The organism is Kosakonia sp. 1610, assembly GCF_050435845.1.
Classification (GTDB): domain Bacteria; phylum Pseudomonadota; class Gammaproteobacteria; order Enterobacterales; family Enterobacteriaceae; genus Kosakonia; species Kosakonia cowanii.
Map to the genome: position 1 here is coordinate 171,376 of NZ_JBNDKZ010000002.1, position 57,671 is coordinate 229,046.

Sequence of the window (57,671 nt, forward strand, 5' to 3'; positions counted from 1 at the left end):
CTCCGTCAGCATTTCGGCCAGGAAGCGGTACCCGCTGCCATCTTCAGCATGGAACGCCGCCGGGTTGCTGCTGGCAAACGCGCCAATCAACGAGCGGATACGGTTCGGGTTGCTGAGGGTGAAAGAGCGGTGTTGCAGCAAGCCGCGCACCGTTTCCAGCGCATTCACCGCCGGGCTGGTAGCCTGCAGAATAAACCACTTATCCATCACCAGACCGTCCTGATGCCACTTGTCATCATACTCCTGCATCAGCAGATCGCGGCCAGGCAGTTGGGCGGCAACCGCCGCCGCGAGCGCGGCCAGCGCATCGGTCATATTATCCGCCTCGTGATACTGCTGGCTGACCAGTTTATCCGCCAGCTGCGCATCGCCAAAGGCGAGATAACGCAGGCAGGTATTGCGCAGGGAGCGCTTGCCAATATCCTCATGCTCCACGCGATAGCTGTCGAGTTTATGGGCGTTGTAGACCGCGAGGAATTCGTCAGCCAGTTCGGTGGCCAGCGTGCGGGTCAGCGCTTCACGGACGGCAGCGATAGCCACCGGATCGATGATGTCGAACAACTCGGCAATCTCATTGACCGACGGCAGGGTCAGGATCTCAGCGGCAAGCGCCGGATCGATCTGATCATCGAGCAGGATTGCGCGGAACGCATCGGCAACATGCAGCGGCAGCGAAAGCGCCAGCCCCTGCTGATGACGCGCAACGTTCAGCTTGATATGCGTCGCCAGCAGGCTTTGCGCCGCATCCCAGCGCGCGAAGTCGTTCTTCGCATGGCGCATCAGGAAGGTGAGCTGCTGATCGCTCCATTTATACTCCAGCTTCACCGGTGCCGAGAAATCACGCAGCAGCGACGGAACAGGCTGGAAGTAGACGTTATCAAACACAAAGGTCTGCTCCGTCTGTGTCACGTTCAGCACGTTGTGTACCGGGTGGCCCTCTTTCTGCAGCGGGATCACCTTCCCTTCGTTATCGTAAAGTTCGATATCAAACGGAATATGCAGCGGCAGCTTCTCCTGCTGCTCCGCCGTTGGCGGGGTGCGCTGGCTGATGGTCAGCGTGTACTGCTCAGTGTTCGGGTTGTAATCATCCTGCACCGAGACAATCGGCGTGCCGGCCTGGCTATACCAGCGGCGGAAATGGGAGAGGTCGATATTGGACGCATCTTCCATCGCCTGCACAAAATCATCGCAGGTCGCCGCACTGCCGTCATGGCGCTCAAAATAGAGCTGCATCCCTTTCTGGAAGTTCTCTTCCCCCAGCAGGGTGTGCAGCATACGGATCACTTCCGCCCCTTTTTCATACACCGTCAGGGTATAGAAGTTATTCATCTCAATAACTTTTTCAGGGCGAATCGGGTGCGCCATCGGGCTGGCGTCTTCGGCGAACTGCATCCCGCGCATGGTGCGCACATTATTGATGCGGTTAACGGCGCGGGAGCCGAGATCGGAGCTGAACTCCTGATCGCGGAACACTGTCAGCCCCTCTTTCAGGCTCAGCTGGAACCAGTCGCGGCAGGTAACGCGGTTGCCGGTCCAGTTATGGAAATATTCATGTCCAATCACGCGCTCAATATCGAGATAGTCTTTATCGGTCGCGGTATCGGTGCGGGCGAGAACATATTTGGAGTTGAAAATATTCAACCCTTTGTTCTCCATCGCGCCCATATTGAAGAAGTCGACGGCGACGATCATATAGATGTCGAGATCGTACTCCAGACCGAAACGCTGCTCGTCCCACTTCATTGAGTTTTTCAGCGAGGTCATCGCCCATGGCGCGCGATCGAGGTTCCCGCGATCGACATAGAGTTCCAGCGCCACTTCACGGCCGGAACGGGTAGTAAAGGTATCGCGCAGCACGTCAAAATCACCGGCCACCAGCGCAAAGAGGTAGCAGGGTTTAGGGAACGGATCCTGCCACTGCACCCAGTGACGGCCATTGTCCAGCTCGCCCTGATCGACACGGTTACCGTTGGAGAGCAGGAATGGGTAGCGGGTTTTATCGGCAATCAGTTTGGTGGTAAAGCGCGCCAGCACGTCCGGGCGATCGAGATACCAGGTGATATGACGGAACCCTTCCGCTTCACACTGGGTACAGAGCGCTTCACCGGATTGATAGAGCCCTTCGAGCGCGGTATTCGCCGCAGGGCTGATCTCATTAACGATGCGTAAGGTAAAACGGTCCGGCAGACCGTCGATCACCAGCTGACCGCCCTCTTCTTTATAGTTCGTCCAGGGTTGGTCATTAATATGCAGGGAGATTAAGGTCAGATCGCCGCCATCCAGGCGCAGCGGCGCAGCAGATGCGCTTTGGCGTGACACGTTGCTCAGCGCAGTGACGACGGTTTTCGCGGCGTCAAGGTCGAAGGTCAAGTCAATATCACTAATCAGGTAGTCCGGCGCACGGTAGTCGTGGCGGTATTTGGCTTGTGGCTGTTGTGTCATAAAAAACCTTTAGCATCTTCTGTTGGTTACGGTTCCAGTCTATTCCGGTTGCTACAAACGCGCCACGCAGAATGTTTATCTTTTCAGAGGGAAAAGCTCTGTCTGCTACATTTTTATAACAGTGGGCACGAAAAGCCATCGACCCTTTTTCGACGATATGGTGTGATGGGGTTCACTAAATGAGTAAACAAGGTATACTCCAGCGACTTACTTGCTTTGTTTAATCTACTAAACGCTCCTGTAAGAGGATGCTACTGCGCGCCATGACTCAACTCGCTTTTTCTGGTCTGCAAACGCTGCTGGATACCGATGCCTACAAACTGCACATGCAGCAAGCGGTGTTCCATCACTACTATGATGTGCATGTCTCGGCGGAATTTCGCTGTCGCGGCGACGATCTGCTGGGCATTTACGCTGACGCGATCCGCGAGCAGGTCGATGCGATGCGCCATCTGCGCTTGCAGGATGACGAATTCCTCTGGCTCTCCGGCCTGCCCTTCTTCAAACCTGACTACCTCGCCTGGCTGCGTAACTTCCGTTACGATCCGCAGCAGGTCACTATCAGCAACGATAATGGCAAGCTCTCGATTCGCCTCTCCGGCCCATGGCGCGAGGTGATTATGTGGGAAGTGCCGCTGCTGGCGTTGATTAGCGAAGTGGTGCACCGCTGCCGCTCGCCTGAAGCGGGCGTTCAGCAGGCCCTGCTGCATCTGGAGAGTAAACTGGCAGATTTCGCTGCGCGCACCGCGTCGATGGATATGTCCGGTTTCCGGCTGATGGATTTCGGTACCCGCCGTCGCTTCTCTGCCGACGTCCAGCAAGCAATTGTTGAGCGGCTTAAACAGGAGCCGTGGTTCGTTGGCACCAGCAATTACGATCTCGCCCGTCGCCTGTCGCTGACGCCGATGGGTACGCAGGCCCATGAGTGGTTCCAGGCGCATCAGCAGATTAGCCCCGATCTGGCGACCAGCCAGCGTGCCGCGCTGGCTGCCTGGCTTGCTGAGTACCCGGATAAACTGGGTATCGCCCTGACGGACTGCATCACCATGGATGCCTTCCTGCGCGATTTCGGCCCGGAGTTCGCGACCCGCTATCAGGGGCTGCGCCATGATTCTGGCGATCCCGCTGAGTGGGGCGAGAAAGCGATTGCCCATTATGAAAAGCTCGGTATCGATCCGCTGTCGAAAACGCTGGTCTTCTCCGATAACCTCGATCTCAATAAGGCACTGGATCTCTACCGCCATTTCGCCTCGCGTATCCAGCTTGGCTTTGGCATCGGTACGCGCCTCACCTGCGATATTCCGGGCGTTAAGCCGCTCAATATCGTGATTAAGCTGGTGGAGTGTAACGGTAAACCGGTGGCGAAATTATCCGATAGCCCCGGCAAAACGATTTGCCATGACAAAGCGTTCGTCCGCGCGCTGCGCGAGGCCTTCGACCTGCCGCAGGTGCGAAAGGCGAGTTAATCATCAGGGAGCCAGTCGGCTCCCTTTTTTCATGACAAATTATTAATGCTGGCTGCGAATTCTGCTTGTCTGATGGCGCTCGCCAGGTAACATAGGTGATCCCGCCCATTTCGGGTGGACAAGTGTTTATTTTTTCCGACTATTAATAGAGAGAATATTATGAGCGTTGTGCCTGTAGCCGACGTATTCCATGGTCGCGTTGCCGTTGACAGTGAAGTGACGGTTCGCGGATGGGTGCGCACCCGCCGAGATTCTAAAGCTGGTATCTCCTTCCTCGCCGTTTATGACGGCTCCTGCTTTAATCCTGTACAGGCCGTTATTAATAATTCTCTGCCCAATTACAATGATGACGTTTTGCATCTGACCACCGGTTGCTCGGTTGTGGTTACCGGCAAAGTTGTGGCCTCGCCGGGCGAAGGCCAGAGCCTGGAGATCCAAGCAACATCCGTGGAAGTGACCGGCTGGGTTGAAGATCCGGACACCTACCCGATGGCGGCAAAACGTCACAGCATCGAATACCTGCGTGAAGTGGCACATCTGCGCCCGCGCACTAACCTGATCGGTGCCGTCGCGCGCGTTCGTCATACGCTGGCGCAGGCGCTGCACCGTTTCTTCGACGAGCAGGGCTTCTTCTGGGTCTCTTCTCCGCTGATCACCGCCTCTGATACTGAAGGTGCAGGCGAAATGTTCCGCGTCTCGACGCTGGATATGGAAAACCTGCCGCGTAACGCCGAAGGCAAAGTTGATTACGACAAAGACTTCTTTGGCAAAGAGGCGTTCCTGACGGTTTCCGGTCAGCTGAACGCAGAGACTTATGCCTGCGCGCTCTCAAAGGTTTATACCTTTGGCCCGACTTTCCGCGCGGAAAACTCCAACACCAGCCGCCACCTGGCTGAGTTCTGGATGCTGGAGCCGGAGATCGCCTTCGCGAACCTCGACGATAACGCCCGTCTGGCAGAAGCGATGCTGAAATACGCCTTTAAAGCGGTGCTGGAAGAGCGTCTGGACGATCTGCAGTTCTTCGCCGAGCGCGTCGATAAAGATGCTATCGGTCGTCTGGAGCGCTTTATCGCGGCTGACTTCGCGCAGGTCGATTACACCGATGCGGTGGCGATCCTTGAGAAGTGCGGTGAGAAGTTCGAAAACCCGGTCTACTGGGGAGTCGATCTCGCCTCCGAACACGAGCGCTATCTGGCTGAGAAGCACTTCAAAGCGCCAGTTGTCGTTAAAAACTACCCGAAAGAGATTAAAGCGTTCTATATGCGCCTTAATGATGACGGTAAAACCGTGGCGGCGATGGACGTGCTGGCACCGGGCATCGGCGAAATCATCGGCGGATCGCAGCGTGAAGAGCGTCTCGACGTGCTGGACGCGCGTATGGCTGAAATGGGGCTCAATAAAGAGGACTACTGGTGGTATCGCGATCTGCGCCGCTACGGCACCGTACCGCATGCCGGTTTTGGTCTCGGCTTTGAGCGTTTGATCGCCTATGTTACCGGCGTGCAGAACGTCCGCGATGTTATCCCGTTCCCGCGTACGCCGCGCAACGCAACCTTCTGATTGCGTCAATGTCAAACAAGGCCAGCATATTTGCTGGCCTTTTTATTATCTGCTGTCAACTTTTGTTAACGCGGTCACACTTTACCCCGCCTGATAAATCGCCCTTTATACGTTTCTTTGCGTTTTTTTACGCCTGAATTGCTTCGCAACAAAAATCACGGACGTGAATATCTCAAAGTGTTTCATTCGAATGATTAGCACATTTGGTTAAAATCAGCACAGCTATCTGGACGTCCAAACACAAATATAAGAAAAACCCTTATCTGCCACTTTTGTGCATAAGGTATGCCTTTATTTAATTAAACATAAGTAATTCATATAAATAGGAATGGTGAAGCTGTTTTTTTACGCGGCAACTGCGGAATTTAGAGATGGTTCACAAAGTTCCGTCAAATTCACAAATTATTACACAATATTTCTTCTTGTTACTTCTTTAAGACATTTGTAGCACTTTCAGGCTAGCGAAACGCTTACTTGTTTGGAAAGATGCCTCTCAGACACAGAAAGACACCAAACTCTCATCTGTAGTTCCGTAAATTTTTTTTGACGGATTTACACGGCGGCAGTGGCAGGTGTCCAAAAAAAACCAATGAGGGTAATAAATAATGATGAAGCGCAATATCCTGGCAGTGGTTATCCCTGCCCTGCTCGTAGCGGGTGCAGCTAACGCTGCTGAGATCTATAACAAAGATGGCAACAAAGTTGATATCTACGGTAAAGCAGTTGGTCTGCACTACTTCACCAAAGACAATGGCGCTAAGGGCTATGGCCCTAACGGTGACAAAACTTACGCTCGTCTGGGCTTCAAAGGCGAAACCAAAATTAACGACCAACTGACCGGTTACGGCCAGTGGGAATATAACTTCCAGGGTAACAACTCTGAAGGCGGTAGCGATGTTCAGAAGGGTAACAAAACCCGTCTGGCGTTTGCAGGTCTGAAATTCGGCGATGCAGGTTCTTTCGACTATGGTCGTAACTACGGCCTGGTTTATGACGCAATCGGCGTAACCGATATGCTGCCGGAATTCGGTGGCGACACCAGCAACAGCGACAACTTCTTCACGGGTCGTACTGGCGGTCTGGCAACTTACCGTAACAGCAACTTCTTCGGCCTGGTTGATGGCCTGAACTTCGGCGTACAGTACCTGGGCAAAAACGAACGTTCTGATATCGGATTTGCTAATGGCGACGGTTGGGCAACCTCTCTGAGCTACGACTTCGACGGCTTCGGCATTGTCGGTGCGTACGGCGCAGCAGACCGCACTAATGCTCAGCAAACTTCTACCATCTACGGTACATCCGGGGATAAAGCTGAGCAGTGGGCGACTGGTCTGAAATATGACGCGAACAACATCTACCTGGCTGCACTCTATGGCGAAACCCGCAACGCACAGCGCCTGACTACTACTCTTCCGGGCACTACTAATGAAGTTACTGGTCTGCTGAACAAAACTCAGGACTTCTCTATTGTTGCACAGTACCAGTTCGATTTCGGTCTGCGTCCGTCCATCGCTTACTACAAATCTAAAGCGAAAGACGTTGCAGGCGTAGGTAGCGAAGATTACCTCAACTACATCGAAGTTGGCGCGACATACTACTTCAACAAAAACATGTCCACCTATGTTGACTACGCTATCAACCAGATTGATAAAGACAACAAACTGGGCGTAGGTTCTGACGACACCGTAGCTGTTGGTATCGTTTACCAGTTCTAATCAGTCACCCTCGACTGTTATAGGCATTTAAAACAGGGCTTCGGCCCTGTTTTTTTATGCCTGCGGCAAAAAGCGCGACGACTTTTGAAAAGCGTCGCGCTTTTTATTGCAAACGGTTGGCAATTCCCCTGCCAGCCGTTAACCTGATAACGGAATTCCCTTCTGTCATCAAAATGGAACCTCGTCATGTTTGAGAATATTACCGCTGCCCCTGCCGACCCTATTCTGGGCCTGGCCGATCTGTTTCGCGCCGATGAACGCCCGCACAAAATTAACTTAGGCATCGGTGTCTATAAAGATGAAACCGGTAAGACGCCGGTGCTGACCAGCGTGAAGAAAGCAGAGCTCTATCTGCTGGAAAACGAAGCCACCAAAAACTACCTCGGCATCGACGGCATTCCAGAATTTGGCCGCTGCACCCAGGAGTTACTCTTCGGCAAAGGCAGCGCCATTATCAATGACAAACGCGCACGGACGGCACAAACCCCAGGCGGCACCGGCGGTCTGCGCGTTGCCGCAGATTTCCTCGCTAAAAACACCAGCGTAAAACGCGTCTGGGTCAGCAACCCGAGCTGGCCGAACCATAAAGGCGTGTTCAACTCTGCTGGCCTGGAAGTGTGTGAATACGCTTACTACGATGCACAGAACCATACCCTCGATTTTGAAGGCCTGCTGGCCAGCCTCGAGCAGGCGCAGGCGGGTGACGTGGTGCTGTTCCACGGCTGCTGCCACAACCCGACCGGTATTGATCCGACGCTGGAGCAGTGGGAGACGCTGGCGAAGCGCTCTGTAGAGAAAGGATGGCTGCCGCTGTTCGACTTCGCCTATCAGGGTTTCGCTCGCGGTCTGGAAGAGGATGCTGAGGGGCTGCGAGCCTTCGCTGCGCTGCATAAAGAGCTGCTGGTCGCCAGTTCCTACTCGAAAAACTTCGGCCTCTACAACGAGCGTGTAGGTGCCTGTACGCTGGTCTGCGCCGATGCAGATACTGCCGATCGCGCATTCAGCCAGATGAAATCAGTGATCCGCGCGAACTACTCCAACCCGCCAGCCCACGGCGCGTCAGTGGTTGCAACCATCCTCAGCAACACTGCCCTGCGTGCGATCTGGGAGCAGGAGCTGACCGACATGCGCCAGCGCATTCAGCGTATGCGTCTGCTGTTTGTGAATACGCTGCAGGAGAAAGGCGCGAACCGCGACTTTAGCTTTATCACTCGCCAGAATGGCATGTTCTCATTCAGCGGACTGACCAAAGAGCAGGTGCTGCGCCTTCGTGAAGAGTTCGGCATCTATGCCGTGGCTTCCGGGCGTATCAACGTCGCCGGCATGACGCCAGATAATATGGCACCGCTGTGCGAGGCGATTGTCGCCGTCCTGTAAGCAAGACGCAGGAAGTAAAAAGGGTCGCTTACGCGACCCTTTTTTGTTTACCACACCGGTTGTTCATCCTGCAGGAACGGGTTGTGCAACCGCTCATTCCCCAATGTCGAGAGTGGCCCGTGACCCGGAATAAAGGTCACGTCATCACCAAGCGGCAACAGCTTATGCTTGATGGAGTGAATCAGTTGCGCATGATCCCCTTTCGGGAAATCGCTGCGTCCTACGCCGCCTTTAAAGACCACGTCGCCCGAGATCAGCAAACGTGACTGCGCGTCAAAAAAGACGATATGCCCCGGTGTATGTCCCGGACAGTGCAGCACCTGCAGGCTGATATTGCCTACGGCTACGCTGTCGCCTTCATTTAACCAACGATCGGGCGTCAGCGGCTGGCAATCTTCGAGGCCAAACATGCGGCTCTGCGCCGGTAATCCCTGTAGCCAGAACTCATCTTCTTTTTCCGGGCCGATAATCGGCACACCATAATGCTGCGCCAGTTCCGCCGCCGCGCCAACATGATCGAGATGACCATGCGTCAGCAGGATTTGCGTCACCGTCACACCACACGCATCCACTTCCTGAATAATGCGCTCTGCGTCGCCACCGGGATCAACCACGGCAGCGACTTGCGTCTGTTCACACCAGATTAGCGAACAATTCTGGGAGAACGCGGTAACCGGAATAATACGATAGTTCATACTGCTCCTGTAGCTCAGACTGAGTTTTACCAGTGCCTTACCGGCCCGGTGTCAATATGCACAAAATTGCTTTTGGGGTAGTATCCTACACCACCCGCGCGCAGAGATAACGCAGCTTTGCGAATATTACTCAGGGAAATCCCTTCAATATGGAAATCCATCGCCTGGCCTTTGGTGTGATAGCTTTTTTTCGCCACACCGCGGCTATGAGCACGCAGCTCATTATTGGTATCAACAGAGCGATAACCGGAGATGAGTTGAACAGGTTTATTCGTGCCTAACAGGCCTTGCAGGCGGAACAGGTGATCAAATAGCTGAGGATCCATGTGCGTAATTTTATTTGCGCGGTAATCACGGAAGAAATGGTTGAGTTTTGCTAATTCATCCTGAATATAGCCTCTACCATCAAAGAACTCAGCTTTAATAGACTCCCCGGTATTAAGATTATTCAATCTCAAAATACGCGGGCGCGGCGTGGAGAGCGTCGCAAAAGCGGAGGTGGGCAGCAGAGCAACACCGAGTGTAGCACCACCCAACGCCAGCAATTTGCGGCGATTAGCGTCAAATTTATCCATGATAATCAGATCTACAGAAAAAGTGCATTGAACGATTTTTATGCACTGCTTTAGCGCACGAGAGGCACCTTACCGGGCATCAAACGCCGCGTCAAGGCGGCCTCTCCCCAGCAATCCCGGGCTCTGTAGCCTGAACTACCCGGGAATTGCCTGTCACTATGACAACGGAAAATCGCAAACTGCTTCATTTACCTGATTAATTTTTCAGCTTTCGCCAGAACAAGCGCACCGGTGCGTGCCGTCAGATCATAATTGTAAATATCTGTGCGGTATTGCGTGCGTCCATCCGCGCCAACAAACGCGGTCAAATAATAAAGATTGACCGGAATATCGTGGCGAATATTCACGTAGCGCGTATCGCCCTGCTTTAACGCATCCGAAATACGCGTATCGCTCCAGCCCGCATCCTGCAATAGCATATTGGCAAGCTCAGAGGATTTATTCACCCTCACGCAGCCGGAGCTGAGCGCACGGGCCTGTTTCTGGAACAGAGCGTGGTTCGGCGTGTCATGCAGGTAAATCGCGTCAGAACTCGGCATATTGAACTTATAACGCCCAAGCGAGTTGGTCACGCCTGGCGCCTGCTGGAAACGGAAAGGCAAGTTGGATGGTGTAATCGTCGCCCAGTCGACCATTGTGGGATCGATCGGCTCTTTGCTGTTCCAGCCGCGCAGCACGGTGTAACCGTGGCGCTCAAGGTAGGTGGGATCGTTCCACAGCTTCGGCAGGATATCTTTGCGCGCCAGCGTCGGCGGCACGTTCCACGGTGGGTTAACCACAACGTTGTTAAGCGCGCTGCTCATCATCGGCGTTTTGCGATCCGGGCGACCGACAATCACTCTCGACGACAGCACTTCATTGCCGTTGAGGTAGTAGACCAGCGAATACTCCGGAATGTTAACCATAATGCCGGTCGAAAGCGTCGAGGGCAGCAAGCGCAGACGCTGAATATTAAGCGCCAGCAGACCGGCGCGCTGCGCAGGCGTGACGTTCAGCCAGTCGCGCGTGCTTTTACCGATCACGCCATCAGCATGCAAACCCTGCCAGGCCTGAAAACGTTTTACCGCCTCAACCAGCGTGCGGTCATAAGCCTCTCGCGCGGCGGGCTTTTTCTTAGGGGCCGGCTCTGCTGACGTGCTGACCGCGCTATTGCCATCCGGCAGCGCAATCTCCGCGCCGCTCTCCAGCATGCCGTTGCGCTGCAGGATCTCACGCAGCGCCGGAACGTCATTACTCCACTGTCCCGGGCGCAATGACGCTGTACCGGTCATCTCCGGCCACGGGCGCGAATCTGCCACCAGCGTCAGCAAGGATTGATGCATCGCCGCATATTGCGGGTGATGCGGTGCCAGCGTGGCAATAAAAGCAGGCAGGGAGCCGTTATCAAGCGCAGATTGCCACTGGTTGATCACCGAAATAGCGGGCGTCGCGAGCGTATAAGGTTTATCGCTATAGAGCCAGCGCTGGCCCTTCGCCTGGATACCGGCCACAAACTGCAGGTAGCCCATCATCGCATCGGAGAGTACAACATCCCGCGCCATGCCGGTCACATCGGGGTTGGTCAGCAGTTCGACCCAGGTGGTAAATTGCGGCTGAAAGCCGCCAATCGCCACTTCTGCCAGCTGCTGCTGGAAAGCCTGAACCGCTTCGCGGTTCTCCCACATCGGCTTCTGGCCGCGTGCGGCATAGAGCGCCGCGAGCTGATCCATATAGACCGGCGTCCAGTTTGCCGGCAGCTGAGATTGCAGCTGTGACCGCACATCGGCAACCGAGACACCGTTCGGATAGGGTTTCACACCGATCATCATCGCCGTCGCCGGAGATTGCTCCAGCGGCTGCGGTAATAGGGTGGGTTGATCGCCCGGCGTCGCCGAGGTATCAACCGGTACAACTTCAGGCTCATCGGCCTGCGCATTAAACAGCGGAGCAAATGCGAATGCCAGGCACAAACTCAACGCCGACATTCGACGACCATACGACTTCAAAAGCAACATCCCTGCCCCCTGTTCTCACCTTGCATGTGACTAAATGTCACCTTTTTCTCAGTATATAAAGACAAAAAAACATTTGTCTGCCCTACTGTAAAGAAGTTTAAAGATTAAACGCCGACTGGCAATCTTTTTCAGAAAACAAAAAGAGCGGCACTGAGGCCGCTCTTTTTATATTGTGCTGCGATTAGGAAACGTCCGCCGTCCCCGGGAGCGTTTCCGGCAACTGCGGAGCAAAGCCACGCAGGCCGACAACATGCACATGTTCCTGATTCTGCACCACTTTACGCACCAGCTTGTAGGTGGTGCCTTTCTCCGGGCTGATGTTCTCCGGCGCGGCGATAATCAGCTGCATCTCCAGACGCTCACACAGCTCGAACAGAGTGGCGATAGAGCGGGCATCAAGACGTGCCGCTTCATCAAGGAACAGCAGGCGACACGGCGAGATATCCTTGCCGCGCAGGCGGCGGGCCTCATCTTCCCAGCTCTGTACCACCATCACCAGAATGGACATCCCGGTACCGATCGCTTCCCCGGTCGACAGCGCGCCCGACTCGGCGCGCAGCCAGCCGTCGGAGCCACGGTTAACTTCCACTTCCATCTCCAGATAGTTGCGGTAGTCGAGCAGCTCTTCGCCAATGGTCTGCGGCGTACGCTGGCCCATATCGATTTGCGGGTTGAGGCGCTGATAGAGCTTCGCCAGCGCTTCCGAGAAGGTCAGGCGGCTGCTGTTAAACAGATCCTGATGCTGCTCGTGCTGCTCTGAAAGCACATTCAGCAGCGTGGCGTGGGTCTCCCGCACGTTCACATTTAAGCGCACGCTGTTGACCTGGCCGAACGAGACGCTCTGCAAGCCCTGGTTGAGCATGCGGATACGGTTCTGCTCACGCTGAATGGTTTTGCGAATAATATTCGCCACGCTGCGGGAGCTGATCGCCAGCTTCTGCTCGCGGGAGGTGAGCTCTTCCGTCAGGCGGCTCAGCTCAATCTCCATCTGCTCAATCGCTTCGACCGGATCGTCGGTGCGAATAATATCCTGACGGATACGTTCGCGCAGATGCTGGTAGACCGCGACAAAGAACTGGATTTTACGCTCCGGACGTTTTGGATCTTCCGACATGCGCAGCACATCGCGCAGGTGTTCATTATCCGACACCGCCAGGCGCAGCGCACCAAGGGCCTTATCCGACATGGATCGCAGTTCGTCCGCAGAGAGGTAGGCCAGCTCGCGACGGTGGAGACGACGCTCAACGCCGTTATCTTTCACCATACGCATCACCGCGCACCAGCCCGCTTTCGCACTCACCACCTGCTCACGCATTTCGTGATAATCGCGCTCCAGACGGCGTAACTTGCGTGTCAGGTTATCCATCTCGGCTTCACAGAAGGTGAGCGCTTTTTCCAGCTGATTACGGCGCGAGCGGTTGCCGGAGAGCTGGGCATGCAGTTCGTCACGACGCTGACGCGCGCGCTCCTCTGCCCCGCTGTCGGCACGCACTCCGATATCCTGCAGCTCTTTTTGCAGGTCATTAAGCAGCTCTTTTTTGGTATCAAACGAACTCTTCAGCGAGGCGAGCACCTGGTTGTACTGGCCGTACTGCGCGGCATGGCTGCGCATCGCTTCGCGCGCACGGGTACGCTCCGCTTCAGCCTGCTCCAGGCGCTGGCGCAGCTTCTCGTTGAGATCGTTATTGCCGTTAAACATCTCGGCGGAGTCGGAGTAGCTGAAGTGCGCCCGGCGCTGAACCACTTCCGCCAGCGCGAAGGCCTGCTGGCGCGCATCACGCTGCACCTGCTGCGACGCGGCGTAGTCAGCTTTAAGCTGTTCAAACTGCTCCGGATCGCTCTGCAACACGGAGACCATTGGCTCGAGCTTCGCCAGCTGATTGCCGAACTGCTGAATAAAGCGCGCGGCTTCCTGCGCTTCATCCAGCCGCTCCTGGATCTCATCGACGCGATCGGCGAGGGTCTCATCCGCCAGCAGGCTCAGGCGCGGTAGCAGGCGGTTAAGCTGGGCTACGCCCTCTTTCGCCTGCTCGAACTGAACGCGATTCTGCTGGTTATCATTTTCATGATTGCTGATCGCACGCTCAAGCTCGCCACGGCGGCTGTTGAGGCTGCGGATCTCCGCTTCCGGATCGTCGTCAAACGCCACGCCAATATGGCTGCCGATAAAGCGGCTGAAGGCCTGATGCAGGCGCTGGGTTTTCTGCACGTCAAACGACAGAGTGGCGAAACGTTCCGCCAGCGTTTCCCGCTCGGCATGCAGGCTTTCAATCCGGCTTTCACGCGCGGCACGGCCAAAGATCGGCAGCGTCGGGAAGCGGGAGTAGCGCCACTGGCGGTCGGCGATTTTCACCACTACCGCTTTTTCCAGCTCATCCACGCTGAAGACGCTGTCATCGAAGGATTGCGGATCCCCTTCGATCAGATAGAGATCTTCCGGGCAATCCTCCAGCCCTTCGAGCATTCCGGCGACCAGCGAGAGATCCGGCACCACGATAGCGTGGCGTGACGGGCCATACAGCGCCGAGTAGTAAGGGGCATCTTCGAGGCTAACGTCATCATAGATTTCCGAGAGCAGAACGCCGCCAAAGCGTTCGGCCAGCGCATTGAGGCGCTGATCTTCCGCACCGCCCGGCTGGCTTAAACGCTCAATCTCATCATCGACCGCACGTTTACGCGCGCCGATCTCATCGCGCTCAACGATAGCTTCGCGCTCGCGCTCCAGCAGCTGTTGCAGATACTCGGTAACGTCCTGGCCCGACTCAAACTGCTCGCCGCTCTGTTCACACAGCTGCGACAGGCTGTTCTGCGCCGCCAGCCAGACCGGCGCGCGTTTGGTGAGGGTCTGAATGCGCGACTGTAACTGCTCCAGCTCCTGACGCAGCGCCATACGCTGCTCACCGGCGGCAGAAACGTTATCTGAGAGCGCGGCAATCTGCGCTTCCAGCTGCTGATGCAGCGCTTCCAGCTCATCGGCATCAATCTGTTTGCCCTGGCGTTTGCAGAACTCCGCCAACAGGCGCTCGGCGTCCTGCTGCTCGCGCAGGCGCTGCTCCAGCTCCGTCAGGCGCATGCGCAGCGGCTGAACCTGCTCCGCCAGATGGCGCTGGTTAACCGCATCGCGCAGTAATTCACGCGCCACGCTCCAGGCTTCATTACGCGCCAGCGGGCCATTAATGGCGGCCACCAGCTGATAGGCCTGCTCAAACTGGCTGTGCGCCGTTTGCGCGACGCTGATTTTTTGGTCCAGTGACAGCAGTTTCTCGGTTGCTTCCTGCTCTTTCGCCTGGAAGGTCTCGAGCCACTCATCGGCGCTCTCAATGGTCAGATCCGGCAGATGGCAGAGCGTTTTTGCCCGCTCCAGCGCCTGCAGAGCCTGGTTGTACTGGATCGCGCGGGTTTGCTGAACGTCCAGCGCCTGCTGGTAGTCCGCAAGCTGGTTTTTCAGCTCATCCACTTCCAGCTCAGCCGCTTCGGCACGGGCTTCGTTATCTTCCTGGCGTTCGGCGGCTTCCGCCACCACTTCCTGCTGCTCTTCGAGGCGGATCTGCAACTCTTCCAGATCGGCTTCGTAGCGCTCAATTTTCTCCTGCTGACGCAGCGCGGTCTGCACGAGGTTCAGGTGATCGCTGGCGGCCTGGTAATCAGCCTCCAGATCCCCTTCCGCACCGCTATGTTCCGCCAGCTCGCGCGCCATATCTACATGCTTATACTGCTCGGCGGCCAGCTGCTTGCGCGAGGTAAAGAGATCGCGGCGATACTCCAGCGCTTTATCCAGATGCACCCGGCGCTCGTTGGCGTGGCGCATATAGTCTGCCGCCACGTAATCGGTGGCTTCGCTGATCAGGTGTTTAAACAGATCGCGATCGGACTGGGTAACGCGGATCGCCTCCAGCGTCATGCGGTTTTCGCGCAGCGCCGCTTCCATATCCTGAAACGCTTTACGCACGCCGCTGTTTTCCGGCAGCAGGTAGTCGCGCAGGGAGCGCGTAATGGCGCTGGAGATCCCGCCGTAGAGCGAGGCTTCAATCAGGCGGTAGAACTTGCTGCGATCGGAGGCGGAGCGCAGGCGACGCGCCACGATCCCCAGATCAAACATCAGCGAGTGGTAATCAGTGATGGAGTTGAACTGCTTAAACTGCACCCCTTCCATCGCGTCGAGCTTATCTTTTACTTCCTGCAGCGTCAAAACACGCGCCTGGCGCTCATTGAGGGTTTCCGTCAGCAGTTGCGTTGGCAGCACAGCGGTCGGTAAGCCCTGAATGGCAAAAGGTTTGATATCCACTTTGCGATCGCGACCGGCGACCTGCTGCAAACGCACGCCAACCAGCACGCGCTGGTTGCGGGAGTTGATCACATCCAGCACCGAATAACAGACGCCGGCTTTCAGTTTGCCGTGCAGACCCTTGTCGCGTGAGCCGGACGTCGCGCCCGCTTCGGTGGTGTTACGGAAGTGCAGCAGCGTCAGATCCGGGATCAGCGCCGTGACAAACGCCGCCATGGTGGTCGATTTCCCGGCTCCGTTACCGCCTGACAGGGTGGTAACCAGCTCGTCGAGATCAAAGGTGCGGGCAAAAAAGCCGTTCCAGTTAATCAGCGTAAGCGAACGAAATTTACCGCGATCAATCATTACTCATCCTCCGAGCTGTCCGGCTGGTTCTCTTCAGGCTCATCATTGAGCTGCAGGTGATTTTCCACAGGCATCGCTTCACCGTCGCGGATCATGCGCAGCTGCGCTTCACGCGCATCGTCACCCGAACGCACATCGGCCCCGAAGCGGAACACCGATTCGGTGATGCGGAACTTGCTGCTGTCATTGCCCATAAACCAGATCATGCCGAGACGGCGCAGACGGTTGAGGGAAGAGCGCACCTTTTCCTGCAGCTTCTGACGGTCGAGATCGGAGCCGGTTGAACGGTTGTTCACCAGCTTCAACAGCTTGTTTTCATCCGCCAGCGACAGCAGCTCGTCATAGAGCTCCTGCTGGGTAAAAATCCCCTCGTTAGCCAGACGCTCCGGGCTGAGATAGAGGTAGCACAGAATTTTGCCAACCATCATATCCAGCTCAGAGAGCACCGAGCGCGGGATCAGGGTGGTGGAGCGCGGGCGCAGATAGAAGAAACCTTCCGGCGCGCGAATCAGCTCTACGTTATAACGGGCGTAGAACTCCTCGAGATACTCCTGGAAATCCATCAAAAAGGCGTGATTATCCAGCTCGTCGAGGCCAATATGCCGCCCTGAGCGCAGTGCGCTATCCAGCGCCGGAAACAGCGGGTTTGCCAACGCTTGTGCCAGTTTAACCGGCATCACTTGTTCAATATTTGTCGATGACATGCGCCTGTACCTTGGCTCCGTAATCATTAATCGGCTGCCATTTCGGCGGCAGGCCGGTGAAATCTGCTTGCGCTACGCCGAGGCGTACCGCCTGATCAACTACGATGCGCGCGATGTCAAAATGACGCGCGCGCGGGTATTGCGCCAGATACTCGCGGGCCACAAGGCCGAGATCGAGCGGCACACCTTTGGTTTTATAGATAGCCAGCTGCTGTTCGATCAGCGCCGCGAGCTGTTCGCGAATTTCGTTAAATTCTTCGAACTCCATCTCCGTCGGCAGCTCACCGGTCACCTCTTCGTCGCGCAGCGCCATCTCTTCATCGCGCATATCCAGCAAGCGGTCGGCGCTGGCGTGGGTTAACGCCCACGGCGCGTCGAAATAGCTCTGCACCGACTGGCGCAAACGCTGGGCGAAGACGCGGTTTTTATCCATATCGATGGCGGTACGGATAAATTTATGCACGTGGCGGTCATAACCGATCCACAGGTCGATGGACTGCTGCCCCCAGCTGACAATACGGTCGAGCTTGCTTTGCAGGTTAAAGACCAGTTGATCGAGGAACTCGAGATCGTCGCGCCCCATCGTCGCTTCCTGGATGCTCAACAAGTTGGTTTGCAACTTATCGCCTGCCGCTTCGAGCGTATCCTGCAGTTCGCGCAGCGTACCGGAGGTTTCAGAGAGCAGTAGCTCACAGCTGGAGATGGCGGCGCGCCAGTCCTTATTCAGCAACTGGGCGATATCATCTTTCACCTGCTGCTGCTGCTCATCCATGATGCGCTGGGTGAGATCGATACTGTCGAAAATCTCTGCAACAGAGTATTTCAGCGGCGCAAACACGTTCCGGTGCCAGTGAAACTCATCTCCGCCCTCTTCTGCTGCATCGGCAGCCCGCTTCAACTCGGCCGCCACAATAGAGAGCTGCATCGAGAGGCGCAGCGTGGAGAATTCGCGCTGGCGAATATAGTAATCGGTAATACCGATGCCCAGCGGCGTCAGGCGGTAGATGGCGTTGCCCTCTGCCTGCTCGCTGGTAAAGCGGTTCAACAAACGCTGGCGCACCATATCGTTAATCGCGTTGTTCGCGCGCTGATTAACGGTTTCGCTGGTTTGCTCAAACGCTTCACTCACATGACGAAAGGCGTCAACCAGCTCGCCTTCACTCATTTCGCCATCAAGACGCTCGCCGTTAAGGGTGGCGACAGCCAGCAAAAAGGAGAGCCTGTCGACCGGCAGCGAGATGGAGAAATCATTTTTCCTGGCCCAGGCAACCAGTTCGGGGACTGTCTGGGAAAATTCACTCATCGTTTGTCCTTCCATCGATTTGCGGCTTACGGGCTGTCACGTGGATATAACGGCCGAGGCTAATATAGGGTTCCTGCCGGCAGTAGCGGGTCTCCAGCTCCAGCAGCATCTCGAAACTGCGCTGCTGCTGAGTTTTGTCGCGCAGATAGTCATGGAAAACACGCACGCCGGTTTTGCCGGTGATATGCCAGCCAATCTGCTCAAGCCAGCGATAAACCTCGGCGGGCGCACGCGGGTAATCCGGGGAGAGCGTACGCTTCTTCCGCTTCGGCATCCCCACCTGCACATAGTCAAAGTTTCCTGCCACCATGTTATGCATCAGCAGGCCGTCAGCATTGTAAAACATCAGCGACAGCGCACCGCCCGACCTTAATACCGACCACAATTTTTGCAGCACGGCGACGGGATCGGCGACCCATTCAAGAACCGCATGGAACAATATCAGATCAACCGGCGATGCCAAATGTTGAGCAATATCCTGAACCGGGCAGTGTACAAAATGCATGTTACCGCTGACGCCTTTCTCTTCCGCCGCGACCTGCGCGCGTTTAAGCATCTCCTGCGACACATCGCAGAGGGTCACATGATGGCCAAGCTGCGCCATGCGGATCGCCGTTTGCCCCTCGCCGCCGCCCGCGTCAAGCACGTGCAGCGGACCGTCATTCATTTCTGCCAGTAATATATCAAGATCCTGCCACAGGATCGCCTGACGCAGCAGACCTTTTGTCGTGCCGTAAATGTTGCGCGAGAATTTCTCGGCGATATCGTCGAAATTGCGATCCTGCATAGCCGCCCTACGCTCCTGGCAAAAGCGCTATTTTGTCACAGCCGTGCCGATAATGAACCTATCTGGTGTAAGATCCGCGGAAATCGCCTGCTGTATGCTCAAAAAGGAGACGGATACAGTGCTTTTCACACTGAAAAAAATTGTTGGCGGCCTGATGCTGCCGTTACCTCTTTTACTTTTGGTTATCGGGGCAGGAATTGCGCTGGTCTGGTTTAGCCGCTGGCAGAAAACCGGCAAGGTCTTTATCAGCGTCGGCTGGCTTTTACTGCTGCTTTTAAGCATCCAGCCGGTGGCGGATCGCCTGCTGAAACCGATTGAGGAGAGCTACCCGACCTGGCACGGTAGCGAGCGGGTGCAATACATCGTTGTGCTGGGGGGTGGTTATACGTGGAATGACGCCTGGGCGCCAAGTTCGAATCTGATTAGTAACAGCTTGCCGCGGCTTAATGAAGGTATCCGCTTATGGCGGGCTAATCCCGGTGCCAAAATGATCTTTACCGGCGCGGCGGCCAAAACCAACCCGGTAAGCACCGCAGAAGCGGGCGCCAGGGTTGCCGAGAGCCTCGGCGTACCGCGCAGCGATATCATCACCCTTGATCAACCTAAGGATACCGAAGAGGAAGCGGCTGCGGTGAAGCAGGCTATCGGCGATGCGCCTTTCCTGCTGGTGACCTCCGCGTCGCATCTGCCGAGAGCAATGATCTTCTTCCAGCACGTCGGGTTAAAACCGCTGCCTGCGCCAGCGAATCAGCTGGCCATCGACTCACCGCTTAACCCGTGGGAACGTGTGATCCCTTCACCGGTCTGGCTGATGCACAGCGACCGGGTGGGATACGAGACGCTGGGGCGCATCTGGCAGTGGCTAAAAGGCAGTTCAGGCCAGCCAGGGGAGCAGTGATTTCGAGGCCAGATCGACATTGGCACGGTTGAATCGACCGGTATTCACCAGCTGCGCCACTTCGTCCCACAGCAGATAGAGCCAGCGCCGCCAGATAAACGACTCGGCAACCGGCGCGCGCTGTAAATAGTGCCACAGCAACCCTTCCGCCTGCGGGCCATCCACCAGGCGGAAGAGTTCATACTCTCGCGGTGCCCACAGCATAATACCAGGGCCAACCATCGCCAGTAGCTGATCGCTGCGGGCATCTTTCAGCATGCTGCGCAGGTTAAAACTGCCGTGCACCAGCACGCAATTATCGTTAAATCCTTCAAATAGCGCGGGCAAGCATTCGCGGGTGCGAAACAGCAGGCGCTTATCCTGCATCGTCAGGCCGGTGTTTTGATATTGATTGAGGGTGGTCCAGAGCACTTCGACGCGCTGACGATACCAGGAGGGCCAGATATTCTCCTGAGTGCTGTCGACGGTACCCACGCAGCCGTGGCTATCCTGCCGATGCCAGGAGAGCAACCCCTCAACAATTTGATCTTTGAGCTGCTCCCAGCGCTCCGGCGTGCGTGCGGGCGCTTCAACCGGCACGCCGCGCAAGCGCTCAATCAGCAACACGTCAGGCCCGGGGTGCTCTTCGTGAGTCATTACGCCATATACCACCGGCATGCGCACCGTGCCGCTGCGGGCGAGCATTGAGATTTTCCACGCCAGCTGTTGTGCCAGCCCCGGGGTGGTAAAGCTTCTTGCCATCAGCGGCATCGGGTTTCCCCGGCTGTCATACAGCGTCCAGAGCGCCGAATCAGGTTTTTCACTGACGCACTCCATGCGGCTTAATTTCTCTCCCAGCAGATGACTGAGTTCGGCGCGAAGTTGTTCCATAGCAATGCCCCTACAAAAACGACTGCTTTTATAATGAGCGCCATACCGGGAGATGTCACCCCAATGAGATCAAAACAGGGTGATTATTTGACGAGCCAGAGCAAATCCCCTCCGGGCGGAGGGGATGAGAGGATTAACGCATAGCCTGGCGGACGCGCTCAAGATCGTCTGGCGTATCAACGCCGGTACCGGGCACTACGCTTGCAACATCGACGTGGATTTTTTCGCCGTACCACAGAACGCGCAGCTGCTCGAGCATCTCGATCTGCTCCAGCGGGCTGGTTTGCCAGCTGACATAACGGCGAATGAAGCCGGCGCGATAGCCATAGATGCCGATATGACGCAGGAAGCTGTCGCCGATGGTCTCACGCGAGGCGGCAAAACGGTCGCGGTCCCACGGAATGGTGGCGCGCGAGAAGTAGAGCGCGTAGCCCTGCGCATCCATCACCACTTTCACCGCATTGGGGTTGAAGGCCTCTTCTGCACTCTCAATCGGCACAGCCAGCGTTGCCATACCGACATCGCGGCGCGCAGCAAGATTGTCAGCGACCTGGCGAATGATCGCCGGCGGGATCATCGGCTCATCGCCCTGCACGTTAACAATCACTGTCTCATCGCTGAAACCGCATTTTTCAACGACTTCAGCAAGACGCTCGGTGCCGGATTGATGATCCGCGCGGGTCATGCACACTTCGCCGCCCACCGCCTGCACCGCCTCCCTCACCTCTTCGTTATCGGTGGCAACGATAATGCGCTCTGCGCCAGATTCGCGAGCGCGCTCCAGCACATGCACCACCATCGGTTTACCGTTGATGTCGACCAGCGGCTTACCCGGGAGGCGCGTCGAGGCGTAGCGCGCGGGAATAATTACCACAAAGCTCATGGACGGCTCTCTTCTGGGGTTAAAGCGCGGGCTTCGGTTTCCAGCAGCACAGGAATGCCTTCGCGTACCGGGAAAGCCAGGCTGTCGACTTTGCAGATCAGCTCCTGCTTATCCTGGGTGTAATTGAGTTTGCCGTTGCAGACCGGGCAGGCAATTATTTCGAGTAAACGGTGATCCATCTTTCCTCCTGAGAAACCGATGATGAGCAGATTGAACTTATCATAGGCAATTATGACGCCGCGTCTATCTCCAGACCGGCACGCGATGATGAAAACAGTCCATCGGGCAGGCGTGAAAAGGTAATGCGCTGCGCGCCTTGCCAGCGCGCGAAGTCGGTAATCGCACGCTGCAGCCCCTTCTCCAGCTGAAGCGACGGGGAAACACCCTCTTCCAGAAACAGCGCAATCACTTCAAGCACGCCGGTTTTGCGGTGCATTTTTGCATCCATCCGCCCGACCAGCCGCCCCCGGTGCAGCAAAGGCAGGACAAAATAGCCATATTGCCGCTTCGGTGCCGGGGTATAACACTCCAGCCGGTAGCTGAAGCCAAATAGTTGTTCTGCACGTTTGCGATCCCAGACCACCGGATCGAACGGCGAGAGCACCGCGCTGTGGGTGGCGGTGAGTTTGTCCGCCTGCGCCTGTTCCAGCAGCGGCAGCAAAGAGGCGTGTAACCACGCAGGTCCTAGCCCCTCGACATTAACCGGTAATATAGTTTGCGCCTCTTGCATCTGCGCCAATGCCTGAGCAAGCGCCGGGCGACGCAGGCGATAGTAATCCGCCAGCCACTGCGCACGGAACAGGCCAAGGCTGCGGGCGCTCTTTTCCAGCATGATGGCTTCGGCCCGCTCCTGCGAGAGCAGATCGCGCACGTCGTCCCACTGCGGCATCACGCGCTGCGTCAGATCGTAGACGCGCTGGAAATTACGCCGCTCAATGACCATTACTTTTCCGGCGGTGAACAGCCCCTCCAGATGACGCTTATGGGGTTTCCACTCCCACCAGCCGCTGGTGCCTTTGCGCGGATGTTCAAAATCAGCGGATCGCACCGGACCATGCTCCTCAATGTGCGCGATAAGCTGCTCAATCTCAGCCGCGTGCTCCTGCATCCACGCCTGGCGGTACTTCCACCCCATTTTGTCGGGCGCCAGCATGCGGTGACGGACGAGGGCAAAATCCTCGCGCGGCAGAAAGCAGGCTTCATGCGCCCAGTACTCCATCAGCTCGCCGTTGCGCAGGGCATCATCCAGCCAGTGCGGCTCAAAGGCGCCGAGGCGGCTGAACAACACCAGGTAAGGGCTGCGGGCGACGATATTAATGGTATCGATCTGCAACAGCGACATGCGCCGGATAGTCGAGAGAATATCGTCCGGTTTTGCACGTCGGGAGGGTTTTCGCAGCAGACCCTGCGCGGCGAGATGGAGATGGCGAGCGGCGGTAATCGAAAGTTGCGGCACAGACATAGGCGTTCCTGTTAATGAAACAGGGCGCAGCCGAGGCGGCTATCCTCAGCGCACCAGTGTGAGCAGATCCAGCAATAATTTTTCGGCCGCATCGCCCGCAAGCTCGGCATCAACCGGCAGATACCACCAGTTAGCCTGCGCAAAAGGACGACACTTAACGGCATCTTTTTCCGTCATCACCAGCGTTTCACCGGGCTGGAGCAGCGCGTCGACATCCTTCTGTGCCAGCGCCTGGTGATCCGCCAGCGCCACGCTGCGCTTAAGCGTTGCGCCACACTCGGCAAGGGTGGCGAAAAAGCGCGGAGGATGGCCAATTCCCGCCATCGCGACAATCTGGCCAAGCTCGTTTACCGCACGGCGCTCGCCCGTCAACAAGTTGACCGCCAGACCCGGGCGCAGGCGCATGGCGATTTCACCCGCCTGCGGCGTACCGCCATTGGCAATCACCGCATCGACGGTTTTCAGGCGCGACGCGCGTTCACGCATTGGCCCCGCCGGTAGCCACCAGCCGTTGCCGAAGCGCCGCACACCGTCTACCACCACAATCTCTTTATCACGTGCCAGCCGGTAGTGCTGTAAACCATCGTCGGTAACGATCAGCTGCAGCGGATGCTGCGACAATAACGCGTTAACCGCCTCGCATCTGTCAGGCGAAACCGCCACCGGCGCGCCGGTACGCTGATAAATCAGCACCGGCTCATCTCCCGCCTGCGCTGTTGACGTTTCAGGCGTCAACAGCAGCGGATAACGTTCGGCTTTACCGCCGTAGCCGCGCGAGACCACTCCCACGCGGATTCCGCGCTGTTGGAGCTGCTCGACCAGCCAGATGACCACCGGCGTTTTACCGTTGCCACCCGCCGTCAGGTTACCGACAACGACCACCGGGACCGGCGCACGCCAGGCTTTTTTTAATCCGATACGATAAGCAAACCGGATTGCGCCGCTCACCAGGCCATAGAGCCAGGAGAGCGGCAGCAGCAAAAGCCACAACGGGGATTCACCGGACCAGATGCGCGCGATCATTCGCCAAACTGCATCTTATGAAGCTGCGCATACGCCCCACGCTGCGCCAGCAGCTCAGTGTGGCTGCCGCGCTCGACGATGCGGCCATCTTCCACCACCACAATTTCGTCGGCCTGTTCGATGGTCGACAAACGGTGCGCGATGACCATCGAGGTGCGGTTTTTCTGCAGCTCGTTAAGCGCCGCCTGAATAGCGCGCTCGGACTCGGTATCGAGTGCAGAGGTCGCCTCATCAAGGATCAGGATCGGGCTGTCGCGCAGCAGCGCGCGCGCGATGGCGATACGCTGACGCTGACCACCAGAGAGCAGGACACCATTTTCGCCAATAATGGTATCGAGACCGTTATCCATCTTATTGATAAAGTCGAGGGCATAGGCCATCTCAGCGGCACGCTCAATCTCTTCACGGCTGTACTCTTCCGTACGCGCATAGGCGATGTTGTTCGCCACGGTATCGTTGAAGAGGTGGACGTTTTGCGAAACCAGCGCGACCTGATTACGCAGTGATGAGAGCGTGTACTCGCGCAGGTCGTGACCATCCAGCAGAATTTCACCCTCATCGATATCGTAGAAGCGCGTGATCAGGCTGGCCATGGTAGTTTTACCTGAGCCAGAGCGCCCTACCAGCGCGACGGTTTTACCGGCCGGAATGGTGAGATTGATATTACGCAGCGCTGGGGTTTCACGCCCGGGATAGGTAAAGGTCACATTGCGGAACTCAAGATCGCCACGCGCACGTTCAATATTGCGGCTGCCTTCATCTTTCTCTTGCTCGCTATCGAGGATGGCAAACAGCGTCTGGCAGGCCGCCATTCCGCGCTGGAACTGCGCGTTGACGTTGGTCAGCGATTTTAGCGGCCGCATCAGTGCAATCATCGACGAGAAGACCACGGTGATAGTACCGGCTGTCAGCGTCGCCATGACGCTCGGGAAGCTCGCGGCATAGAGCACAAAGGCCAGTGCCAGAGAAGCGATAAGCTGAATAATCGGGTCGGAGATGGAGGAGGCCGAAACCATTTTCATCCCCTGCAGGCGCATTTTGTTGCTGACTTTGTCAAAGCGGCTTGTTTCCACTTCCTGACCGCCAAACATCAGCACCTCTTTGTGCCCTTTCAGCATCTGCTCTGCGCTGGTGGTCACCTGCCCCATGGTGTTTTGCATATTCTTACTGATGCTGCGAAAACGTTTGGAGACAACGCGAATGGCGATCGACACGATCGGTGCCAGCACGATCAGAATCAGCGACAGCTGCCAGCTGTACCAGAACATCATGATAAACAGCCCGATGATTGAGGCACCTTCGCGCACCACGGTGATCAACGCGCCGGACGACGATGACGCCACCTGCTCTGAGTCGTAAGTGATACGTGACAGCAAGGTGCCGGTGGACTGTTTATCAAAGAAGGAGACCGGCATGCCCATCATATGACTGAACAGGCGACGGCGAATGGTCATCACCACTTTGCCGGAAACCCAGGAGATGCAGTAACTCGAAATGTAGCTGGTGATGCCGCGCAGGATCATCAGGCCAATTACCACCAGCGGCATCCATAGCAGCACTGAGCGATCCGTTTTACCAAAACCATCGTCCAGTAACGGTTTGAGGAGCGATAACATGAAGGTATCGCTGGCTGCGTTGAGGATTAACGCGATCGCCGACACGATCAGCCCCGCTTTAAAAGGCGCAATAGTCGGCCATAGACGGCGGAATGTCTGCCATGTAGAGAGATCTTTGTCGTTATGCATTCAAAAAACCAGCACTTGTTGAAATAGCCGCATATTCTACCCGTTATCTTGGGGGACGCCAAACCACTGATGATACCAACGTGGTAAAAGTTGATCGCGTAAGCTGTGGATTTCCCAGCCCTGAGGCGAAAATGAAACGGTGATCTGCCCCTGGTGAGGCGTGTCGTACCACTCATATCCCTGCTGCTGGTAGCGTGTTTTAACCTTCGCCGAGGGCAAGCGCCAGGCGTTATAACGCGAAGCTGACGCCAGTGCTGCCCTACCACCGACACGCTGTATAAAGGGCAATGTCGAAGAGCTCTGGCTTCCGTGGTGAGGCACCTGCATCAGTGTAGCTTGCAAATGCGCCCAGTAATGGCTGAGCATCGCCATCTCCCCCTGCCCTTCAATATCACCGGTGAGCAGCACGCTGTAGCGTCCATCCTCTATCTTCACCACGCAGGAGCGGTTATTGCCCTGCGAGCGTGTCTCTTTTAGTGGCCAGTGCGCGGTAAAGGTTAAGCCCTGCCATTGCCAGCGCTCGCCGCGAAAACAGGGCGCATGCCCTGCCCAACCCATCGGACTTCTGATCCACAACTGCGGCCAGAACTTCAGCAACGAATCCAGGCCGCCGCGATGATCGAGGTGATCGTGACTGAGAATTATCCCTTCCGGCCGCAGCCCGTGCCAGCGCAGCCAGGGCGCGATCAACTGCGCGCCACTGTCTCCGCCGGGCCACGCGGTGCCGGTATCATACAGCAGCGCTCTTCCCCGACGCTCTATCACCATCGCCAGGCCCTGCCCGACATCCAGCATATGCACTGACCAGTTATCAGGCCGCGCGCTGCGCCAGACGGGATAAGCGAGTAGCGTCAGGCAACCCAGACAGATGGCAGGGAGCGTGCGCCACAGGCGAAAGCGTAGCGCAACCAGTAACAGCCAGGGCGCAAAGGAGAGCCATTGCCAACGCGTGTCTATATTGATCCAGCCGGGCGGCAACCCGCGCAAAAACGTAAACAGCGCCTCCAGGCTCATATCCGCCAGCGCCCAGCAGAGCGACTGCAAAACCGTGGAGCCGGACAGATGCAGCAGCATCCCGGAAAGAATGAGCGGCACCGTAACAAACGTCACCAGCGGGACGGCAATCAGATTCGCCACCAGCGCGCTCAGGCTCAGACCATGAAAGATAGCGAGCTGCATCGGCAGCAAAAGAAACAGCATCCCGACCTGCAAATGCAGCAGGTTCAGCGCGCCTCGCCCGAGCCCCGTGCGCACCTTCAGCGGCGCAGGAAACCACTGAAACCAGAACAGCAAAGCTGCAACGGCAAAAGCGGAGAGCCAGAGGCTATCGGAGAGCACCGCCAGTGGATCGATAAACAGAATCGCGGCCACGCAACATATCCACACCTGCCAGGGCGACCACTGCCTGCCGGAAAGACGCAGCAGCGCCCAGACGCAAAGCGATATTGCCGTGCGCAGCGCTGGCGGTTGTAACCCCGTAAGCCAGGCGTAGCAGACCGCGCAAACTAGTCCGGTTAAGAGTGGAAAACGCCAGTTAATGCAGTGCGCAGGTAAGAGAAGCTGTGCCGCTCTGGCACACAGCCAGCCAAGCATCGCGGCCAGCGCGATGTGTAAACCGGATATCGCCATTAAATGCGCGGTTCCCGTCTGGCGAAAGGTCTCCTTTATCTCCGGGCTAAGCGCTGCGCGCTCACCCATACCGAGCGCAAGAATAACCCCTTTCCACTGCCGTTCAGCCAGCACTTCGCTCAGCGAGTGAAGGTAGTCTGCACGCCAGCTGCAGCGTGCTTCCAGTAAGCTGGCGTCGATAAAGCGACCGGTGAGCGGCTGATGCGAGGCCAGCGCGTAGCGCTGTACATCAAATCCCCCTTCGTTCAGCTGCCCGTGAATGGCCCGCGCGCGGATAGTCATTGCCCAGCGTTGCCCGGCGCAGGCCGGAGCGGGCAGATATTGCCCGTAGAGCGTAATGCCCGGTGCGGCGAGAAGCCGCTTGCCATCAAGACGACGGATTTTTCCCTGATGACGGGTCGCATTATCGCTGTGAGTAATTTCAAACTCGATCTGGCGATGCGCTGCTGGCAGGTGCTGGGCCGGCCAGATGGCCTGCATTGCGGCAAGGATCCCCCACGCAAAAACAAGCAGGGTCATGCCAGCGTAGCGCAATACGAGGTAGCGTTGGCAACCCAGCAGAAATCCGGCAATGATGACGCACCAGATTGTCCTGATGCCCGGCAATGCCGGCAGCCATGCAAGCGGCATAATCCCGAGCGTGATACAGGCAGCCAGCGCGGTCAGTCTCATCTCCACCTCCGTGTTATGAGGCGCAGTATGAGATGCAGAGATAGTGATGTCAGGAGCGTTTTCCGCGGTTTGCGGCGCATGTCGGGGGGTTTTAACAGGGTTACGCTACAGCGACATATTTTTGCGAGGCAGGCCGGAAAAGTTAGCGATGCTAAAAACGAAAAAAGCACCCCTGAGGGTGCCCTTTCGACGAGTAAACGTTAGCGTTGGCTAAGGCTTATTCATAAATATTGGCGCGGTCACGTAATTCTTTACCCGGCTTAAAGTGCGGAACGTATTTACCTTCCAGATCCACTTTGTCGCCTGTTTTTGGGTTACGCCCGGTGCGTGGTGCACGATAGTGCAGGGAGAAACTGCCGAAACCGCGGATCTCAATGCGCTCACCCTGGGCAAGAGTAGAGGCCATATGCTCCAGCATCTCTTTCACTGCATCTTCAACAGCTTTAGCCGGAATATGCGATTGCTGGCTTGCAAGTCTTTCGATCAATTCTGACTTGGTCATGATTCCTCCGGTCTCCTTCAACGCAAGGTTAGCTTAGTAGCTTGAACAAGGGCGGCCGTAGCCGCCCTTTGTCATTGATTACAGGACGAATCTTGTAATCTGTCAAGTTGCTCATCATCAATTGCGCTATAACGGTCGACTTACGTCGCGCTACAGCGCAAATGAGACAGCGTGCTTGAATTACTCGCCTTTAGCTGCTTTGAAAGCTTCAGCCATAGCGTTAGAGAAGTTGCCTTCTTCCTGTTTGTTGTTAACAGAAGCGATTGCATCTTTCTCGTCAGCTTCGTCTTTCGCACGAACAGACAGGCTAACTACGCGGTTTTTACGGTCAACGCCGGTGAATTTAGCTTCAACATCGTCGCCAACATTCAGAACCAGAGTTGCGTCTTCAACGCGGTCACGGGAAGCTTCAGAAGCGCGCAGGTAACCTTCAACGCCGTCAGCCAGTTCTACGGTTGCGCCTTTAGCGTCAACTGCAGTGACTTTACCGTTTACGATTGCGCCTTTCTTGTTCAGTGCAACGTAGTTGTTGAACGGATCTTCTGCGAGCTGTTTAACGCCCAGGGAGATACGCTCACGCTCTGCGTCAACCTGCAGAACAACGGCTGCGATTTCGTCGCCTTTTTTGTATTCACGAACTGCTTCTTCGCCTGCAACGTTCCAGGAGATGTCAGACAGGTGAACCAGGCCATCGATACCGCCGTCCAGGCCGATGAAGATACCAAAGTCAGTGATAGACTTGATTTTACCTTCAACGCGGTCGCCCTTGTTGTGGGTTTCAGCGAACTGCTGCCACGGGTTGGATTTGCACTGCTTCAGGCCCAGGGAGATACGACGACGTTCTTCGTCGATATCCAGAACCATAACTTCCACTACGTCGCCAACGTTAACAACTTTGGACGGGTGGATGTTTTTGTTGGTCCAATCCATTTCGGAAACGTGAACCAGGCCTTCAACGCCTTCTTCGATTTCAACGAAGCAGCCGTAGTCGGTCAGGTTGGTCACGCGGCCAGTCAGCTTGGTGCCTTCCGGGTAGCGTTTAGCGATAGCAACCCACGGATCTTCGCCCAGCTGTTTCAGGCCCAGAGATACACGGGTACGCTCGCGATCGAACTTCAGCACTTTAACAGTGATTTCGTCGCCAACGTTTACGATTTCGCTCGGATGCTTAACGCGTTTCCATGCCATATCAGTGATATGCAGCAGGCCGTCAACGCCGCCCAGATCAACGAATGCACCGTAGTCAGTGAGGTTCTTAACGATACCTTTAACTTCCATGCCTTCCTGCAGGTTTTCCAGCAGCTGATCGCGCTCTGCGCTGTTTTCGGATTCGATAACCGCACGACGGGAAACAACAACGTTGTTACGCTTCTGGTCAAGCTTGATTACTTTGAATTCAAGCTCTTTGCCTTCCAGGTGCAGAGTGTCACGGACCGGACGAACGTCTACCAGGGAACCCGGCAGGAACGCGCGAATACCGTTGAGCTCAACAGTGAAGCCGCCCTTGACTTTGCCGTTGATAACACCGGTAACAGTTTCAGCGTCTTCGTAAGCTTTTTCCAGCGTGATCCAAGCTTCGTGACGTTTCGCTTTCTCACGGGACAGCAGGGTTTCACCGAAGCCGTCTTCTACTGCATCCAGAGCAACGTCAACTTCGTCACCAACCTGGATTTCCAGCTCGCCCTGGGCGTTTTTGAACTGCTCAGCCGGAATGGCGGACTCAGATTTCAGACCGGCGTCAACCAGTACGATATCTTTGTCGATAGCAACAACAACACCGCGGACAATGGAACCCGGGCGGGTTTCGATTTCTTTCAGGGACTCTTCAAAGAGTTGAGCAAAAGATTCAGTCATATTGATAATCTTCAGGATTCTTCAATTTAACGTCCACCTGGCTTCATGCCGGATGGGGTTGTTTCACATGCCTGCTCACACTCCGTTGCAGCAGGGGGTACTACGAATTCGGTCGCATAGGTTATGCGAGAGCCAACTTTTGGCGGGCGTATTGTAGCGCTTTTTCAATCACTTGCTCAATGCTTAAGCGGGTAGAATCCAGCACTAAAGCATCAGCAGCGGGAACCAGCGGTGCAACAGGACGATTACGATCGCGGTCGTCTCGTTCCTTTATCTCAGCCAAAAGGCGTTCAAAGTTAACACTAAAGCCCTTCTCCTGCAACTGTAGCATGCGGCGATGCGCACGCTCGTCCGCCGAGGCGTCGAGGAAAATTTTTACTGGCGCATCGGGGAAAACCACCGTGCCCATATCGCGGCCATCGGCAATAAGACCGGGCGCTTCGCGGAAGGCGCGCTGGCGACGCAACAGCGCCTCACGCACGCGCGGGAACGCAGCAATCTGCGACGCGGCATTAGCCACTTCCTGGGTACGAATTTCGCCGCTGACATCTTCGCCTTCGAGGATCACTTCCAGATGACCGTCGGTTGAGACAAAACGCACATCAAGGTGCACGGCGAGCGGCACCAGTACATCTTCCGAAGAGACATCCACGTGATGATGCAGTGCGGCCAGCGCCAGCACACGATAAATTGCGCCTGAATCTAACAGATGCCATTGCAACGCTTCCGCCATTGCCTTGCAAAGCGTGCCTTTTCCCGCACCGCTTGGCCCATCAATGGTGATTACCGGGGCAATTGCCGTCATCTTTTTCTCCTTAATTAAGGCATATCGTTATATAACGCCGCGCATTATACGCGCCAACGCGCACGAAAGTTACTGCTGCGTGCGAATAACAAAAGAGTATGAGGCTGAGTGTAGATTAATTGCGCGGGAGTACGGGCTGATTTGCACCAGCCCGGAATAAAACTTACTTCTTGCTATCTGCGGCGATACGGTCGCGGATATGCTTCGCACGCTCAGCTGACGGCGGGTGAGAATCAAACATCGATTTCTCAGAACCGGCATCCAGCTTCGCCAGCTTGTCAAAGCTGGTAACCAGACCCTGACGGCTGATGTTGCGTTTTTTCAGCAGATCGTAGGAGAAATCATCTGCTGCGGACTCCTGGCTACGGGAGAAGGCAGAGTTGATCAGGTTCTCACCCAGATCGCCCAGCTGAGACTGGGAGAGCTGTGCACCTGCCGCGCTGCTGGCGGAGATTGCATCACGCGCGGCCAGTGTGGCATACGCGGTTTGCATCGCTTTACGGCTATGACCCAGCGCAACGTGACCCATTTCATGGCCCAGAACCGCTTCAACTTCGTTGTTGGTCATCATGTCCATCAGACCGCTATAGACACGAATACAGCCGTTCGCCATCGCCCACGCGTTCACTTCTTTGGTCATATAGACTTTGTAAGTGACCGGCGTGCCATCGATGTTGTTGCCCAGCGCTTTAGCAATCTTGTTCAGACGCTTCGCGTAGGTGCTCGATGCAGGCGCGATGGTGTTTTGCTTGTCCATCTCAGCACATGACTGCTCAGAAAGCGTTTTCACATCCGCGTCGCTCAGCGTCGCCGCTTTATAAGCAGACATACCGGATTTGGTCAGCGCATCCGTATCAATACCACCCATGTTCTTACAACCAGAGACAAGCGTTGCTGCGACGAGGCAGCTAAAAATCATTGTTTTTTTCATTGACAGTCCATGTATTAACTAACTGAATTGAGGGAAAGAGTCCCGCGCAAATGGTAGCACAGCGCAGCGGCTTTTCACCCTCTTAACAATGGCAGGTGATTGCGCCCCGCAGAGGATGCGGGGCGGTAAGAACATCAGGCAAGCGTACTGATACGCGCTAACTGCTCGAAGTAATCCGGGAAAGTTTTCGCCGTGCATTTTGGATCGAGAATGGTGACCGGCGTATCCGACAGCGCCACCAGCGAGAAACACATCGCCATGCGGTGATCGTTATAGGTGCCAATCTCTGCAACCTGCAGCGCGGCTGGCGGGGTGACGCGAATAAAGTCTTCGCCCTCTTCCACCGTTGCGCCCACTTTGCGCAGCTCCGTCGCCATGGCGAAGAGGCGATCGGTCTCCTTCACGCGCCAGTTGTAGATGTTACGCAACGTGGTAGTACCCTTCGCGAAGAGCGCCGTGGTAGCAATGGTCATCGCTGCATCGGGGATATGGTTCATATCCATATCAATGGCGTTCAGCTCGCCGCGCGAACAGGCAATATAATCTTCGCCCCAGACCACGGTCGCACCCATTTTTTCCAGCACGTCGGCGAAACGAATATCGCCCTGCACGCTATTACGACCAATACCGGTCACCTTAACCGTCCCGCCTTTAATGGCCGCAGCCGCAAGGAAGTAGGAGGCCGAAGAGGCATCGCCTTCAACCAGGTAGTGGCCCGGCGACTGATAGTGCTGCCCGCCACGCACGATGAAGCGTTGGTACTGCTGGTTATCAACGTCAACGCCAAAGGTTTTCATCAGATGCAGGGTGATGTCGATATAGGGTTTCGACACCAGATCGCCTTTGATGGTAATCACTGTATCCTGCGGTGCCAGCGGCGCGGTCATCAGCAGCGCGGTTAAGAACTGGCTGGAGACGCTGCCATCAACGCTCACTTCGCCGCCGCTAAACCCGCCGCGCAGGCGCAGAGGCGGATAGTGTTCCTGCTCAAGGTAGTCAATCTTCGCCCCGCCCTGACGCAGTGCGTCAACGAGATGGCCAATCGGGCGCTCTTTCATGCGCGGCTCGCCGGTCAACACCACGTCGCCGTTACCCAAACAGAGCGCGGCAGCCAGCGGGCGCATCGCCGTACCAGCATTACCGAGGAATAACTCAACTTTTTCTGCCGCGTTCAGCGGGCCGCCCATGCCGGTCACTTCACAGCGGGTGCGATCGGCTGACAGCGTGTAGTGAACCCCCAGCGCAGTCAGGGCATTCAGCATATGGCGAACATCGTCACTGTCCAGCAGGTTGGTCAGCACGGTGGTGCCACGGGCAAATGCGGCAAGCAGCAAGGCGCGGTTTGAAACACTCTTGGAGCCAGGCAGATTGATGGTGCCATCCACGCGCGCGATGGGTTGTAACGTCAGGGATTCCATGAAACTTCACTCTCTACGGACAAAATAAAACCCCGCAGCCCGGCTGCGGGGATGGTCATTACTGCATTAACCGTGACGGCGTTCGAACTCAACCATAAAGTCCGTCAGCGCCTGCACGCCCGCCAGCGGCATGGCGTTATAGATAGAAGCACGCATGCCGCCCACCACACGGTGGCCTTTCAGCGCGTGCAGGCCGGCGGCGAAGGACTCTTCGAGGAAGAGTTTATCGAGCGCGCTGTCAGCCAGCTGGAAAGGGACGTTCATGCGTGAGCGGTTGGCCTTCGCCACATCGTTTCGGTAGAAATCACTACCGTCGATCACCCCATACAGCAGATCGGCTTTTTGCTGGTTGATACGGTCCATCGCTGCCACGCCACCCTGCTGCTTCAGCCATTTGAATACCAGGCCGGAGAGGTACCAGGCAAAGGTCGGCGGGGTGTTGAACATCGAGTCGTTATCGTTAAGCACGCTGTAATCAAGAATCGACGGGCAGGACTGGTGCGCTTTACCGAGCAGATCTTCACGCACAATCACCAGCGTTAATCCTGCCGGGCCAATGTTTTTCTGCGCACCGGCGTAGATCACACCAAAGCGGCTGACATCCAGCGGAGAAGAAAGAATGGTAGAGGAGAAATCCGCTGCCACTACTACATCGCCAAAGTCCGGCGTTTCGTTAATGGCAATGCCGTCGATCGTTTCGTTTGGGCAGTAGTGCAGATAGGCTGCGTTGTCGCTCAGCTGCCAGTCGCGCATCGGTTTAACCGCGCGCAGGCCGTCGAGAGTGGTTTTGGCATCAATGACGTTTGGCGTGCAGTACTTCTTCGCCTCTTTGACCGCGCTGGCCGCCCAGTAACCGGCATCCACATAATCCGCGGTGGTTTTATCACCCAGCAGATTGAGCGGAACGCCAGCGAACTGGCCGCGCCCGCCGCCGTGACAAAACAGCACTTTATAGTTGGAGGGGATATTGAGCAGATCGCGAAAATCCTTTTCTGCCTCTTCCGCCACCTGGATAAACTCTTTGCCACGGTGGCTGATTTCCATCACCGACGTGCCGAGACCTTGCCAGTCGCACAACTCCTGCTGAGCCTGCTTAAGCACATCCGCCGGTAATACGGCCGGGCCAGAACTAAAATTGAAAACCTGCGTCATTTCCCCTTACCACCCTATAAAGCAAAACGTTTTTCCTGTGACATCGGTTTTATCATTCACCGCCACAGGCCGCAACGAGTAATCAGAGGCAGGGGAAAGTTGTGCGCCCCATCACATAGCAGAATGTTTTGTCAGTCGAAAGCAGATCCGATAAAAACCCTGTTATGTGACGCGAATCGCCCTGCTGGCCTTCGACCATTCCGGATTTGCGCAGCGCGGGCAGGCTTTTTTTTCACCTGCCTGCAACGCAGAAATTTTACTACAACGGACGCAAACATAATCACCCGCCTCCGGGACAGTGATAAATCGTTCGCTGCACCCCTCTGGCAGAATACAGAGCCCGGGTTTGACCTCTTCATCAATATAGTAATAGACGCTGAGCTGGCCGTTGGTCTCCATAATCGCCAGCCGCACCTGCCCGAGCTGCTCGACGCCGTTGTTGCGCAGCTCCATAAAGAACTCGAACTCTGTCATATTCTCTTTATGCAGCCTCTCCCACTCCAGTTCTCCCTCTTTAATAATGACGATCGGCTTGCCCTCGAGCAGATCCTCCAGCTTTTCACTGTGTGACATCAGCCACATCACCAGGCGGTAGAGCAGCGCGAGGGTAATAAAGACCACCAGCACCGGCAGCATGGGGACATCATCATAGAAAGCGACGTCACCCGCCGCCGAACCAAGGGTCAAAATAATCAATACTTCAAACAGCGACATCTGCCGTACGCCGCGTCGGCCAGTGATTTTGAGGAACAGAAAAACCAGCACAAAGGTGTAGAGACTGCGCAGGGCCACTTCACCCAGAAATTCGAGGGGAACCTTGTCGAGTGCCATGCGATGCAGGTCAAACGCTTTCATTTTTAATGCCTTAACAGTGAGTTACTCCTGATAAGCATAGCCAGAACTTTTATTTTCGCCGCACCACTAAGGACGATAGCGCCTGCCACGTAAAACCCGTATCATTGCGCGCTTTACGTACGAAAAAAGTGACCGCCATGACTCAAACATTTATCCCCGGTAAAGACGCCGCGCTGGAAGACTCCATCGCCCGCTTTCAGCAGAAACTGACCGATCTCGGTTTCAATATTGAAGAGGCCTCCTGGCTAAACCCTGTGCCAAACGTCTGGTCGGTGCATATCCGCGATAAAGAGTGCGCGCTCTGCTTTACCAATGGTAAAGGCGCCACGAAGAAAGCGGCGCTGGCCTCCGCGCTCGGCGAATATTTCGAACGTCTCTCCACCAACTACTTCTTTGCTGACTTCTGGCTTGGCGACGCCATTGCCCAGGGGCCGTTTGTCCACTATCCGAATGAGAAGTGGTTCCCGCTCCCGGAAGATGACTCGCTGCCGGAAGGCATTCTCGATGCGCGTCTGCGCGCCTACTACGATCCGGAAAATGAGCTGGCTGCCGGTATGCTGATCGATCTGCAATCCGGTAATGAAGAGCGCGGCATCTGCGCCCTGCCCTTTACCCGCCAGTCGGATGAGCAGACGGTCTATATCCCGATGAATATCGTCGGCAACCTCTATGTCTCCAACGGCATGTCGGCGGGCAACACCCGTAACGAAGCGCGCGTGCAGGGGCTGTCTGAAGTTTTCGAACGTCACATTAAAAACCGCATTATCGCCGAGAGCATCAGCCTGCCAGAGATCCCGCAGGAGGTGCTGGCGCGCTATCCAGGCGTGGTCGAAGCGATTGCCAAACTGGAAGCGGAAGGTTTTCCGATCTTTGCCTATGACGGCTCGCTGGGCGGTAACTACCCGGTGATCTGCGTGGTGCTGTTCAACCCGGCGAATGGCACCTGCTTCGCCTCGTTTGGCGCGCACCCGGACTTCGGCGTGGCGCTGGAGCGTACGGTGACGGAACTGCTGCAGGGCCGCGGCCTGAAGGATCTGGATGTCTTTACCCCGCCGACCTTTGATGATGAAGAAGTGGCGGAACACGCTAACCTCGAAACGCACTTTATCGACTCCAGTGGTCTTATCTCCTGGGATCTGTTCAAACAGGATGCCGATTATCCGTTTGTCGACTGGAGCTTTGCCGGCACTACGGAAGAGGAGTTCGCGACGCTGATGAGTATCTTCCAGAAGGAAGATAAAGAGGTTTACATCGCGGATTATGAGCATCTGGGCGTCTACGCCTGCCGTATTCTGGTGCCGGGCATGTCTGATATCTATCCGGCGGAAGATCTGTGGCTGGCGAATAACACCATGGGTACCCACCTGCGCGAAACCATCCTCTCCCTGCCTGGCAGCGAGTGGGATAAAGAGGCTTATCTCGATCTTATCGCCCAACTGGATGATGAAGGTCACGATGACTTTACGCGCGTGCGCGAACTGCTGGGCCTGGCAACGGGCAAAGATAACGGCTGGTATACCCTGCGCATCGGCGAGCTGAAAGCGATGCTGGCGCTGGCGGGCGGCGATCTCGATCAGGCGCTGGCCTGGACCGAGTGGACGATTGAGTTTAACGCCTCGATCTTCAGCCCAGAGCGTGCCAACTACTACCGCTGCCTGCAGACCCTGCTTCTGCTGGCGCAGGAAGAGGAGCGCCAACCGCTGCAATACCTGAACGCTTTTGTGCGCATGTATGGCGCGCAGGCCGTTGAAGCCGCCAGCGCCGCCCTCAGCGGTGAAGCACCGTTTTACGATCTGCAGCCTGCCGACGGCACGCTGCAGGCGTTCCCGGCTCATCAGGCACTGTTAGCCGCTTACGAAAAATTACAACGTGCGAAAGTCGCTTACTGGTCTAAGTAACGATAAATAACACTACAACAGGTAGGCTTATTCGCAAGTCTACGCTATATTACGGGGCAATCTTATTGCCCCTTTTTTATTATATTCTGGTGATGAATCTTAAATGTAATATTTAAGTTAATTGCGAGTAAATATAATTAAATTCGCAGCGCTAGTATTGTTACTTCTAATGGCAATTACTCCATATTAATTAACCGTTAACGGAGGATCACACAAAAAAATTCAACGCTTCTTATAAATTTTAAAATTTATTTTTATTTTGATAATCAACACGTTACCCCGCTTTAGCAGAAAAACCATACGCTTTGCGGTCCTATAAGCCAGGCGAGATATGATCCATATCAAATTGTCTTCTATAATGCTTTGTTAGTATCTCGTCGCCGACTTAATAAAGAGAGAGTTAGTGTGAAAGCTGACAACCCTTTTGATCTTATACTTCCAGCAGAGATGGCCAAAGTGGCCGAAGAAGCTGGTGTCTATAAAGCGACTAAACATCCGCTTAAGACCTTCTACCTGGCGATCACCGCCGGTGTGTTTATCTCCATTGCGTTCGTTTTCTATATAACGGCTACCACCGGTACAGCAACGATGCCTTACGGCATTGCTAAACTTATCGGCGGCATCTGTTTCTCACTTGGGTTGATTCTCTGCATTATCTGCGGCGCTGACCTCTTTACCTCCACGGTGCTGATTGTTGTGGCGAAAGCCAGCGGGCGCATCACGTGGGGGCAACTGGCTCGAAACTGGATCAACGTTTACGTTGGCAACCTGGTAGGTGCGCTGCTCTTCGTCTTATTAATGTGGCTCTCCGGCGAATATATGGTCGCCAACGGTGGCTGGGGCTTAAACGTATTGCAGACCGCCGACCACAAGGTGCACCACACCTTCGTCGAAGCGGTGGCGTTAGGTATCCTCGCGAACCTGATGGTCTGCATGGCGGTATGGATGAGTTACTCCGGCCGCAGCCTGATGGATAAAGCAATGATTATGGTGCTGCCGGTCGCGATGTTTGTCGCCAGCGGTTTTGAGCACAGTATCGCGAACATGTTTATGATCCCGATGGGCATCGTGATTCGCAACTTTGCAAGCCCGGAGTTCTGGACCGCCGTTGGTTCCAGCCCGGAAAGTTTTTCTCACCTGACAGTCATGAACTTTATTACCGATAACCTGATCCCGGTAACAATCGGGAACATCATCGGTGGAGGCTTACTGGTCGGGTTGACATACTGGGTCATTTACCTGCGTGGCAACGATCACCACTAAAGATCGTTTCAGGCAGTAAATAAAAAATCCACTTAAGAAGGTAGGTGTTACATGTCCGAACTTAACGAAAAATTAGCCGCAGCCTGGGAAGGTTTTACTCAAGGTGAATGGCAAAACGCTGTAAACGTACGTGATTTTATCCAGAAAAACTACACTCCGTACGAAGGTGACGAGTCCTTCCTGGCGGGCGCGACTGACGCGACCACCAAGCTGTGGGACAAAGTCATGGAAGGCGTGAAACTGGAAAACCGCACGCATGCGCCAGTTGATTTCGACACCTCCGTTGCTTCCACTATCACCTCTCACGATGCGGGCTACATCAACAAGCAGCTTGAGAAGATCGTTGGTCTGCAGACCGAAGCACCGCTGAAACGCGCGATCATCCCGTTTGGCGGCATCAAAATGGTTGAAGGTTCCTGCAAAGCGTACAACCGCGAACTGGATCCGCAGCTGAAAAAAATCTTCACCGAATACCGTAAAACCCACAACCAGGGCGTATTCGATGTTTACACCAAAGATATCCTGAACTGCCGTAAATCTGGCGTGCTGACCGGTCTGCCGGACGCCTACGGCCGTGGCCGTATCATCGGTGACTACCGTCGCGTTGCGCTGTACGGTATCGACTTCCTGATGAAAGACAAATATGCCCAGTTCCAGTCTCTGCAGTCTGACCTGGAAAACGGCGTAAACCTGGAAGCAACTATCCGTCTGCGCGAAGAGATTGCTGAACAGCACCGCGCGCTGGGTCAGATCAAAGAGATGGCAGCAAAATATGGCTGCGATATCTCCGGTCCGGCAACCACCGCTCAGGAAGCAATTCAGTGGACCTACTTCGGCTACCTGGCCGCGGTTAAGTCTCAGAACGGCGCTGCAATGTCCTTCGGTCGCGTCTCCACATTTCTGGACGTTTACATTGAACGTGACCTGAAAGCAGGCAAAATCACCGAGCAGGACGCACAGGAAATGATTGACCACCTGGTCATGAAACTGCGTATGGTCCGCTTCCTGCGTACACCTGAGTATGATGAACTCTTCTCTGGCGACCCGATTTGGGCAACTGAATCTATCGGTGGTATGGGCGTTGACGGCCGTACGCTGGTTTCCAAAAACAGCTTCCGCTTCCTGAACACCCTCTACACCATGGGGCCGTCTCCGGAGCCGAACATCACCGTTCTGTGGTCTGAAAAACTGCCGCTGAACTTCAAAAAATTCGCTGCTAAAGTCTCCATCGACACCTCTTCTCTGCAGTATGAGAACGATGACCTGATGCGCCCGGACTTCAACAACGATGACTACGCGATTGCCTGCTGCGTAAGCCCGATGGTTGTCGGCAAACAGATGCAGTTCTTCGGTGCCCGTGCAAACCTGGCGAAAACCATGCTGTACGCTATCAACGGCGGCGTGGATGAAAAACTGAAAATGCAGGTAGGTCCGAAATCTGAACCTATCAAAGGCGACCTGCTGAAGTTCGACGAAGTGATGGAACGTATGGATCACTTTATGGACTGGCTGGCTAAACAGTATGTCACCGCCCTGAACGTTATCCACTACATGCACGACAAGTACAGCTACGAAGCCTCTCTGATGGCGCTGCACGATCGTGACGTAGTTCGCACCATGGCTTGCGGTATCGCTGGCCTGTCGGTTGCCGCTGACTCCCTGTCTGCTATCAAATATGCGAAAGTTAAACCGATTCGTGACGAAGACGGTCTGGCTATCGACTTCGAAATCGAAGGCGAATACCCGCAGTTTGGTAACAACGACGCCCGCGTCGATGACATGGCGGTTGACCTGGTAGAACGTTTCATGAAGAAAATTCAGAAACTGACCACCTACCGCAACGCGATCCCGACTCAGTCGGTTCTGACCATCACCTCTAACGTTGTGTATGGTAAGAAAACCGGTAACACCCCGGATGGTCGTCGCGCTGGTGCACCGTTTGGACCGGGTGCTAACCCGATGCACGGCCGTGACCAGAAAGGTGCTGTTGCCTCTCTGACCTCCGTTGCAAAACTGCCGTTTGCCTACGCGAAAGATGGTATCTCTTACACCTTCTCTATCGTGCCGAACGCGCTGGGTAAAGATGATGAAGTGCGTAAAACCAACCTCGCAGGCCTGATGGATGGTTACTTCCACCATGAAGCCTCAATCGAAGGTGGTCAGCACCTCAACGTCAACGTTATGAACCGCGAAATGCTGCTCGACGCGATGGAAAATCCGGAGAAATATCCGCAGCTGACCATCCGCGTTTCCGGTTACGCTGTGCGCTTTAACTCCCTGACTAAAGAGCAGCAGCAGGACGTGATTACCCGTACTTTCACCCAGACCATGTAATGGTATTGGCTGAAAGAAGCTTGTAAAAAGCGTACACTAAAGGCTCCACGTCTGTGGGGCCTTTTTCACAACCAGAGCCTGCTTCGTCAGCCATCTATTAACCGGATGCCTGCCAAAACAGACTTAGTGCAGAAGGAATGAAACTGCACAGACACAGGCCCCGGATGGGCCACATCTGGAGAAAACACCGCAATGTCAGTTATTGGTCGCATACACTCCTTCGAATCCTGCGGTACGGTCGACGGCCCGGGCATCCGCTTTATCACCTTCTTTCAGGGCTGCCTGATGCGCTGCCTCTACTGCCATAACCGTGATACCTGGGATACCCATGGCGGTAAAGAGATCACCGTTGAAGAGCTGATGAAAGACGTGGTGGCCTATCGCCACTTTATGAATGCCTCCGGCGGCGGCGTGACCGCCTCGGGCGGCGAAGCGATTTTGCAGGCGGAGTTCGTCCGTGACTGGTTCCGCGCCTGCAAAAAAGAGGGTATTCATACCTGTCTTGATACCAATGGCTTTGTTCGCCGCTACGATCCGGTGATCGATGAGCTGCTGGAGGTCACCGATCTGGTGATGCTCGATTTGAAACAGATGAATGATGAGATCCACCAGAATCTGGTCGGCGTCTCCAACCATCGCACGCTGGAGTTCGCCCAGTATCTGGCGAAGAAAGGGATTAAGGTCTGGATCCGCTACGTTGTCGTGCCGGGCTGGTCAGATGACGACGACTCCGCACACCGCCTCGGCGAGTTTACCCGTGATATGGGCAACGTCGAAAAAATCGAACTGCTGCCCTACCATGAACTGGGCAAACATAAATGGGTGGCGATGGGCGAAGAGTACAAGCTGGATGGCATTCACCCGCCGAAGAAAGAGACCATGGAGCGCGTGAAAGGGATCCTTGAGCAGTACGGCCATAAAGTGATGTACTGAGCCGCGAAACGTATAAAAAAAAGCCACAACATAGCGTTGTGGCTTTTTTGTCTGCCGGATGAGCCGAAATAATCAGGCGTGTGCGACCGGCGTCGGATGCTGGCCCGCTTTGCGCATCAGCATCACCAGGTAGACCAGCGATACGCCAGCAATCATCACAAACAGCAGGCTGTCAGAGTAGCTCTGCATCAGCATGGAGGTGAGCGTTGGTCCGAGCAGGCTGCCGATGGTATAGCTCAGCAACAGCGCCTGGTTCATTGCCACCAGCTGATGGTGTTCAACTTTTTCACAGGCCCAGGCCATCGCCACCGGGTAGAGCGTAAAACCTGCCGTGCCCAGCACAAACAGCGCCGGTGCCATCGCCGCGTTGCTCAGCATGCCGAAGCAGCCGATGATAACCACAAAAACTTGTACGCGCAGCACCAGTAAGCGACCAAAGCGGTCAGCGATGCGGCCAATCGGCCACTGACCAATAATCCCCGCACTGACCATCAGCGCCATCCAGAAACCAATGCCGGAGTCGCTGACGCCCTGATGCGACAGATAGAGCGGCATCAGGCCATAGAGTGAGCCAAGAATAATCCCGGAGATGATGCAGCCATTAACGCCAAGACGGGCCTGACGCAGGCGCAGCATTGGCCAGATCGAAGAAGCTACCTGCTCTTCGCTGTGCTGATTAACAATGCGCGTAAAGAGCAGCGGCAGCATTGCCGCCAGCACCATACCAGTAACCCACGGCAGCACGCTCATCAATTCAGTTGGCAGTTTGCTGACCATCAATTGACCAAGCACGGTGCCGATATAGTAAACCATCATATAGGCCGCCAGCAGGCGACCGCGGTTGTGAGCGGTGCCGCTGGACATCAGCGCGCTCTCCACCACCACCCAAATCATGGCGCAGCCGACGCCGGCGATAAAACGCCAAATCATCCAGCTCCAGAAACCCACCATCAGCCCTAAGCCGACGCAACCTGCGGCGAAAATCAGCGACGCAATGTAGTAGCTGCGGTTAAAGCCCATCTGGCGGATCAGTCGACCGGTCAGTAGCGTGCCCAGCAGATTGCCGGTGAAATAGGAGGAACCAACCATGCCGACCTGCCAGGTTGGCAGATTTTCATGGGCGAGCCAAAGGGGCACGAGCGTGTTCAGCGTCGCGATAGCCAGGGTCAACAGCATCAGGCCACAGAGCAATAAAAGCACTGGCCGGGTATAGGTGGTCATGGGTTAAAACCGTGAGGAAGTTCAGATTGCGTGCGCATCATGCCACCGGCAAAAACATTGTCAATCCACTGTTTTTCGCCAGAGTGAGCTTTTTATCGACGACGATTTGTAAAACTTATCCTCTTTGCCACTTAGCGTGCACCGTCGCGTTATATCTCTTTGAAAAGAAGCCAGTAATCTATAAACCACGACAATTTTTCAGTTGAAAAAATTCATGAAGATTAATGGTTGAGACGCACGAAAAAGGCAATAAAAAAGCGCCCGCAGGCGCTTTTAAAAACATGCTGTATCGGCAGGATTAACCGATGTACTCCAGCCCGTTCATATAAGGGCGCAGTACTTCCGGCACCTCAATGCGGCCATCGGCCTGCTGGTAGTTTTCCAGCACCGCAACCAGCGTACGCCCCACTGCCAGACCAGAGCCGTTCAGGGTATGCACCAGACGGGTTTTCTTGTCGGACTTGCTGCGGCAGCGTGTCTGCATGCGGCGCGCCTGGAAATCCCAGACGTTGGAGCAGGAGGAGATTTCGCGGTAGGTGCCCTGCGCCGGAACCCACACTTCGAGATCGTAGGTTTTGCAGGCACCAAAGCCCATATCGCCGATGCAGAGCAGCACTTTGCGGTAAGGCAGACCGAGCAGCTGCAACACTTTCTCTGCATGCCCGGTAATCTCTTCCAGCGCCGCCATGGAGTCTTCCGGGCGAACCACCTGAACCAGTTCGACTTTATCGAACTGGTGCATACGGATCAGACCGCGCGTGTCACGACCGTAAGACCCTGCTTCAGAACGGAAGCACGGCGTATGCGCGGTCATTTTGATCGGCAGACTCTCTTCATCGATAATTTCATCGCGCACGAGATTGGTCAGCGGCACTTCCGCAGTCGGGATCAGCGCGTAGTTGCTGCTGTCGGACTCCTCTTCCAGCGGACGGGTATGGAACAGATCGCCGGCGAACTTCGGCAGCTGGCCGGTCCCGTACAGGGTGTCATGGTTGACCAGGTACGGCACATAGTTTTCCGCGTAGCCGTGCTGCTCAGTGTGCAGATCCAGCATGAACTGCGCCAGCGCGCGGTGCATACGGGCGATCTGCCCTTTCATCACCACGAAACGGGAGCCGGTCAGCTTCACCGCAGCGGCAAAATCCAGGCCGCTGTGCATCTCACCGAGGGTGACGTGATCGCGGATCTCGAAATCAAACTGGCGCGGCGTGCCCCAGCGGCTGATTTCAACGTTATCGTTCTCGTCACGGCCAACCGGTACGCTATCATCAGGCAGGTTCGGAATGGTCAGCGCGATATCGCGGATCTCAGCCAGCAGCGTTTCCAGCTCGGCTTTCGCCGCGTCCAGCTCTTCACCCAGCTTGTTCACTTCCAGGCGTAATGGCTCGATATCTTCCCCGCGTGCTTTCGCCTGGCCGATGGATTTCGATCGTGAGTTACGCTCTGCCTGCAGATTTTCAGTGTTGACCTGCAGGACTTTACGACGCTCTTCGAGCGCGCGTAATTTCTCTACGTCCAGCTTAAAGCCCCGGCGTGCCAGTTTTTCAGCGACTGCGTCTGGCTCGGTACGCAGCAGATTGGGATCGAGCATGCTTTTCCTGTGCTTATCGAATTGAAATAAAAGGAACCCGACCGCAGAGTGCGATCGAGGGTATGAGCCGTAACCTTACCGCAACGCCCGCACTAGCGGTAGCGTTTTATAGGGCTTTTATGATCCTGTTCAGCGAGCCAGGCGAGCTTTTCGCCAATCTTGCCTTCAAGACCTCTGTTCGTCGGCTGATAGTAGCGCGTTTCTGCCATTTCCTGCGGGAAATACTCCTCCCCGGCGGCAAAAGCATTGGGCTCATCGTGGGCATAGCGATACTCCTGCCCATAACCCATCTCCTTCATCAGCTTGGTCGGCGCGTTGCGCAGATGCGGCGGCACATCATAATCGGGGCGCTGTCGCGCATCGGCCATCGCAGCTTTGAAAGCTTTATAGACGGCGTTACTTTTCGGCGCGCAAGCCAGGTAGACAATCGCCTGCGCAATGGCGCGTTCGCCTTCGGCCGGGCCAACGCGGGTAAAGCAGTCCCACGCGGAGATAGCAACCTGCATGGCGCGCGGATCGGCATTGCCGACATCTTCGGAGGCGATTGCCAGGCAACGGCGCGCAACATAGAGCGGGTCGCCACCCGCAGAGATAATGCGCGCATACCAGTAGAGCGCGGCATCTGGCGCACTTCCGCGCACCGATTTGTGCAGCGCGGAGATCAGGTCGTAAAAACGGTCGCCTTTATTATCAAAGCGCGCGCTGCGCTCACCAGCAATCTCAGTCAGCAACTCAGGGTTGAGTACGCGCTTGCCGCTCTTATCGAGCTCCGCCATATCCGCCATCATCTCAAGCGTGTTGAGCGCCCGGCGCGCATCACCACCCACCAGTTCGGCAATCGCCAGCCGGGTTTCGTCCGGCAGAACGATATCCTGGCCGCCGTAACCGCGCGCTTTATCTTCCATCGCCTGCGTTAATACCAGTTCAATATCCTCTGTGGTGAGGGATTTGAGCAGGTAAACGCGCGCACGGGAGAGCAGTGCGGAGTTGAGTTCAAACGAAGGGTTTTCGGTGGTCGCGCCGATAAAGGTGATAGTGCCATCTTCGATATGCGGCAGAAAGGCGTCCTGCTGGCTTTTGTTAAAACGGTGGACTTCATCGACAAACAGAATGGTGCGGCGTCCGGCGTTACGGTTCTGGCGGGCGCGCTCTATGGCTTCGCGGATCTCTTTTACGCCTGAGGTGACCGCAGAGATGCGCTCAACATCAGCATCGGCATAGCGCGCAATGACCTCTGCCAGCGTGGTTTTGCCGGTGCCCGGCGGTCCCCACAGAATCATCGAGTGCAGATGACCGGCTTCAATGGCGCGCGGCAGGGGTTTGCCCGGTGCCAGCAGGTGCTGCTGACCAATGTACTGCGCTAAATTTTCTGGCCGCATACGCGCGGCCAGAGGTTGAAACGTGTTCTCGGAAAAATCGAGCGACATGTTACTCATGCACGCCTCTTACTTGCGTTGATCGTCAACCGTTACGCCCTGCGGCGGGGTAAAGGTGAATTTCGATGCATCGACAGCGCCGTTCTGCTGCGCTTTCAGCTGATAGCTGCTGCGCTGGTCATCCTGTTCGATGGCGCTGAACTGATGGATGGTGCCGTCGCGGCCGACATTAATGGTGAACTGTTTCAGGTTACCGTTGCTGCTTTTTGGCGTCAGTTCAAAATCATCGCCCTTCTGCGCAATATTGTACTGCTGCCAGTCGCTGGTCTGGTTACGGGCAATCAGCATAAACGGCGTGTTGCTGGTAGCATCTTTCAGCCAGGTTGCCGTCGCCTGTTCAACAAACGGGTTGTAGAACCACAGCGTTTTGCCGTCGGAAACCAGTACGCTCTCGTCCGGCTGGGTCATATGCCAGTTAAACAGGTTCGGGCGTTTAACCCACAAATCACCCTGGCCTTCCTGTACCGCAGCGCCGCTGCCGTCGGTCACTTTCTGGGTAAAGCTGGCGTGGAAGCTGCTGACTTTATCGAGGCGGCTTTTCAGATCGCTTGCCGCGTCTGCCCAGACATTGCTGACCACTAAGAAGCCCATCAGTGCACAAACCATGGCGATTTTTTTCATTGTCATTCCTCTGATACGTCACTCCCGACGTGGGAGAATCCTTCTGTCACTCTAGAAAGCGAAACGCCAGAGTGACAGAAGAAAAAACTGAATTTGTACTATTTACCTAACTTTGCATCACTCAAACGGCGGTGGAGCCAGCACTTCACGGTTACCGTTGTGCCCCTGCTCGCTGACAATCCCCTGCGCTTCCATCTGTTCGATTATGCGCGCCGCACGGTTGTAGCCGATACGGAACTGGCGCTGCACGCCGGAGATCGAGGCTTTGCGTTTTTCGGTGACAAAGTTAACGGCCTGGTCGAACAGCGGATCCAGCTCTTCACCGCCGTCAAAACCACCGCCGCCGCCTTCGCTTTCGGTGTCGGAGGTGATGCCGTCAACGTATTGCGGACGCCCGCGCGCTTTCCAGTCCTGCACCACGGCGTGGACTTCCTGATCGCGAACAAACGCGCCGTGGACACGCACCGGGGCAGAGGTTGAGTTCGGGCCGGAATAAAGCATATCCCCCATGCCGAGCAGCGATTCCGCACCGCCCTGATCGAGGATGGTACGGGAGTCGATCTTGCTCGATACGGTAAAGGCGATACGCGTCGGGATGTTGGCTTTAATCAGGCCAGTGATCACATCCACAGAGGGGCGCTGGGTGGCCAGCACCAGGTGAATACCGGCGGCGCGCGCTTTCTGCGCCAGGCGGGCAATCAGCTCTTCCACCTTTTTACCAACCGTCATCATCAGATCGGCAAACTCATCGACCATCACCACAATGTACGGCAGTTTTTCCAGCACCGGATGTTCGGTTGCCATGCTGTCGCCCGGCTTCCAGTACGGATCCGGGATCGGGCGACCCATGCGCGCGGCTTCGGCGATCTTCTCGTTGTAACCTGCGAGGTTACGCACGCCCAGCGCAGACATCAGCTTGTAGCGGCGCTCCATCTCATTGACACTCCAGCGCAGCGCATTAGCGGCGTCTTTCATGTCGGTAACCACTTCGGTCAATAGATGCGGAATGCCTTCATAGACCGACAGCTCGAGCATTTTCGGGTCGATCATGATGAAACGCACATCTTCCGGCGTTGCTTTATAGAGCATGCTGAGGATCATGGCGTTGACGCCGACCGACTTACCGGAACCGGTGGTACCGGCGACCAGCAGATGTGGCATCTTCGCCAGGTCAGCAATCACCGGATCCCCGGCGATATCTTTACCCAGCACCACGGTGAGCGGTGACGGACTTTCGCGGAATTTCACGCAGTCCAGCACTTCTCGCAGATAGACGGTCTGGCGCTTCTTGTTCGGCAACTCAAGGCCGACGTAAGGTTTACCCGGGATCACTTCCACCACGCGCACGGCAACGGTGGAGAGCGAACGCGCCAGGTCACGTGACAGGTTAGAGATTCGCGCCGCTTTCACGCCAGGCGCGAGGTTCAACTCAAAGCGGGTGATCACCGGACCCGGCGAGTAGTTCACCACGTCCGCTTTAATACGGAAATCGGCCAGGCGAGCTTCAACCAGGCGAGCCATCTGCTCAAGTGCAAAGGTGTCTACCGGCTCCACTTCTGCCGGCGGCTGCGTTAACAGATCGAGCGACGGCAGCGGCGTAGTCGGCTTCTGCACCGGGCGGCTGTCACCATTACGCATCAGCAATGGATGGATCAGGCTCTCCTGCTGCTGCGGAGCAGATTGTTGTTGCGGCTGCTGAACAGGTTGACCATAAGCAGGCGGCTGAACCGGCTGCGCGGCTGGCTGCTGATAGTGCTGTTGCGGCTGCTGGGCAGGCTGACCATAGGCAGGCGGCTGAACCGGCTGCGCGGCTGGCTGCTGATAGTGCTGCTGCGGCTGCTGGGCAGATTGACCATAGGCAGGCGGCTGAACCGGTTGCGCGGCTGGCTGCTGATAGTGCGGCTGCGGCTGCTGGGCAGGCTGACCATAGGCAGGCGGCTGAATCGGCTGCGCGGCTGGCTGCTGATAGTGCGGCTGCGGCTGCTGGGCAGGTTGACCATAGGCAGACGGCTGCGCCGGCTGCGCGGCAGGTGGCTGCTGCGGCTGCTGATAATGAGGCTGTGCAGAAGCTTGTGGCTGCGGCGTAAAGAGCGGTGCGTTCGCACGCTCAACCGGTGCTGTGTTCATCGGCGAGACGTCGGCATCTTCCGGCATAAAGGCCTGCGGCTCAGCGCCGTAGCGCTGCTGCTGAGATGCAGCAAACTGACGAGCCAGCTCAGCCTCTTCCGCTTCGGCTTCATTCAATTCAGCTTCAGAGGCAGCAAACTGTGGCGTTTCATGTTGATACTCTTCACCGTAGCGATCGTGCTGCGTCGCGGCGAACTGACGTGCCAGCTCGTTTTGCTGGAACATAGCGGCATCATCATCGGAGAGATGTTGATCTGGCTCACGCACCTCATCTTCACGCGCACGCTCTTCAGCCATGCGCTGTGAAGGCAGTTTAATGCCATAGGACGCAAGCTCGCGACGCGTCGGCACGCGCACACGGTTAGGTCGCGGAAGCTGCGGGCCAATCCCCTCTTTTACCTGCGGACGTGGCGCGCCGCCGGCAAGACCAAACACCGGCGCGCTGGCTGCCGCGGCGGCGGCAGTGCCAGCCGTTGAAGCGGCCTGAGCGGCAGCGGGCAGAACGCTCTCTGCCACAACCGTTGGATCCACAGCAGGTGGAACAGGCATCGACGGCGCGGCTGGTCGGGCTACCGGTTCTGGCTCAGCGGGCTCCGGAATCGGCTGATACCAGGCGGCCAGCTGCTCACGCTCGCGCGCGCGCTTCTCTTCGACTTCTTCAAAGTAGTAGAGCGGCGGACGGGTATGTTTCGCCTCTTCCACAACGGGTTCAGGTTCGATGACCGGCTCCGGCGCAGGGGCGATTTGCGGTTCAGGCTGCCACTGCTGGGCTGCAGGCTGCGGCTGCCAGTAGACCTCTTCTTGCTGCGGCTGCGGCGTTACCGGCGCATCTGGCGTCCACGGCTCTTCCGCGATCGGCTGCTGCCACTCTGGCACGGACTGCGCGGCAGGGTGCTGATAAGCAGCCGTTTCGTCATAATGCGTTGGCTGCTGATAAGCGGCCTGGGGATCGCCATGCATTGGCGCCTGATAAGCGGCCTGTGGATCGCTATGCATCGGCGGCTGATAAGCAGGCTGTTGATTAGGATAGCCAGGCGCCTGCTGCGCATGCTGCCATTCAGCGGGCTGCGGCGTTTGCATAACCGGCTCCGTCGGCGCAGCGAAGCTTTGCGCGGCAACGGTTGTTGCGACGGCAGCCGCCGCAACGGGTTCCGTTACGCTGCGACCATTGAGCAGCGGATCGTACTCCTGCTCCACTTCCGTCGCGCGATGTCCCGAGAAGAGCACGTCGTCTGGCTGCGCTGGCACACCGCGCGCGCTGTAGGCGATCTCCTCTTCATCATCCATCCGCTTGCCGGAGAAGAGCGCTTCGTCGGTTTTGCGCCCCATCGGGTTGGCGAACTTCTCTGCAATGCGTTTACGGCGCGCCAGCGCACCACGCAGAATGCGGGCGCGACGAGATTCGCGAGGCGCGTCGCTTGCCTCGTCCTCATCATACTCATCCTCATCTTCATACTCTTCATCATCAACCCATGTGTCATCGCGACGGGTGCGGTTGGTGGCGAAAGTGAGAATATTGAGAATAACGCTGCCGATTTTTTCAGCGATGGTGACCCATGACCAGCCGGTAAAGAGCGTCAGCCCGGCTGCCCAGATGCAGAGCAGTGCGAGCGTTCCGCCGCTGCTGCGCAGCAGCGGCTGCAGCGTGGTGCTGAGCAGGCTGCCAATCACGCCGCCCGAGGCGAAATACCAGATATCATCCGCGTTGATCGCCGCCAGACCACAGGAGGTCAGGATCAGCGCCAGCGCGCCAATCAGGCGTAGCGAGACGGCGAAATAGTCGATGTAATCCTCAGTGGCGCGATGGCGCCAGGCAAACCAACAGCCGCCGATAATAATGACCGGAATGGTGTAGGCCATAATGCCGAAGATGAAAAACAGGGTATCCGCCAGCCATGCGCCGGGCACGCCGCCAAGGTTATGGATCGGCTCATGCCATGCGGTCTGCGACCAGCTTGGATCGGATGGGTTAAAGCTGAGAAGCGCCGCCATCAGCCAGATGGCAGAAAGGGAAACGAGGATCAGCAACGCTTCGAGGAGTCGGCGTCCGCTGCTTAGCTTGTTAAAAGTGACTTCTTTGTCTTCGGTGTATTCCTGGCTCAAGACAGGCTCTCCAGGTCCTTGATGCTAAAACGGACAACAGCGCCGGGTCTCCCCGGCACTGTTGCTGTATGGATTAACAGGAGTGTAATCAAAAAACAGCGATTGTGCACCTGTTCCGTATTAGCGCGTCTTAATAACCAGACGATTACTCTGTTTGACCTCTTCCATCACCACATAGGTGCGGGTGTCGTTTACGCCTGGCAGGCGTAACAGCGTTTCGCCCAGCAGTTTGCGGTAGGCCGACATATCCGGTACGCGCGTTTTCAACAGGTAGTCAAAATCACCAGAAACCAGATGACACTCCTGAATTTCTTCAAGTTTTTGCACTGCAGCGTTGAATTGTTCAAACACATCCGGCGCGCCACGATTCAGAGTAATCTCAACGAAGACCAGCAGTGATGCATCCAGATAATGCGGGTTAAGCAGTGCCGTATAGCCCTGAATAAACCCCTGCCTTTCCAGCCTGCGCACGCGCTCAAGGCACGGCGTTGGCGAAAGCCCTACTCGTTTAGAAAGCTCGACGTTGGAAATACGCCCATCTTTTTGCAGTTCATTTAAAATATTGCGGTCAATGCGGTCGAGATCTTTGCCAGGGCGCTTCTTGCTATCTACCATTATTATTGTCTCTCTGTATTCCTTCCCTACTCCTGTCTTGACCCTGTGCACTTCACTGTTCAGGATCTTTGCCCGTCGTATTGTGCCGCGCGCCAGCAAGCTGACCGTTGCATAATCCCAGGGGCTGTGTTGAGAAGACCGGTGCCTGCGGCAGCTATCGATATCACGGATGGCGTCTGTCCACGCCATGCGTAGATTTCGCTAGCCCGGTAAAATGGCATTTACATGCGTAAACGTGCGTTACGCGCGAAATACTGCTTTTTTTCTTCCTTTGATGTTTTCGCAAAAGCGCAGGGGATTGTCAAAGCAAAACATCTTTTTTTAGTACAACATGCCAGATATTCATCAAGGTCGATTCCTTATCCTCATTTATTCATCTTATAACTGCCTTTTTCTCAGTAGAAGTTGTTATGTTTTTGGCATAAATCATTGCCCCGCCATCGGTCTTTTCTATCACACACATCGTTAACAAAATCGCTACGCCCTTTTTTTACGCCCGCAAATTCCCTACAATCCAGCCCAATGTCTGCCAAACAATAATGAGGATCTCATGGGGACGGCCAAACACAGTAAGCTGCTTATCCTTGGTTCAGGCCCTGCCGGTTATACCGCAGCGGTCTATGCTGCGCGTGCAAACCTGCAGCCGGTGCTAATCACCGGTATGGAAAAAGGCGGTCAGCTCACCACCACCACTGAAGTGGAAAACTGGCCGGGCGACCCGCACGATCTGACCGGCCCGGGTCTGATGGAGCGCATGCATGAACATGCGACCAAATTTGATACTGAAATCATTTTTGACCATATCAACAGCGTCGATTTACAGAACCGCCCGTTCCGCCTGATTGGCGATAGCGCTGAGTACACCTGCGACGCGCTGATTATCGCCACCGGTGCCTCCGCGCGCTATTTAGGCCTAGCCTCTGAAGAAGCCTATAAAGGCCGCGGCGTTTCTGCCTGCGCCACCTGTGACGGTTTCTTCTACCGCAACCAGAAAGTCGCGGTCATCGGCGGCGGCAACACCGCAGTTGAAGAAGCGCTCTACCTGGCGAATATCGCCTCAGAGGTGCATCTGATCCACCGCCGCGATACCTTCCGCGCGGAGAAGATCCTGATCAAGCGTCTGATGGATAAAGTTGAGAGCGGCAATATCGTGCTGCATACGCACCGTACGCTGGAAGAGGTGACGGGCGATCAGATGGGCGTTAGCGGCCTGCGCCTGCGCGATACGCAAAACCCGGATAATATCGAGTCGCTGGACGTTGCCGGTCTGTTTGTCGCTATCGGCCACAGCCCGAACACTGCGATCTTTGACGGCCAGCTTGAGCTGGAAAACGGCTACATCAAGGTGCAGTCCGGTATTCATGGTAATGCGACGCAAACCAGCATTCCCGGCGTGTTTGCCGCAGGTGACGTGATGGATCACATCTATCGTCAGGCGATCACCTCCGCTGGCACTGGCTGTATGGCGGCGCTGGATGCTGAGCGCTACCTCGATGGGCTGGCTGTTCAGAAATAATCTTTACAAGTCAGTAACAAAGGTAAATAAGGCGACATTAAGTCGCCTTTATTTTTGCACCGTTGTAACATTGCGCAGGCTAAAAATCCGATAACTTCACCTGCAAAGCGCGCAATGAATAAAACCCGTCAGCAAGAACTCACTCGCTGGTTAAAACAGCAAAGCATTATCTCTCGTCGTTGGTTGACGCTCTCCCGCCTGCTTGGCGTGGTAAGCGGCGTCCTGATCGTCGCGCAAGCGTGGCTGCTCGCCAGCATTCTCAACCATATGATTATCGAGCACATTCCGCGCGAGGCACTGCTGCTGCCCTTTGCGCTGCTGGTGCTGGTCTTTATTCTGCGCAGTTGGGTGGTCTGGCTGCGCGAGCGGGTAGGATTTCATGCGGGGGCCCAGATCCGCTTTGCGATACGCCGCCGCGTGCTGGACCGCCTGCAACAGGCGGGGCCGGCCTGGATTCAGGGCAAACCCGCCGGCAGTTGGGCGACGCTGATCCTGGAGCAAATCGACGACATGCATGACTTCTACGCCCGCTATTTGCCGCAAATGGCGCTGGCGGCAAGCGTACCGCTGCTGATTGTGATCACCCTTTTCCCGATTAACTGGGCGGCAGCGCTGATCCTGCTTGGCACCGCACCGCTGATCCCGCTGTTTATGGCGATGGTCGGTATGGGCGCAGCCGATGCCAACCGCCGTAACTTTAAAGCCCTGGCGCGTCTGAGCGGTCACTTCCTTGACCGCCTGCGCGGCATGGAGACGCTGCGTATTTTTGGCCGTGGCGAAGCGGAAACGGAAAGCATCCGCCGCGCGTCGCAGGATTTTCGCAGCCGCACCATGGAAGTGCTGCGTCTGGCGTTTCTCTCCTCCGGGGTGCTGGAATTTTTCGCGTCGCTCTCCATTGCGCTGGTCGCCGTTTACTTTGGCTTCTCCTACCTGGGCGAACTCAATTTCGGCCATTACGGTACCGGCGTGACGCTGTTTGCCGGTTTTCTTGCGCTGGTGCTGGCCCCGGAATTTTTCCAGCCGCTGCGCGATCTCGGTACCTTTTACCACGCGAAGGCGCAGGCAGTAGGCGCAGCGGATAGCCTGAAAACCTTTATGGAAGCGCCGCTCGCCCATCCGCAACGCGGCGATATCACGCTTAACGCGGGTGAACCTGTCACCCTGACGGCAGAGAATTTAATTGTTAAATCGCCCGAAGGCGCGGTGCTGGCCGGCCCGCTCACCTTTACCCTCTCCTCCCAACAGCGGGTTGTGGTGGTCGGGCGCAGCGGATCGGGGAAAAGCTCGCTAATTAATGCGCTGTTGGGGTTCCTGCCTTATGAAGGGTCGCTGCGCGTTAACGGTATTGAACTGAGCGCGCTCGATCCCGACAGCTGGCGCAACGCGATAAGCTGGGTCGGCCAGAACCCACAGTTACCTGCCGCCACGCTGCGCGAGAATGTGCTGTTATCACGCCCGGATGCCAGCGAAGCGGCCTTACACGCTGCGCTGGATAAGGCGTGGGTAAGCGAATTTTTGCCCCTGTTACCGGAAGGACTGGAGACACAGCCTGGCGATCAGGCCGTTCGCCTCTCCGTCGGTCAGGCGCAGCGTGTCGCCGTCGCCCGCGCCCTGCTCTCTTCATGCCAGTTGCTTCTGCTGGATGAACCCTCCGCCAGCCTTGATGCGCACAGCGAGCAGCGCGTGATGCAGGCGCTGACCAGCGCTTCGCGCCAGCAAACGACGCTGATGGTGACCCACCAGTTGGAAAACCTCGCAGAGTGGGATGCCGTTTGGGTGATGCAGGAGGGACGCATTGTTGAACAGGGCAGCTATGCCGAGCTTGCCGCCGCCGGGGGCGTGTTTGCCGCGCTGCTGGCACATCGTCAGGAGGAGATTTAAATGCGCGCCTTGCTGCCTTATCTCGCATTATATAAACGCCATAAATGGATGCTGACGCTGGGCGTGGTGCTGGCGGTCGTCACGCTGCTGGCCAGTATTGGGCTGTTAACGCTTTCAGGCTGGTTCCTTTCCGCCTCGGCAGTGGTCGGTGTCGCCGGGCTATATAGTTTCAACTATATGCTGCCCGCCGCCGGTGTGCGCGGGGCGGCGATCACCCGTACCGCCGGGCGCTATTTCGAGCGGCTGGTCAGCCACGATGCCACGTTCCGCGTGCTGGAACATCTGCGCGTGACTACCTTTAGTAAACTGTTACCCCTCTCCCCGGCCGGGCTGGCGCGTTTTCGTCAGGGCGATGTGCTTAACCGCGTGGTTGCTGATGTCGATACGCTCGATCACCTCTACCTGCGTGTAATTTCGCCGCTGGTGGGGGCGCTGGTGGTGATTATCGTCGTGCTGGTCGGCCTAAGCATGCTCGATCTCTCGCTGGCTCTGATGTTAAGCGGCATTATGCTGGCGACGCTGCTTATTCTGCCGCCCCTCTTTTATCGCGCCGGCAAAGCGACGGGGGAAAATCTCACCGCACTGCGCGGGCAGTATCGCCAGCAATTGACCAGCTGGTTACAGGGTCAGGCAGAGCTCACCATTTTTGGTGCCAGCCAGCGTTATCGCGAGCAGCTGGAAAACACCGAATTAAGCTGGCACGAGGCGCAGCGCCGTCAGTCCGATCTGAGCGCCGTGTCGCAGGCAGTAATGCTGACGATTAGCGGCGCGGCGGTAATTATTATGCTGTGGTTCGCCTCCGGTGATGTCGGCGGTAATACCGAGCCTGGCGCGCTGATCGCCCTCTTTGTCTTCTGCGCGCTGGCGGCGTTTGAAGCGCTCGCCCCGGTTACCGGCGCTTTCCAGCACCTTGGGCAAGTTATTGCCTCCGCCACGCGGGTGACGCAGCTTACTGACTGTCAGCCAGAAGTCACGTTTCCTGCCACGCGCACCGCCGTGCCCCGGCAAGTTAGCGTGGCGCTGACCGACGTGTCGTTTAGCTATCCGGGACAGCCGCAGCGGGCGCTGGATAGCCTCAACGTATCGATTGCCGCAGGCGAGCATGTTGCCATTTTAGGCCGCACGGGCTGTGGTAAATCGACGCTGCTGCAACTGCTGACGCGCGCCTGGGATCCGCAGCAGGGCGAGATTCATTTACAGGATCGCCCATTACGCTCATATGCCGAGGCCGATCTGCGCTCGCTTATCAGTATGGTGCCGCAGCGCGTCCACCTGTTTAGCGCCACGCTGCGCGATAACTTGCTGCTGGCTTCACCGCAGGCAAGCGATGAGATGCTGAGCGCGACGCTGGAACGCGTCGGTCTGGAGAAGCTGCTGGATGAGAATGGCCTTAACGCCTGGCTCGGTGAAGGCGGGCGTCAGCTCTCCGGCGGTGAACTGCGTCGCCTGGCGATTGCGCGCGCGCTGCTGCATGATGCTCCGCTGGTGTTACTGGATGAACCGACCGAAGGACTTGATGCCTCCACTGAGAGCCAAATCCTTGATCTCCTTGATGAAGTGATGAGAGGTAAAACCCTGTTAATGGTCACCCATCGTCTGCGCGGGCTGGCAAATTACGATCGGATAATTGTAATGGACAACGCGCAAATAATTGAGCAAGGTAATCACGCAGCGTTAATGGCGAAACAGGGGCGGTACTACCAGTTTAAGCAGCGTCTGTAGTGGTTTGACTCATTTTCGCTCTCGCGTCGCCAACACTGAAGCGAGAGCGAAAGATGACGATATTAACAGAGGTCACTTGTCGCATTGTGGAGCGTTGCAGTCATGCGCCTGGTTCAGCTTTCTCGTCACTCTATTGCATTCCCTTCGCCGGAAGCGGCGCTGCGTGAACCCAACGGGCTGCTGGCGCTCGGTGGCGACTTAAGTCCGGCGCGTTTGCTGATGGCCTATCAGCGCGGGATTTTCCCGTGGTTTTCACCGGGTGACCCTATCCTCTGGTGGTCGCCCGATCCGCGCGCCGTATTATGGCCGGAAAATTTTCACGTCAGCCGCAGCATGAAGCGCTTTCATAAGACCTCACCTTATCGCGTCACGCTTAACCACGCTTTTGGCCAGGTCATTGATGGCTGTTCAGACGATCGCGATGAAGGCACGTGGATTACGCCCGATATCGTCATGGCTTACC

41 protein-coding genes (2 of these 41 only partly in view) are annotated in these 57,671 nt (G+C 56.2%); 13 read left to right on the forward strand and 28 right to left on the reverse strand.

What is annotated here, in order from left to right; all coding sequences use genetic code 11:
• Positions 1-2,442: the 5' portion of an aminopeptidase N gene (gene pepN, locus ABIC80_RS08840; RefSeq protein WP_429176675.1), read on the reverse strand. Its footprint begins 171 nt before the window's first position; 2,442 of the gene's 2,613 nt are visible here — the first part of the coding sequence; it begins with the start codon at positions 2,440-2,442; its stop codon lies beyond the left edge, outside the window.
• Positions 2,443-2,705: 263 nt separating this feature from the next.
• Between pepN and pncB the strand changes: the two genes are divergently transcribed.
• The 4 genes from pncB to ABIC80_RS08860 all read left to right on the forward strand — a co-directional run bounded on the left by pncB (position 2,706) and on the right by ABIC80_RS08860 (position 8,560).
• Positions 2,706-3,908 (forward strand): nicotinate phosphoribosyltransferase, encoded by a 1,203-nt coding sequence (gene pncB, locus ABIC80_RS08845; RefSeq protein ID WP_076769641.1) that lies wholly within the window; start codon positions 2,706-2,708, stop codon positions 3,906-3,908.
• 159 nt (positions 3,909-4,067) lie between these two features.
• Positions 4,068-5,468, forward strand: coding sequence for an asparagine--tRNA ligase (asnS, locus tag ABIC80_RS08850; protein ID WP_023481622.1), 1,401 nt, complete (start codon positions 4,068-4,070; stop codon positions 5,466-5,468).
• Between the two features lie 605 nt (positions 5,469-6,073).
• Positions 6,074-7,183, forward strand: a complete 1,110-nt coding sequence (gene ompF, locus ABIC80_RS08855; protein WP_429176677.1) for a porin OmpF — start codon at positions 6,074-6,076, stop codon at positions 7,181-7,183.
• 186 nt (positions 7,184-7,369) lie between these two features.
• On the forward strand, positions 7,370-8,560 hold the full coding sequence (locus ABIC80_RS08860; RefSeq protein WP_054803099.1) for an amino acid aminotransferase: 1,191 nt from the start codon (positions 7,370-7,372) through the stop codon (positions 8,558-8,560).
• A 47-nt stretch (positions 8,561-8,607) separates the two neighbouring features.
• Here the strand turns inward: ABIC80_RS08860 and ABIC80_RS08865 are convergent, their stop codons facing one another.
• The 7 genes from ABIC80_RS08865 to cmoM form a co-directional block, all read right to left on the reverse strand.
• On the reverse strand, positions 8,608-9,255 hold the full coding sequence (locus ABIC80_RS08865; protein WP_023481588.1) for an MBL fold metallo-hydrolase: 648 nt from the start codon (positions 9,253-9,255) through the stop codon (positions 8,608-8,610).
• Between the two features lie 26 nt (positions 9,256-9,281).
• Positions 9,282-9,830: a YcbK family protein gene (locus ABIC80_RS08870; protein WP_346439644.1), complete on the reverse strand. Its 549-nt coding sequence runs from the start codon at positions 9,828-9,830 to the stop codon at positions 9,282-9,284.
• A 188-nt stretch (positions 9,831-10,018) separates the two neighbouring features.
• Complete coding sequence (gene ldtD, locus ABIC80_RS08875) at positions 10,019-11,824, reverse strand: L,D-transpeptidase (RefSeq protein ID WP_429176680.1); 1,806 nt, start codon at positions 11,822-11,824, stop codon at positions 10,019-10,021.
• 181 nt (positions 11,825-12,005) lie between these two features.
• On the reverse strand, positions 12,006-16,454 hold the full coding sequence (mukB, locus tag ABIC80_RS08880; protein WP_200133981.1) for a chromosome partition protein MukB: 4,449 nt from the start codon (positions 16,452-16,454) through the stop codon (positions 12,006-12,008).
• Positions 16,454-17,158 carry a chromosome partition protein MukE gene (gene mukE / locus ABIC80_RS08885; protein ID WP_023481680.1) on the reverse strand — a complete coding sequence of 235 codons (705 nt, stop codon included), beginning with the start codon at positions 17,156-17,158 and terminating at the stop codon, positions 16,454-16,456. The genes mukB and mukE overlap by 1 nt, the downstream gene beginning before the upstream one ends.
• A complete protein-coding gene (mukF, locus tag ABIC80_RS08890; protein ID WP_094420332.1) occupies positions 17,139-18,461 on the reverse strand; it encodes a chromosome partition protein MukF in 1,323 nt (440 codons plus the stop codon). Before mukF ends, mukE begins: the two co-directional genes overlap by 20 nt.
• Complete coding sequence (gene cmoM / locus ABIC80_RS08895; RefSeq protein WP_305206303.1) at positions 18,454-19,248, reverse strand: tRNA uridine 5-oxyacetic acid(34) methyltransferase CmoM; 795 nt, start codon at positions 19,246-19,248, stop codon at positions 18,454-18,456. The genes mukF and cmoM overlap by 8 nt, the downstream gene beginning before the upstream one ends.
• Before the next feature lie 118 nt (positions 19,249-19,366).
• Here cmoM and elyC point away from each other — a divergent pair, with 118 nt between their 5' ends.
• The gene (gene elyC, locus ABIC80_RS08900; protein WP_094422882.1) at positions 19,367-20,146 is read left to right on the forward strand and encodes an envelope biogenesis factor ElyC; all 780 of its coding nucleotides are present in this window, start codon (positions 19,367-19,369) and stop codon (positions 20,144-20,146) included.
• Here the strand turns inward: elyC and ABIC80_RS08905 are convergent.
• From ABIC80_RS08905 to ABIC80_RS08970, 14 genes are all read right to left on the reverse strand, one after another.
• Positions 20,123-21,016, reverse strand: a complete 894-nt coding sequence (locus tag ABIC80_RS08905) for a YcbJ family phosphotransferase (RefSeq protein ID WP_023481603.1) — start codon at positions 21,014-21,016, stop codon at positions 20,123-20,125. The genes elyC and ABIC80_RS08905 overlap by 24 nt on opposite strands.
• Before the next feature lie 133 nt (positions 21,017-21,149).
• Positions 21,150-21,899 (reverse strand): 3-deoxy-manno-octulosonate cytidylyltransferase, encoded by a 750-nt coding sequence (kdsB, locus tag ABIC80_RS08910; protein ID WP_429176682.1) that lies wholly within the window; start codon positions 21,897-21,899, stop codon positions 21,150-21,152.
• A complete protein-coding gene (locus ABIC80_RS08915; RefSeq protein WP_054803093.1) occupies positions 21,896-22,078 on the reverse strand; it encodes a Trm112 family protein in 183 nt (60 codons plus the stop codon). Before ABIC80_RS08915 ends, kdsB begins: the two co-directional genes overlap by 4 nt.
• A 50-nt stretch (positions 22,079-22,128) precedes the next feature.
• Complete coding sequence (locus tag ABIC80_RS08920; RefSeq protein ID WP_429176685.1) at positions 22,129-23,361, reverse strand: winged helix-turn-helix domain-containing protein; 1,233 nt, start codon at positions 23,359-23,361, stop codon at positions 22,129-22,131.
• A 45-nt stretch (positions 23,362-23,406) separates the two neighbouring features.
• Complete coding sequence (gene lpxK / locus ABIC80_RS08925; RefSeq protein WP_305206312.1) at positions 23,407-24,384, reverse strand: tetraacyldisaccharide 4'-kinase; 978 nt, start codon at positions 24,382-24,384, stop codon at positions 23,407-23,409.
• The gene (gene msbA, locus ABIC80_RS08930) at positions 24,381-26,129 is read right to left on the reverse strand and encodes a lipid A ABC transporter ATP-binding protein/permease MsbA (RefSeq protein ID WP_042714223.1); all 1,749 of its coding nucleotides are present in this window, start codon (positions 26,127-26,129) and stop codon (positions 24,381-24,383) included. The genes lpxK and msbA overlap by 4 nt, the downstream gene beginning before the upstream one ends.
• 36 nt (positions 26,130-26,165) lie before the next feature.
• On the reverse strand, positions 26,166-28,430 hold the full coding sequence (locus tag ABIC80_RS08935; RefSeq protein WP_429176686.1) for a ComEC family protein: 2,265 nt from the start codon (positions 28,428-28,430) through the stop codon (positions 26,166-26,168).
• 217 nt (positions 28,431-28,647) lie between these two features.
• Positions 28,648-28,932, reverse strand: a complete 285-nt coding sequence (gene ihfB / locus ABIC80_RS08940) for an integration host factor subunit beta (protein ID WP_007374142.1) — start codon at positions 28,930-28,932, stop codon at positions 28,648-28,650.
• A 180-nt stretch (positions 28,933-29,112) separates the two neighbouring features.
• Positions 29,113-30,786, reverse strand: a complete 1,674-nt coding sequence (gene rpsA, locus ABIC80_RS08945; RefSeq protein WP_023481457.1) for a 30S ribosomal protein S1 — start codon at positions 30,784-30,786, stop codon at positions 29,113-29,115.
• Positions 30,787-30,907: 121 nt separating this feature from the next.
• Entirely contained in the window at positions 30,908-31,591 is a 684-nt protein-coding gene (cmk, locus tag ABIC80_RS08950) for a (d)CMP kinase (protein WP_023481374.1), read from the reverse strand.
• 163 nt (positions 31,592-31,754) lie between these two features.
• The gene (locus ABIC80_RS08955) at positions 31,755-32,522 is read right to left on the reverse strand and encodes a M48 family metallopeptidase (protein WP_023481474.1); all 768 of its coding nucleotides are present in this window, start codon (positions 32,520-32,522) and stop codon (positions 31,755-31,757) included.
• Between the two features lie 134 nt (positions 32,523-32,656).
• On the reverse strand, positions 32,657-33,940 hold the full coding sequence (gene aroA / locus ABIC80_RS08960) for a 3-phosphoshikimate 1-carboxyvinyltransferase (protein WP_305206317.1): 1,284 nt from the start codon (positions 33,938-33,940) through the stop codon (positions 32,657-32,659).
• Between the two features lie 66 nt (positions 33,941-34,006).
• Positions 34,007-35,092, reverse strand: coding sequence for a 3-phosphoserine/phosphohydroxythreonine transaminase (gene serC, locus ABIC80_RS08965; protein ID WP_429176689.1), 1,086 nt, complete (start codon positions 35,090-35,092; stop codon positions 34,007-34,009).
• Between the two features lie 162 nt (positions 35,093-35,254).
• On the reverse strand, positions 35,255-35,947 hold the full coding sequence (locus tag ABIC80_RS08970; protein WP_054803088.1) for a DUF421 domain-containing protein: 693 nt from the start codon (positions 35,945-35,947) through the stop codon (positions 35,255-35,257).
• A gap of 137 nt (positions 35,948-36,084) precedes the next feature.
• On the opposite strand from ABIC80_RS08970, the gene ycaO reads away from it, so the two are divergent.
• The 4 genes from ycaO (at position 36,085) to pflA (ending at position 42,375) form a co-directional block, all read left to right on the forward strand.
• Positions 36,085-37,845 (forward strand): 30S ribosomal protein S12 methylthiotransferase accessory factor YcaO, encoded by a 1,761-nt coding sequence (gene ycaO / locus ABIC80_RS08975; protein WP_076770314.1) that lies wholly within the window; start codon positions 36,085-36,087, stop codon positions 37,843-37,845.
• 405 nt (positions 37,846-38,250) lie between these two features.
• Positions 38,251-39,108 (forward strand): formate transporter FocA, encoded by an 858-nt coding sequence (gene focA, locus ABIC80_RS08980; protein WP_270220603.1) that lies wholly within the window; start codon positions 38,251-38,253, stop codon positions 39,106-39,108.
• A 51-nt stretch (positions 39,109-39,159) separates the two neighbouring features.
• Positions 39,160-41,442: a formate C-acetyltransferase gene (gene pflB, locus ABIC80_RS08985; RefSeq protein WP_023481517.1), complete on the forward strand. Its 2,283-nt coding sequence runs from the start codon at positions 39,160-39,162 to the stop codon at positions 41,440-41,442.
• Positions 41,443-41,634: 192 nt separating this feature from the next.
• The gene (pflA, locus tag ABIC80_RS08990) at positions 41,635-42,375 is read left to right on the forward strand and encodes a pyruvate formate lyase 1-activating protein (RefSeq protein WP_042714174.1); all 741 of its coding nucleotides are present in this window, start codon (positions 41,635-41,637) and stop codon (positions 42,373-42,375) included.
• Positions 42,376-42,447: 72 nt separating this feature from the next.
• On the opposite strand, the gene ABIC80_RS08995 is transcribed toward pflA, so the two are convergent.
• The 6 genes from ABIC80_RS08995 to lrp all read right to left on the reverse strand — a co-directional run bounded on the left by ABIC80_RS08995 (position 42,448) and on the right by lrp (position 52,089).
• A complete protein-coding gene (locus ABIC80_RS08995) occupies positions 42,448-43,596 on the reverse strand; it encodes an MFS transporter (protein WP_429176691.1) in 1,149 nt (382 codons plus the stop codon).
• 298 nt (positions 43,597-43,894) lie between these two features.
• Positions 43,895-45,187 (reverse strand): serine--tRNA ligase, encoded by a 1,293-nt coding sequence (gene serS / locus ABIC80_RS09000; RefSeq protein ID WP_429176693.1) that lies wholly within the window; start codon positions 45,185-45,187, stop codon positions 43,895-43,897.
• A 92-nt stretch (positions 45,188-45,279) separates the two neighbouring features.
• Positions 45,280-46,623, reverse strand: coding sequence for a replication-associated recombination protein A (locus tag ABIC80_RS09005; protein WP_054803086.1), 1,344 nt, complete (start codon positions 46,621-46,623; stop codon positions 45,280-45,282).
• 9 nt (positions 46,624-46,632) lie between these two features.
• Positions 46,633-47,244, reverse strand: coding sequence for an outer membrane lipoprotein chaperone LolA (gene lolA, locus ABIC80_RS09010; protein WP_429176696.1), 612 nt, complete (start codon positions 47,242-47,244; stop codon positions 46,633-46,635).
• Positions 47,245-47,361: 117 nt separating this feature from the next.
• Entirely contained in the window at positions 47,362-51,474 is a 4,113-nt protein-coding gene (locus ABIC80_RS09015) for a DNA translocase FtsK 4TM domain-containing protein (RefSeq protein ID WP_429176698.1), read from the reverse strand.
• 120 nt (positions 51,475-51,594) lie between these two features.
• Positions 51,595-52,089: a leucine-responsive transcriptional regulator Lrp gene (gene lrp / locus ABIC80_RS09020; RefSeq protein WP_000228469.1), complete on the reverse strand. Its 495-nt coding sequence runs from the start codon at positions 52,087-52,089 to the stop codon at positions 51,595-51,597.
• 550 nt (positions 52,090-52,639) lie between these two features.
• Between lrp and trxB the strand changes: the two genes are divergently transcribed.
• The 4 genes from trxB to aat form a co-directional block, all read left to right on the forward strand.
• Positions 52,640-53,605 (forward strand): thioredoxin-disulfide reductase, encoded by a 966-nt coding sequence (gene trxB / locus ABIC80_RS09025; RefSeq protein WP_054804022.1) that lies wholly within the window; start codon positions 52,640-52,642, stop codon positions 53,603-53,605.
• Between the two features lie 114 nt (positions 53,606-53,719).
• Positions 53,720-55,486 carry a heme ABC transporter permease/ATP-binding protein CydD gene (cydD, locus tag ABIC80_RS09030; RefSeq protein ID WP_429176700.1) on the forward strand — a complete coding sequence of 589 codons (1,767 nt, stop codon included), beginning with the start codon at positions 53,720-53,722 and terminating at the stop codon, positions 55,484-55,486.
• Entirely contained in the window at positions 55,487-57,208 is a 1,722-nt protein-coding gene (gene cydC, locus ABIC80_RS09035) for a heme ABC transporter ATP-binding protein/permease CydC (protein WP_429176703.1), read from the forward strand.
• A 102-nt stretch (positions 57,209-57,310) separates the two neighbouring features.
• Positions 57,311-57,671 carry the 5' portion of a leucyl/phenylalanyl-tRNA--protein transferase gene (aat, locus tag ABIC80_RS09040; RefSeq protein ID WP_094420347.1) on the forward strand. 341 nt of this gene lie beyond the right edge of the window, so only the first 361 of its 702 coding nucleotides appear in the window; its start codon is at positions 57,311-57,313; its stop codon lies beyond the right edge, outside the window.

Bases quoted from the DNA above. Each gene is read 5' to 3' on its own strand.
- ycaO (WP_076770314.1), top strand. From the start codon at position 36,085: ATGACTCAAACATTTATCCCCGGTAAAGACGCCGCGCTGGAAGACTCC.
- asnS (WP_023481622.1), top strand. From the start codon at position 4,068: ATGAGCGTTGTGCCTGTAGCCGACGTATTCCATGGTCGCGTTGCCGTT.
- mukE (WP_023481680.1), bottom strand. From the start codon at position 17,158: ATGTCATCGACAAATATTGAACAAGTGATGCCGGTTAAACTGGCACAA.
- cmoM (WP_305206303.1), bottom strand. From the start codon at position 19,248: ATGCAGGATCGCAATTTCGACGATATCGCCGAGAAATTCTCGCGCAAC.
- ABIC80_RS08935 (WP_429176686.1), bottom strand. From the start codon at position 28,430: ATGAGACTGACCGCGCTGGCTGCCTGTATCACGCTCGGGATTATGCCG.
- ABIC80_RS08905 (WP_023481603.1), bottom strand. From the start codon at position 21,016: ATGGAACAACTTCGCGCCGAACTCAGTCATCTGCTGGGAGAGAAATTA.
- pflB (WP_023481517.1), top strand. From the start codon at position 39,160: ATGTCCGAACTTAACGAAAAATTAGCCGCAGCCTGGGAAGGTTTTACT.
- lrp (WP_000228469.1), bottom strand. From the start codon at position 52,089: ATGGTAGATAGCAAGAAGCGCCCTGGCAAAGATCTCGACCGCATTGAC.
- trxB (WP_054804022.1), top strand. From the start codon at position 52,640: ATGGGGACGGCCAAACACAGTAAGCTGCTTATCCTTGGTTCAGGCCCT.
- cydC (WP_429176703.1), top strand. From the start codon at position 55,487: ATGCGCGCCTTGCTGCCTTATCTCGCATTATATAAACGCCATAAATGG.
- serS (WP_429176693.1), bottom strand. From the start codon at position 45,187: ATGCTCGATCCCAATCTGCTGCGTACCGAGCCAGACGCAGTCGCTGAA.
- rpsA (WP_023481457.1), bottom strand. From the start codon at position 30,786: ATGACTGAATCTTTTGCTCAACTCTTTGAAGAGTCCCTGAAAGAAATC.
- pncB (WP_076769641.1), top strand. From the start codon at position 2,706: ATGACTCAACTCGCTTTTTCTGGTCTGCAAACGCTGCTGGATACCGAT.
- ABIC80_RS08995 (WP_429176691.1), bottom strand. From the start codon at position 43,596: ATGACCACCTATACCCGGCCAGTGCTTTTATTGCTCTGTGGCCTGATG.
- serC (WP_429176689.1), bottom strand. From the start codon at position 35,092: ATGACGCAGGTTTTCAATTTTAGTTCTGGCCCGGCCGTATTACCGGCG.
- ABIC80_RS08865 (WP_023481588.1), bottom strand. From the start codon at position 9,255: ATGAACTATCGTATTATTCCGGTTACCGCGTTCTCCCAGAATTGTTCG.
- lolA (WP_429176696.1), bottom strand. From the start codon at position 47,244: ATGAAAAAAATCGCCATGGTTTGTGCACTGATGGGCTTCTTAGTGGTC.
- kdsB (WP_429176682.1), bottom strand. From the start codon at position 21,899: ATGAGCTTTGTGGTAATTATTCCCGCGCGCTACGCCTCGACGCGCCTC.
- mukF (WP_094420332.1), bottom strand. From the start codon at position 18,461: ATGAGTGAATTTTCCCAGACAGTCCCCGAACTGGTTGCCTGGGCCAGG.
- cmk (WP_023481374.1), bottom strand. From the start codon at position 31,591: ATGACGGCAATTGCCCCGGTAATCACCATTGATGGGCCAAGCGGTGCG.
- mukB (WP_200133981.1), bottom strand. From the start codon at position 16,454: ATGATTGATCGCGGTAAATTTCGTTCGCTTACGCTGATTAACTGGAAC.
- pflA (WP_042714174.1), top strand. From the start codon at position 41,635: ATGTCAGTTATTGGTCGCATACACTCCTTCGAATCCTGCGGTACGGTC.
- msbA (WP_042714223.1), bottom strand. From the start codon at position 26,129: ATGCATAACGACAAAGATCTCTCTACATGGCAGACATTCCGCCGTCTA.
- cydD (WP_429176700.1), top strand. From the start codon at position 53,720: ATGAATAAAACCCGTCAGCAAGAACTCACTCGCTGGTTAAAACAGCAA.
- ABIC80_RS08970 (WP_054803088.1), bottom strand. From the start codon at position 35,947: ATGAAAGCGTTTGACCTGCATCGCATGGCACTCGACAAGGTTCCCCTC.
- ABIC80_RS08860 (WP_054803099.1), top strand. From the start codon at position 7,370: ATGTTTGAGAATATTACCGCTGCCCCTGCCGACCCTATTCTGGGCCTG.
- ABIC80_RS08920 (WP_429176685.1), bottom strand. From the start codon at position 23,361: ATGTCTGTGCCGCAACTTTCGATTACCGCCGCTCGCCATCTCCATCTC.
- ABIC80_RS08955 (WP_023481474.1), bottom strand. From the start codon at position 32,522: ATGAAAAAAACAATGATTTTTAGCTGCCTCGTCGCAGCAACGCTTGTC.
- lpxK (WP_305206312.1), bottom strand. From the start codon at position 24,384: ATGATCGCGCGCATCTGGTCCGGTGAATCCCCGTTGTGGCTTTTGCTG.
- ABIC80_RS09005 (WP_054803086.1), bottom strand. From the start codon at position 46,623: ATGAGTAACATGTCGCTCGATTTTTCCGAGAACACGTTTCAACCTCTG.
- ABIC80_RS08870 (WP_346439644.1), bottom strand. From the start codon at position 9,830: ATGGATAAATTTGACGCTAATCGCCGCAAATTGCTGGCGTTGGGTGGT.
- ihfB (WP_007374142.1), bottom strand. From the start codon at position 28,932: ATGACCAAGTCAGAATTGATCGAAAGACTTGCAAGCCAGCAATCGCAT.
- ABIC80_RS08915 (WP_054803093.1), bottom strand. From the start codon at position 22,078: ATGGATCACCGTTTACTCGAAATAATTGCCTGCCCGGTCTGCAACGGC.
- ldtD (WP_429176680.1), bottom strand. From the start codon at position 11,824: ATGTTGCTTTTGAAGTCGTATGGTCGTCGAATGTCGGCGTTGAGTTTG.
- aroA (WP_305206317.1), bottom strand. From the start codon at position 33,940: ATGGAATCCCTGACGTTACAACCCATCGCGCGCGTGGATGGCACCATC.
- ompF (WP_429176677.1), top strand. From the start codon at position 6,074: ATGATGAAGCGCAATATCCTGGCAGTGGTTATCCCTGCCCTGCTCGTA.